Consider the following 57,671-nt stretch of genomic DNA (forward strand, 5'->3'; position numbering starts at 1 on the left):
CATTCCGGGCTGTCGCCCTACTTGCTCATGTATGTTTGATCCGCTAATAGACAGATTACTCTGCCTGCAAGCAGTCTCGTAATCTGTCTATTGCGGATCTTAGTATTACACGTTGAAGCGGAACAGGATCACATCGCCGTCCTGCACTACATAATCCTTGCCTTCCATGCCGACCAGACCCTTTTCACGGGCAGCGGCCAGAGAGCCCTGCTCCAGCAGATCCTTGTAGTTTACTACTTCTGCCTTGATGAAGCCTCTCTCGAAATCGGAGTGGATCTTGCCGGCTGCCTGAGGTGCCTTGGTGCCAATCTTGATGGTCCATGCTCTGGTCTCATCCTCTCCTGCAGTCAGGAAGCTCATCAGACCTAAGATATGATAACTTGCCTTAATCAGTTTCTCCAGACCGGATTCCTTTAATCCCAGGTCGTCTAAGAACATTGCCTTCTCATCATCATCCAGCTCGGAGATCTCTTCCTCGATCTGTGCACAGATCACGAATACCTCACTGTGTTCACCGGCTGCGAACTCTCTTACTTTTGCCACCATCTCATTGGATGCACCGTCATCTGCCAGATCATCCTCGGCTACATTGGCTGCATAGATCACAGGCTTATAAGTCAACAGATTGTATTCCTTTAACAGAGCCAGTTCATCCTCATCGGTAACATCCAGGCTCTTTGCCATCTTACCGCTCTCCAGATGCTCCTTGATACGCTCAAGCAGTGCCAGCTCCTTGGCATAGGTCTTGTCCATTCTGGCTGCCTTGACTACCTTGGACAGTCTTCTCTCCAGTACTTCCAGATCTGCGAAGATCAGCTCCAGATTGATGGTCTCGATATCACGCAGAGGGTTCACGCTGCCGTCCACATGGATGACATTAGGATCCTCGAAACATCTTACCACATGTACGATAGCATCCACTTCACGGATATTGCTTAAGAACTGGTTGCCCAGTCCCTCACCCTTGGAGGCACCCTTTACCAGACCTGCGATATCCACGAATTCGATCACTGCGGGAGTTACCTTCTTGGAATGATACATCTCGCCCAGTGCTTTCAGTCTGTCATCCGGAACTGTTACCACACCCACGTTAGGGTCGATGGTACAGAAGGGATAGTTGGCGGATTCTGCTCCCGCCTTGGTCAGGGAATTGAAAAGTGTGCTCTTTCCCACGTTGGGAAGACCTACGATACCCAGCTTCATTTTATCTTTACCCGTTCAAAAATCCCTCTATAAACGGAATTTTTGCCTTTCTGTTTATTAGTTGAACAATATAATCTAAAATTATAGCATAATATGTGTTTTTTTCAAACACCTAAATACTTTTCTTTCGAAATAAAAATATGCTATAATATGCATTATCATAAACCAAAGAGGAAAAATCAATGAAAAGAATACGTTATTTTGATTTACTTAGATGTACCTGCTTTTGTTTCATTATTTTTTATCATCTGCTCTTTCAGCTCTATCTCTCCGGAATCTGTCCCGTAGAGAGACTCAATCCTCTGTTTTCCAACAGCAATATGCATCTGGCAACCCTGGGTGTTGCTGTATTTTTCATGTTATCCGGTGCCAGTCTCTCCTATACCGCGAAGGAGAACTTCAGCCTCGCAAAATATTATAAGAAAAGATTTCTGCGCATCCTGATTCCCTTTTATATACTTTACATTGTTTATTTCCTGTTTCTCCTTTTCCAGAGCCATTCCGTCCACAATATTTTTCCTGAAGGAATTCCTGCGTGGAGAATTGTTTTTACTTTTCTTGGAATGGATTCCTGGGTCAGCATGCACGGGATCAGCACCTTTTCCCTTACCATCGGAGAATGGTTTCTGGGATGTCTTATTCTGTTGTATCTGATCTTTCCATTGCTTCGATTTTTTATGATAAAAAGTGAAAAGTTCTTTTTTATCATCGCTACCGGGATTTATTTGATTGTTTTATTTCATTACGATTTCTCCGTCCCCATCCATATGAACTTCTTCCTGAAGGGCTACGAGTTCGTAATCGGTATGATGATTGGTTATTATCATGAAAAATTCAATCCTAAATGGATTTTCTTATCCCTGCCGGTGGTGATTTTCTTTGTTCTGTGCCCTTTTGCACTTCCCATCAGCACCGGTTTGAAAATAACGATACTGGCCGTTGCCTTCTGGATTTCCGCTGCATGCCTGGAACCGGTTCTCGAAAAAGGACACGGCCGATTTCTCCGTACGATAAGTAACTACTCTTATGAAGTATTTCTGGTCCACCATATCATTATCTATTTTATCACTCCGAGGGCTATTCCCTATATGCGCGGTATGGTGGGTGTTTTAGGTTTGTTTCTCGTTGAATTGCTGCTGATGGCAGTGCTGGGATTTCTTTTGAAGTTCATCTCCGATCAATGCATTGCCGCTCTGTCCAATCTTACTGCTGTTGAAAATAAACGTTAATCCCCTGCAGCAATCCTTCCGCCAGTTGATCCAGTATAGCATCGCTGTGATCGGAATATGCATTTCCCAGTTCCATATCCACGGAAGGGATCGTACTATAAGAAGTCTGGGTCAGGTCAATGCTCATGTTTCCTTTTCCATAGATCGTTGCTCCCTGTCCCCGCAGCCCTTCCACCAGATCCGCTCCCAGAGCATCGTGCTGCTGCCAGTGGGATGCCACCGGCTCCATACTCTTCAGTACTTCCGGCACAGAGATGTAAAAGCATCCCTTGTCGTAATTCTTGCCGTCACCGCTGTCCCAGTGCAGTGCGATATGGCAGTCTGCCACGTTATTGCAGATCACGGTCCTGGCCACATTGTCCAACTGCACATCCTCTCCGTCCCTGAGCATCAGTACATCATAGCCGGAGGCCAACAGTTTGTCCCGCAGAATCTGTGCCATCTGCAAAGTAACCGTTCGCTCCGGTGTCCCGTCCTGAAATGTCATGCCTCCGGACACTGCCGCAGCTTCCGTAGCTCCCGCTGCCGTACTGCCTCCCGTAGTCTTGGCCGAACCGTCCGGATGGCACAGCGTCTTTACTTTGGCCCCACCGGCGGTGCCATGTCCCGCATTCACTCCGATAATGATTCCCTTGCTTCCGGACTCCTCTGGTGCCCGGTATAGTACTGCGGCTCCGGTATTTATCTTCGAATGATCCGCATATTCCCAGTCCGGATTCAGAGTGATCTGCTGTAAATCAGTGTATTCTGCAGGCTGGCTTGACACCGTTTCTGTCTGATCAGCCCCGTGGGCTTCTAAAGCTTCACTTTGTGGTACCGTTTCTTCAGCCTCCGGTATACTATTCTCCTGTAACGTTTGCGTTTCCCGTGCCAGGGCATCTTCCGGCTCCTGTGATGGCAATGTCTCTGCCTGCGTTTCCCTACCAGCCACTGCAGAAGCCATCTCATTCTCTATGCTTGTCCCGTACACTCCGGTACTATGTGTATCCACACTCTCCGGATATTCAGCATTATTCTGTGCGCCACAGGCCGTCATGCCTGCTGTCAACGCCATGCCGGCTATGATTGCCACCATCCTGTAATGTTTTCTATAAAGCATCTCTCTTTCCTTCCTCCGACAGGAAAAGAACCACAGCTGTAATCTTACAGCTATGGTTCTTCTGTTCTTTCTTCTTCACGATTACCGAAAACAGTCTCTGACTAACCACGCAGTTTGAAATGCTCTAACAATTCATTCAAAGTGGTTGCAGAAGCGGAAAGTTCTTCACTGGTCGCAGAGGTTTCCTCTGCTGCTGCGGAGTTGGACTGGATAACATCGTTGATGTCCTCCACACCCTTCTTGATGTTGTTGACAGATACTGCCTGTCTGTCGGATGCAGTACGGATATTAGCAACCTCCTGGATGATCTGATCCAGTTCGGTCATAACCTTCTGCATTGCTTCGTTGGTCTCCCTGGTAACCCTGTTACCCACTCCTACTTCGTTCATGGATTCTTCGATCAGCTTCTTAGACTCTACTGCGGAATTTGCACTCTCTTCTGCCAGCTGTCTGATCTGGTCAGCCACGACTGCGAAACCTCTTCCGGCTTCCCCTGCTCTTGCTGCCTCAATGGAAGCATTCAAAGACAGCAGATTGGTCTGGGATGCAATATTCTCGATATCTGCGATGATCTTCTCGATATTCTGGGTCGTGGTATCGATTTTCTTCATGGCATCTACCAGCTCATCCATCTTCTGCTGGCTGTTGGCTGCCTCGATACCTACCTGTTTTGCCTTATCGTGAACGATATCGGTAGACTTGGTGTTCTCCAGTACCTGATTCGTTACTTCTTCTACGGTAGCCACCAGTTCTTCAACAGCTGCAGCCTGACTGGTAGCACCTTCTGCAATATCCTGTGCACTGACAGCCAGCTGATTGCTTCCGGCAGACACCTGTTCGGAAGATCCCTGAATACCGTGCATAGTCTCACTGACCTTGTTCACCATATCATCCAGTTCATCCAGTACATTGCGGAGCTGTCCTACATACGCATCGGGGCAGTTGCTATGTACATCAAAATTACCCCCAGCAAAATGCTCTACAATATCCTGCAGATCTGATACAACCTTTTTCAAAATAGCTGCTGCGGTCTCAAAGCTGTCAGAAAGCCTGCCCAGCTCATCCCCGGATTCATAGGGTACTCCGATCTCAAAATCACCGGCTACAATCTTTTCAGCTGCCATTACCAGGCTTTCAATAGGTTCTACTAACATTTTAGTAAGCATTTTTGACATAGCTGCATTAAATGCAATAGCTAATACAACTATGATCACAGCAATTACGCTTCCCACATAGCTTTTTGACTGTATCAATCCCACAACTGCCACCAGGGCCAACACCACATATAAAACGTCCATAATGCGGAATACAAAAGAAAGCTTATTTTTTATAGGCTTCTCCCTTAACATTTCTTCCAGTTTTTTCATTTGTTTCCTGCTCCTTCCATTAATTAACCTACATACATTTTATTTTAATTTCCTCTGGAGGTTTCGTCAAGATTTCTCTGCTTAAAATTATGTAAAATTATGTGTGGGATGCCCGGCTCATCTCCAGAAGCTTATCCCGCATTTCATTTTCGATCCGCTGTAAGTCTTCCTCTGCGCTCTGTCTTCTGGCACGGCCTTCCTCCTGGATCTTCATGACTTCATCCAGTGTGGTCATCAGTGTCTGGTTCGTGGTCTTGAGGGTCTCGATATCCACAATACCTCTCTCTGATTCCTTCGCTGTCTCCACGGTTGCCACTTTCAGTGCTTCTGCATTTTTCTTCAACAGTTCATTGGTCATATCCGATACTGCACGCTGTGCCTTGGCTGCATCGGTGGCATGATCCAGACCGATGGCAATGACCATCTGGCTCTTCCACAGAGGGATCGTATTCACCAGTGTGGACTGGATCTTCTCGGACATAGCGATATCATTGGACTGGATCAGTCGGATCTGGGGTGCCATCTGCAGAGAAATGGCTCTGGTAAGTTCCAGATCATAGATCTTCTTCTCGAATCTCTCACACATTGCTGCAAAATCCTTCGCAGCCTGCGTATCCTCCGGCAGTCCGCTCTTCTGTGCTTTTTCCAGAAGTTCCGGCAGTTCCACATTTTTCGCCTGTGTCAGTTTCTTTTTACCCGCCAGAATGTACATGGACAGTTCTTTAAAATAATTCAGATTCAGCTGATACAGCTTGTCCAGTACCGCCACATCTTTTAACAGCACCACCTGATGATTTTCCATGGCATCACAGATCTTGCTGATGTTCACTTCCGCTTTATCATACTTTGCTTTCAGATTATTCAGCTTATCCCCGCTCTTTTTAAACAAGCCGAAGAATCCCTTGTCTTCCTCTGTATCAAAATCCTTGAGCTGTGCCACTACATCCGTCAACAGCTGTCCAACCTCGCCCATATCCTTGGTCCGGACATTGCTAAGTGCTGTCTCAGAGAAATCTGCGATCTTTTTCTGACTCCCCGCACCGTACTGCAATACCGCCTGGGTATTGGTCAGATCGATCTGTCCCGCAAAATCATCTACCATTTTCTGTTCTTCCGGTGTAAGTTCCATCTCCGGAACAGCCTGCTCCTCTACCAGTTCCTCCGGCTTCTTCTCCACGATCTCTGCCTTTGCCTCCGCAAAGGGATCCAGTGTAAGGGTAGGTGCCTCTTTTGTTGCTGCATCCAGATCCATATTCATACTTATAACCCCGCCTTTCCATACTCTCTCATGATTTTTTATTTACCATCAGCATTGCTTTCCTGCTGTCATACACTTTTTTCTCTTACAAAATCCGATTCCGTCAGCCCTTCCCTGGCCAACATCGTCTGCAATACCTGTGCATCCGCTGACGCATCAAAGGCTGCATCCCGGAACAGATTGTTCAGCAATGTAACGAATGCCTGATTGATCATATCCAGTGTCTTTTCGATCTCTTTTTTGGCATCGAGAATATCTTCTCCCGGGCTGCTGATCTCGTCAAATTCCGCATACTGCTCCACCAGTTTCAACATAGTAGGCAGGTAATAATCCATCAGTTTATGCATCCGGTGCATCTGCTCCGGATGCTCCTGCACTCGGTCAAAGATCTCCTTCAACAGATTTTCCAGCCGGTACAGCTTCTCAGAGATAGCTTCTCCTTCGATCCTGTCATTCAGATCCCGCAGATGACGGATGTATTCCATTCCTTCTGCCACCATACTGTGCAGTTCCTGCTCTCTGCGGTTCTGATCCGTATCCTGTGTATCGGTGCCCGCTGTATTCTGTTCCTTCTCCTGCTCACTGATCTTCTTCTGCTCCAGATAGGCTTTCTCCGTCTCCAGATACTGACGGTAGATCACATTATTGAGCATAAAGCAGGTCTCTTTATCATCCAGATGTCCGTCCGGAAACATTCCGGCTTTTAACATCTTACGAAGATCCCTTCTGACATAGCGGACACTTTTTCCGGTATAGCGGGCCATTTCGTTGATCTCACCATACATTTTGGTGCCGCACAGTTCCAGATATTTCTCCGCACGTTTTAATCTTCTACGCTGTCCGTTGCCATAAGAGATCATCTCTAAAAATACCAGAGACAATACTCCCGGAAGGATTGCCGCACTCAGAGATGCTGCCTGAAAAGCTGCCAGTAACAGCTGTACCAGAAGTCCCAGTCCGCTGAACCCCAGTCCGATCCCGCCGAACACAGTGCACAATGTTCCGGACACGTTTCCCTTCTTTTCCATTTTGACCAGAGAAGTCATTTCTGCCGCAGTAGCTTTTCTGGGTGTCACCGGCTGTGCCTGATTCCGTGCACGGTTCTGCTCTGCCTGAGCCTTCCGTTGTTCTTCCCACTGCTTTTCCCGCTCTCTGCGCTGCCGGTGCCATTCTTCGTTCTGCCTGCGGCGCTCCTCCTGCTGTTTTTCCCGTTGCTGCCGTTCTGCCTGGATCTCTGCCTCGGTCTTGACTTCCTCCCGCCTTTTATCCTGCCAGCTGCGCTGGGAATTCCACACCTTTTTTTCCGTGGCTTCCCTGGACAGATTTGCCTGGAAATCCGCCTCCCGCAAGGCATCGTTGACCGTATCCGTCACCAGCGTGTTCAACGCATGAAAATCTCCGGTCTTCATCGCTTCCGTAATGGTCTCTTTGAATTTTTCCCCTAGATTATTCTGCACTTCACTCATAATTAATATTTTCTCTGATTTTTCAGTTCATCATAGAGCAGACAGTAGTTCTCATAACGTATCTGCGGGATCTCTCCCTCTGCCACAGCAGCCTTGATACCGCATACCGGCTCAGAGATATGGGAGCAGCCTCCGAATCTGCAATATTTTTCAAAAGGGGCAAACTCCGGATAAAATTCCGCCAGCTGCTCCTTCTCCAACCGAAACAACCCCAGAGAGCTAAATCCCGGGGTATCCAGAATATACGTATCCTGTGCAATGGAGATCAGTTCGGAGTGCCTGGTAGTATGCTTTCCCCGCTCGATCTTCTCACTGATGGAGCCGGTCTCCATCACTGTGCCGGACTGCAGGCAGTTTACCAGAGAGGATTTACCGACACCGCTGGGACCCGCCACCGTAGTGGTCTTGCCGCGAAGCAGCTCCTGAATGGTATCTATCCCTTCTTGTCTGGCTGCGCTGACCGTGATCGTACGGAATCCCGCCTGTTCGTAAATGGCACGATAATCTTCCTTTTTGCCTTCCTCGTCAATATCCTGCTTGTTAAAACAGATAATGCAGGGAATGTCCTGCTGCTGCATCATGACCAGGAAACGATCCAGCAGATTAAAATTCGGCTGTGGCTTCGTGATGGCAAAGATCACCAGCGCCTGATCCACATTAGCTACCGCCGGACGGATCAGTTCACTGTGTCTGGGAAGCAATTCCCTGATATTTCCTTTTTTCTGTGCCTCATCCAGGACATCCATCTCCACGTCATCCCCGACCAGGGGTTTTCTGTGATCCTTGCGAAAGACTCCTTTTGCCTTGCATTCGTACACCGTGCCCATTGTATGGCCATCGTCCGCTACATGGACGTAATAGAACCCGGCGATTCCTTTTATAATCTTGCCCTTCATAGCTTCCCGCCTTTGATCTTATTCCTTTACGAACTCAACTCTTCTGGTAAAGGAACGGTCTTCTGTCGTTCCGGGAACCGTCACCTGCTCCCCGGTATCCGGGTTCGTTGTGGTGGTCGGTTCGCTTGTCACCTGATACGTCATGGTGAGCGTACCACCGGAGGCAGTCATACCGTTGAAATTGGTAGCTACCGGGAAAGTGCTGGTCTTGGTATCCAGCAGTACGTTATCGTCATCCGTCACCAGTTTGATGCTGACTTCCATTCCCGATACATAGCCGGGTGCTTCCGAAGTCGTCGGTGCCGCAATGCTGACATTACACTTGTAAGTCACCTTCTGAGCTCCCTGACTGACCTTGATATCAATGGAGGTTCCCTGCTCCACATAGGAGCCATGGGAATAGCTCTGGTAACAGATCATGCCTTCTCCCACTTCGTCACTGTAGATATAGGTCACACTGCCTACGGTCAGTCCTGCCTCGATGGCTTCTACCGTACCGTCCTGCTCGGACAGACCGATCAGATTCGGCACACGGATCTTGGTATCTTCCTTACCCAGACTTACTGTCACAGTGATCACACTGCCCTTCGGTGCTTTGTTGCCCTCGGAAGGGGTCTGGGAAATCACCCGGCCGGACTCTACCGTATCGGAATAGCTCTCTGTCTTGTTGACCAGGAAGCCCTTGCCTACCAACTGAGTATTGGCTTCATCAAAAGTAAGATCCACCACATTGGGTACTTCCACACCCTGAGTTCCTGCACTGGCTTTCAGGGTTACCTTGCTGCCCTTATCGATCTGTGCTCCCACGCTGACATCTGTATTGATAACAACACCTTCCGCTACCGTGTCGGACTCCTCATAAGTCACCTCTGTGAGGATTCCCAGACTGGTCAGGGTGCTCTTTGCATCTTCTACCTTCATGCCCCTTACATCCGGCATGGAGACCTTTTCCACTTCTGTGGCATCCGTCTCTTCGGTCGTAATGATCGGTCCTGAGTTAGAGTCGCTGCTTCCTTCATTTTTGCCGCCGAAGATCTTCACTGCCAGAACGATCAGGATAATACAGATCACCACACCGGCTACAATTGCCAGGATTGTGGTCACGCGCTCCATCTTGGGGTCGTAGTCGTAATTATCCTCGTCTTCGCCATCCTCATCGTTTTCATACATGGCTTCGGTATCGGAACGCAGACGCATGGTCTCATCATGATCCGGTTCTTCGTATTCCCGTCCTCCCTGATAAGGGACTTTTCGTTTGATCTGCGCCATATCCTCATCGGAGATCATCCGGGTACCACCTTCCATATCCGGATCGGTGTTCACCACGAAATCTTCCTCCGGGTTGATCAGGGACTGCTTCAGATCCGCGATCAGTTCTGCCATATTCTGGTATCTGCGGTCCGGAGACTTCTGACAACATTTCAGTACAATACTGGCTACGCTGGAAGGGATCTCCGGTACAAACTCCTTCGGAGACGGCATTTCTTCCTGAATATGCTTGATGGCGATGGCAACCGTAGTCTCCCCGTTGAAAGGAACTCTTCCCGTCAGCATCTCGAACATGGTGATACCCAGCGAATAGATATCACTCTTTTCATCGCTGTACCCCCCTCTGGCCTGCTCGGGAGAAGTATAGTGTACACTTCCCATGACATTAGAAGTGATGGTATTACTGGTAGCTGCCTTGGCAATACCGAAGTCCGTCACCTTGACTTTGCCGTCCTTGGAGATAATAATATTCTGCGGCTTGATATCCCGATGGATAATATGATTATTATGTGCAGCCTCAATACCCATGCTTACCTGGATGGCGATACTTACCGCTTCCTTGTAAGACAGTCTGGCCTTCTTCTCAATGTACTTTTTGAGGGTAATACCCTCTACCAGTTCCATGACGATATAATAGATTCCGTTCTCTTCCCCGACATCATAGACATTGACAATATTGGGGTGCATCAGTCCTGCTGCCGCCTGTGCCTCGATCCGGAATTTGGATACAAAATTAGCATTTTCGCTGAATTCCTGCTTCAATACCTTGATCGCCACATAGCGGTTCAGCTTGTGACATTTTGCTTTATAGACATCTGACATACCGCCGGTTCCGATTTTTTCCAGGATCTCATAGCGATCGCCGATCATCATTCCGATTTTGATCATACTTGCTCTCCATTTCCAAAAAAGCTGGGTAATTTACGCGCACGGCTCGATCAGTATCACACTGATATTGTCTCTGCCGCCGTTGGCATTGGCCGCCTCCACCAGGCTCTCTGCCTTCTCCACAAGGTCTCTGGCTCCGCTGATAATCATGCGGATTTCCTCGTCTTCCAGCATATTTGTCAGACCATCCGAGCACATAAGGACGATCTCACCCTCCTGTAATTCCACGGTAAAGAAATCCGGCTCCACTTTGTCTTCCGCCCCTACCGCTCTGGTAATAATATTTTTATCCGGATGGTTCCTTGCATCGGCACGATCCAGTTCTCCGATCCGTACCATTTCTTCTACATACGAATGATCTCTTGTGATCTGGCGGATCTTGCTGCCCACCACATAGAGTCTGCTGTCTCCTACATTGGCCACCTGTAAGAATCTGCCCATGCAGGATGCCACCACAACCGTAGTCCCCATTCCTTCCAGCTTTTCATCCTCGCTGGCTCTCTTGCGGATCACATCATTGGCTTCCTCAATGGCTTTGCGGAAGATCAGGGTGGGATTCTTCTCAAAAGAATTCTCCATCTCGGCAAGCATGGTCTCTACCGTTACCTTGGACGCATAGTCTCCCGCATTGTGACCACCCATACCATCTGCCACGATAAATACATTCGGCAGATTTCCCACCGGTTTTTCAGAGGTATAGATATAGTCCTGATTTACTTTTCTTTTCCTTCCGATATCGGTTATGGAAAACGTCTTAAGCACGTCAAACTTCCTCCTGTGAGAGTTCCCCCGGGTTCTTCGCCTCCTGCGTATGACGGCGTCTTAACTGTCCGCAGGCTCCGTCAATATCCCGGCCCATCTCCCTTCTAATTGTAACATGTATCATCTTACTTTCAAGTTTATTTTTAAATGCCTGAATGTGCTTCGTATCCGACTGCACATAATCCCGCTCTTTAATGGGGTTGACCGGGATGAGGTTGATATGGCAGCACAACGGCTTCGCCAGGGCGATCAGTTCCCTGGCATCCTCTTCCGTATCATTCACACCGCCCACCAGACTGTATTCGAAAGTGATCCTTCGTCCGGTCTGTTCGAAATAATACTGACAGACTTCCATCAACTCTTTGATAGAATACCGGTTGGCAATGGGCATCAGTTTTCTTCGTTTTTCATCGGTGGTGGCATGCAAGGACAGTGCCAGTGTGATCTGCAGCTTTTCATCCGCCAGCTGCCGCATTCTGGGCACGATTCCACAGGTGGACACCGTGACATTTCTCTGGCTGATATTCAGACCGTTCTCATCGGTCAGAAGATGCAGAAATTTCAAAATATTGTCATAATTATCCATCGGTTCCCCAGTGCCCATGACTACCACATTGGAGACCCGCTCCCCCGTCAGTCTTGTAATGGCGTAAATCTGATCCAGCATCTCGGAAGGAGTCAGATTCCGTTCCAGTCCGTCCAGCGTGGACGCACAGAATTTACAGCCCATACGGCATCCCACCTGTGAAGAAATGCACACACTGTTGCCGTGCTTATACTGCATCCAGACACTTTCCACCACATTGCCATCAGATAATTCAAACAGGAATTTTTTCGTTCCGTCGATCTTGGACTCCTGTATTCTGACAGGGTTTACACAGGTGTATTCATATTTTTCCTTACATTGCTCCCTGAATTTTGCGGAGAGGTTGGTCATTTCATCAAAGCTCCTGACCAGCTTCACATGCATCCATTCATACATCTGCTTTGCCCGGAAGGCCTTCTCTCCCATGCTCTCCAGCTCTGTTTTCAATTCTTCCAGATTCAGGGATTTGATATCTTTTTTCGTATCCATTTTTCGTTCTCTTACTTCTTATCTCTCACGCTTTTCTGCGCAGTCTTGCATAATAGAATCCGTCGGTCTCATCCGTTCCCGGCAGAAGCTGTCTCTCTTCTTCCAGTACAAACGGGAAATTCTCTGTGATCCAGACTGCCATCTCCTGATTTTCCCCGCGGTGGATCGTGCAGGTACTGTAGAGCAGTACACCGTGCGGCTTCACATACTGCCATCCGGCTGCCACGATCTGCCTTTGCAGTTCTGTGATGGATTGCAGGCTTTCCGGTGTGGCATGATATTTGATATCTCTCTTTTTTCCCATAACACCAAGACCAGAGCAGGGGACATCCATCAGCACCACGTCCGCATATTTTTCCTTCTCCGGATCATGCACCGTGGCATCATACACCTGAACCTCCACATTCCTACGGTTCATGCGCTCCAGATTCTCCCGGATCAGGTCCGTCTTGTATTCAGATATATCACGGGACACGACGTGGCCTGCTTCCCCTGCAAATTCCGCCGCCAGGATCGTCTTGCCACCCGGAGCCGCACACAGATCCATGACCGTATTACCTGGGCATATACCTGCCGCTTCCACTGCAAGTGCGGAGCTGGCATCCTGCACGGTAAATTTGCCTTCCGCAAAGCCCGGAAGTTCACTTACATTTTCCAGATTCTGTGCCAGATACACATAAGGAAGTTCCCTGCTTTGCTGCAGACGTACACCGGTTTTCTCAATTTTCTCCGCCAGTGACTCTCTCTCCGCTTCGGTCAGTTCCGTGGAGAACCGCAGGGATACCGGATGAATGGAAAGGAGTCCTTTTAAAAGTGTTTCCGTTCCTTCTCTGCCATATGCAGGCAGCCACAGATTCACGATCCATTCCGGCATGGAATATTTTATGCTCAGATATTTCACCGTATCCTTGGGATCCGGCAACGGCATCTGTTTCTTGCTGCGGGAAATATTACGCAGCACCGCATTGACGAAGCCTTTCAGGGTACGGAAGCCTCTTTTGGCCGCCAGCTTGCAGGCCTCATTGCACACCGCACTGTCGGGAACTGCGTCCATATACAGGATCTGATAAGTACTCATGCGAAGAAGACAGCGGATCAGAGGCTTCATCTTCCGGACCGGAACAGAAGAAAACCGATCCAGATAATAGTCCAGCTCCAGCTGTCTCTCTATCGTACCTTCCGTGACTCTTTTAATAAACGCTTTCTCTCTGGGATCCAGATAATCGTATTTATCCAGAACCGCTTTCATCAATTTATGGGAAAAATCCTGCCCCTTTTCCAGACTGAGCAGGATCTCCACTATAATCTCTCTTGTATCGGTCGTTGCATGATCACTCAAGATTAGTCTCTCCTTCTGCGATTGCCGCCGTACAGCAGGATCAGTCTGAGCAGCTGTAATGCGGAGGAGGCCGCTCCTGCCACATAGGTCAGAGCCGCTGCCGTCAGCACCTTTTTGCCGCCGCTTACTTCTTCACTGCCTAATAACCCGTATTCTTCCACCTTCACGATAGCTCTGCGGGAAGCATTGAATTCCACAGGCAGTGTCACCAGTTGGAAAATAACGGTCAGCGCAAATGCCCAGATACCAAGCTGGATCAATGTCTGGTTCCAGCTGAGCAGTACTCCTAAAAAGATCAGGGGAATGCTTAAATTGCTTCCGATATTCACCACCGGCACCAGTGCAGCACGAATGTTCATGGGGGCATAGCCATGGGCATGCTGAATGGCATGTCCGCACTCATGGGCCGCAACACTGACCGCGGTCACCGAGGTTCCGTTAAAGTTGTTGTAAGACAGTCGCACCGTATCCGTCCGGGGATCGTAATGATCACCGTCATCGGAGTTCAGGCACTCGATCTGTACATTGTATAAGCCTTCTCTGTTGAGAATGTTGCGGGCCGCTTCCGCTCCCGTCAATCCTCTCATATTCCGGACTTTGCTGTATTTGCGCATGGTGGAATTCACCAGTGCGCTGGCACCCAGACACAATACCAGTCCGACCAGTACCAGAAAATAAGTAGGATCCCAATAATAACCATATCCGTAATAGCCACCGTACATACGAAAGTCTCCTTTCTGTCAACACCGCTTACCCGATCGTTGCTTTTCGTTTCGTCGTATCCTAACGCTCGCCCAGAAGCTCTCCCGGCTGTACCTTTACCCCCAGCAGGAAATCGTGAGTTGTCATACGCTTTTTACCTTCCAGCTGCAGTTCCATCACCTTTAAGGAGCCTCCCGATGCAGCCACTTCAAAGGAATCCTTATTCACCGTAAGAATCGTGCCCGGTGCTTCCTTATGCGCAGTTGCCATAGGAATGGCTTTCCAGATTTTCAGCTGTTTTCCATGATAATGCGTATATGCACTGGGCCAGGGAGTCAGTCCACGGATCAAACGATCCAGTTCTGCCGCTGTTTTCGTAAAGTCCAGCTTTCCCATCTCTTTGGTGATCAGGGCCGCATAGCAGGTCTTGGTATCATCCTGCTTTTCCGGTACCAGTTTGCCTGCCTCCAGCAGAGGCAGTGCCTCGGTGATCGCTTCCCCGCCCAGCACCATCAGCTTGTCATGCAAAGTTTCAAAGGTGTCCTCCGAAGTAATGGGGATTTTCTTCCGGTACAACATATCGCCGGTGTCCAGTCCCGCATTCATCTGCATGATGGTCACACCAGTCTCGGCCTCTCCGTCGATGATCACTCTCTGGATAGGAGATGCCCCGCGGTATTTCGGAAGGAGGGATGCATGGATGTTCAGACATCCGTATTTCGGCAGATCCAGAATCTCCTGAGACAGGATCTGTCCGAACGCCGCCACGATATAAATATCTGCGGGATATTTTTTCAGTTCCTCAATGGCTTCCGGTGTCTTGATCCGACGGGGCTGGAATACAGGAATGCCATGTTTTACCGCACATTCCTTCACGGGAGGAAACTGTAATTCTTTGCTTCTGCCCTTTGGCTTGTCCGGCTGGGTCACCACTGCGGTGATCTCATGGCCCTGTGTGATCAGTGCCTCCAGCGCTCCCACGGCAAAATCGGGAGTTCCCATAAATACGATCTGCATAGTCTGTCTCCTTTCCGGAAAGCTTACTCTTCTTCCTCATCCTCGTAGGTCATATCCTGCAGCGGTCCTTCCGCCTTTTCCACATAGAGATGACCGTCCAGATGATCCAGTTCGTGGCAGATGGCTCTGGCCAGCAATTCTGTTCCTTCTACTTCGATGGGCTTCATATTCACATCCAGTGCTACCGCTTTCACATAATTGGGTCTGGTTACGATGCCGAACTTACCGGGTACGCTAAGACACCCTTCCTGTCCGGTCTGCTCTCCACTGCTCTCTACGATGCGGGGGTTGATCAGAATATACGGATCCTCTCCGGTGGTATCGATCACCACGATTCTCTTCAGGACACCTACCTGTGGTGCCGCCAGCCCTACGCCATTGGCATCGTACATAGTCTCCAACATATCCTCGATCAGTTCTTTGGTCCGGGGTGTCATCTCCTTGACCTCTTTGCAGGTCTTGGTCAGTACTTCATCCCCATATTCACGAATGTTTCTGATTGCCACAGTTCTTTACCTCCTATAACACGCTTACCGGGTCAAAATCAAATTGTATACTCATCTGTCTGGGCTGCCACTGTCTGAGAGTTTCCTCCAGTCTGTCCTTTACTTCCACCAGGACATCATACTCCGCATGCTTCACATAGAACACATACCGGTAGATATCATTGATCTTGCTGATGTTGGCAGGGGCAGGTCCCAGTACCTGTATCTTCTTATTGGACTGTTCTTTTTGCTTTCCTGACAAAAAGTCCATATTAGACTTTACCACATCTGTCAGTCTCAGGGCAAGCTGTTTTACATTTTCTTCCTCTTTCCCGTAGATCTGTACTGCCAGCATATGAGCCACCGGCGGGTAGCCGGACAGCTCTCTATACAGAATCTCCTCCTGATAAAAGCTCTCATAATCCTGAGCCGCAGCACAGGTAATGGCGTAATGATCCGGCTGATAGGTCTGGATCACCGCTTCCCCGGGGAGCACCCCTCTGCCGGCCCGGCCCACCGCCTGGGTCAGAAGCTGGAAAGTCCGCTCTCCCGCCCGGTAATCCGACGCATTTAACGACAGATCCGCCGCCAGGATCCCCACCAGTGTCACCTTGGGGAAATCATGTCCCTTGACGATCATCTGGGTGCCGATCAGCACGTCCGCTTCCCCGTTTGCGAAGGAGGATAATATTTTCTCATAGCTGTCCTTCGTCCGGGTGGTATCCGCATCCATGCGTAACGTCCGCACACCGGGGTACAGCTCCTTTAGCTTTTCCTCGATCTGCTGGGTACCTGCCTTAAATCCCAGAATATATTTCGATCCACACTTGGGACAAAGCTTCGGCATCGGCTGTGTATAACCACAGTAATGACAGATCAGCCTTCCTCCCTTATGTTCCGAGAGAGAGACATCACAGTGCGGACACTTCATGACCTCACCGCAGGAACGGCAGGACACAAATCCCGCGTAGCCTCTTCGGTTTAAAAACAGGATGGTCTGCTGACCCTTGTTCAGCCGGTCTGTCATCAGTTCCTGCAATTTTCTGCTGAAAATAGAACGGTTACCCTCCTGCAGTTCCTGTCTGAGATCCACCGTGTACACCGTAGGAAGTTCCCCGCCGGTGAGCCGCTTTGTCAGTTGAAACAGCCGGTATTCTCCCCTACCGGCACGATAATAGGCCTCCAGGGAAGGTGTGGCTGAACCCAGCACTACACTGGCCCCGTACAGTTTTGCCACTTCCAGCGCAGTCTCTCTGGCATGATATTTCGGAGTACTTTCACTTTTATAGCTGTTCTCCTGCTCCTCATCCATAACGATCAGTCCCAGATTCGGAAACGGCGTAAAAAGTGCGGATCTTGGGCCGATGATCACATCGATTTCTCCAGCTTTGGCCCGTTCGCACTGATCGTATTTTTCCCCGGGGGATAACGTGGAATTCATCACGCTGACCCGATCACCGAATCTCTGGTAAAATCGCAGCAGTGTCTGATAAGTCAGGGCGATCTCGGGAATCAGCACAATAGCCTGCCGTCCCCTCGCGATCATTTCTCCGATCAGCCGCATGTATACTTCCGTCTTGCCGCTGCCGGTGATGCCGTGGATCAGATAGGTCTGTCTCCTTCCGGCATCAAAATCCGCAAGCACTTCCGTAACGATGGTCTGCTGTTCCTCACTCAGCGTATTACGCACTGCCTCTACGGACTGCATTTTGACCGGATTGCGGTAGCTTTCAGAGCTGACCAGTTTTGCTGCGCCGCTTTTTACAATACTGTTTACCGTGGCTGCACTGACCCCCAGTTTTCCGGTGATCCACTCATAGGGAATCGTCTCCTGTTCTGACAGGGCTTTTAACAGTCTTGCTTTGGCCACCTGTTTTTTCCGTTCACATTCTCCTAATAATGACAAAATCTCTTCTCTGTTCATCAGACGTACCAGCTGTCTGTGTTCCAGCTTTTTTACCGACTGTTTTGCCGGCAGTACCGTCTTCAGCGCCTGGATCATGGTACAGCCGTAATTCCGACGGATCCAGGCAGCCAGAGCAATCATTTTGTCCTCCACTCCGGTCTCTTTTTCCGGCATTCCTGCGATATCCTTGATCTTCTCCGGAGCGAACTGACACGTTTCCCCCAAAGCCACCACGTAACCCTTGATGAGACGATTGCCGTTGCCAAACGGGATCATGACACAGGCTCCCGGCTCCAGTCTGCCCCGCAGACTCTCCGGCACCCGGTATTGAAATGTTCTATCCAGTTTTTCGTGGGAGATATCTACAATGATATCCGCATATAACGTATTCAATCTGTTTTCCTCATTATTTTGCTGCAGATCCCGGAATATGTCCTTCCGCCAGAATATCCCGAATCAGATCTCTCTCATCCATGGGATGCTTCACCCCGCGGATCTCCTGGTAATCTTCATGTCCCTTGCCTGCCAGCACGATAATATCTCCGGGTTCTCCGTGTTCGATAGCATAAGTGATGGCTTCCTTACGATCGCAGATCTCTACATAATTTCCATCCGTTTTTGCCATACCTGTCTTGATATCGTCGATAATATCCTGTGGTTCCTCAAAACGGGGATTGTCGGAGGTAATGATGGTCAGATCCGCCAGCTTGCCGCTGACCTCTCCCATCTCAAAACGACGCTGTCTCGAACGGTTGCCTCCGCAGCCGAACAGGCTGATCAGTCTGTGAGGTTCATATTCCCGCAACGTGGTCAGCAGACTCTCCAGTGCCATGGCATTGTGGGCATAATCGATCAGCAGGGTGAACTGATCGGATACCTTGATCATCTCGATACGGCCTTTTACCTTTGCCTGCAACAGCGCCTTTTTAATGTTTTCCTCATCTACCTTGAAATGACGGCAGATGGCAATAGCCGCCAGCGCATTGTACACGCTGAATTTGCCGGGCATGGGCACTTCCACATCAAAATCCATCAGTCCGGCTACGTGGAAAGTCACGCCCAGTTCTCCGGGCTTATGCACCAGTTTCCGTTCTTCCGCCCGGAGCATACAGTGCTCTCCCATTCCGAAGTTCTCCAGTGTGCAGGTATGTCCTTCCGTCACTGCCTGCCAGTGCTCATCGTCACCATTCACAATACCTACCTTGCACTGTTTGAACAATAATCCCTTGCAGTGCAGATATTCCTCGAAGCTGGCATGCTCGTTGGGACCGATATGATCCGGTTCCAGATTCGTGAAAATACCGTAATCAAACACAAAGCCCTGCGTACGGTGCAGCATCAGCGCCTGAGAGGATACTTCCATCACAACCGTATCCAGTCCTGCCTCCACCATACGGGCAAAATACTCCTGCAGCAGATAGGATTCCGGGGTGGTATTGTTGGCATGGATATGTTCGTCTCCAATGATCACTTCGATGGTTCCCACCAGTCCCACTTTATAGCCGGCATTTTCCAGAATGGACTTTACCAGATAGGTGGTCGTTGTCTTACCTTTGGTACCCGTGATACCGATGACTTTCAGCTTTTCTGCCGGATGGCCGAACCAGGCCGCAGAAATAAATGCCATGGCATATCTGGTATCCGCTACTTTGACCACCGTCACATCCACATTCTCTGGCAGTTCCACGTCTTTTTGCACCACTAGTACTCCGGCTCCCTGCTCTGCCACCTGTGCAGCAAAATCATGACCGTCAAAATTTGCTCCGCCGATGCAGAGAAATAAGCATCCCGGAACGACCTTGCGGGAATCATAGACCACCGCAGGGATCTCTCTGTCCAGTGTTCCCTGTACCAGCTCATATTCCAAGTGCTCCAGAAGCTCTGTTAATTTCTTGTTTTCCATCTTATTCTTATCCTTTTCCATAGAGGTATCCGCCTTTCTCTCAGGAATCTTTTTCACATACTGTATTTTATTTTACTCTTTTTTCTCAGAATGTACCACCCTTAAATTTAGTTGCATCTTTTGCTTTTTCCGAAGCAATGGTATAATATTACTGATTTTTATTTAAGGGGGAATTCTCATGAACGGTTTCTATGGATCTGCATTCGGAAATATCCTTGGCACACTTTATTTTCTTCTATTTCAATGTGTGGGGGTTCTGTACATAAAACGTATTTTTCCTGAAAAGGGACTTCTGTTCCATCTGCTGACCGGCAGTGTATCCGGCTCTGTTCTGTTGCAGTGGATTCCTGCTCTGTTTGCCTTCTTCTTCGGTTTTTCCATGACAGCTCATATTATGGCTCTGCTTTTCGTAGTCATTTGTCTGGTCCTGCTATATGTCTTTTACCATCCTGCCACGGCAGTATCTTCGACTGCTCCCGACAAAGACTACCGGCAGCTGTTGCGCAGAAATTATGCCTTTCTTCTGCTGGCAGGCGGTACCTTTGTTCTGTTTTGTATTTTGTTATCCACCCACACCATCCTGCCGAAAGACGACGGGCTTCATGTGGGGCAGTGTACTTATGGGGATCTGCAGATGCACCTGGGAATCATTACAAGTATTGCCAATCAACAGACCTTCCCTCCTTACTACTCCATCTCTCCCTGGGATAGGCTCTGCTATCCTTTCCTGTGCGACAGTATTTCTTCCAGTATTTACCTGTTTGGTGCATCCCTGCGCTATGCTTATATGCTCCCTATGTATTTTGCCTTTTTCCAGGTCATAACGGGATTTTACGCCATTGCCGATGTTCTGTTCCATGATCGCGCCAAATCTCTGGCTGCCTGGGTCTTATTTTTCTATAACGGCGGTCTTGGCTTCGTATATTTCATTGACTGGAGCAGAGAAGGCGGTTATAAATTCAGTGATATTTTTACCGGCTATTACACTACCCCCACCAATCTGGTCGACCGGAATATCCGCTGGGTCAATATCATCGCAGATATGCTCCTGCCACAGCGTGCAACACTCTTTGGCTATGCGGTCCTGTTCTGTGCCATCTGGCTGCTGCTTCGGGCCATCCGGAACGGGGAAAAAGAATGTTTTCTCCCTGCCGGCATCCTGGCAGGGGCATTACCTATGATCCATACCCATTCCTTCGTTGCCATCCTGATCTTAAGTGCCTGTTGGATGTTGCTGTGCCTTTACCGGTCCGTGCCGCATAATACTTCCCCGGTAGAGCATCCGGGAGCCGTTCTGCTCGGATGTTTCGTGACCTGTATGATTCTTCTGGAAATTCTGAACGAAAGTTCTGCTGCCGTTGCACCTGTACTGCTCTTTCGTTTTGGCATCCTTGTTGCGGCATCCCTCGTGCTATACGGTCTGTCCTTACTGTACCGGTGCTTTTCCGGTAAAAGTACAAACAATGATACACTGCAGAAGTTTTTGACCACCTGGGGAGTTTTCTTTGGTGTGCTTCTGCTTCTTGCACTTCCGCAGTTATTGGAATGGACTTTTGGCCAGACAACGCAATCCGGCTTTTTGCTGGGGCATTTTAACTGGGGAAATCAGGGCGATACTTATTTGTGGTTTTATCTGAAAAACTGGGGTGCGATCCTGCTATGGTTCGTCCCTGCCATGATTCATTGTAAAAAAGAAGATTTTGATGTGATGTCCGGGGCATTTCTCCTGTGGTTTGTTGTGGAAATCATTTCCTTCACCCCTAACACATATGACAATAATAAACTATTATATATAACTTATATATTTGTCTGCTGCCTCAGTGCCGATTACGGAATTGATTTCCTGCGTTCTCTGAAAAAAGCCTCTTCACGATACCTCTGCATGATCGGCATGGTATTTCTTTGCACCTTTTCTGCCGTTCTGACCCTGTGCAGAGAGGTAATATCCGATTATACCGCTTATTCTTCCGCACAGGTGGAAGCTGCAGCATTCGTCGAGCAAAATACCTCTCCCACATCCCGTTTTCTTACCAACAACAGGCATGTAAATGAAATTGCCGCCCTTGCAGGGCGCAATGTGTTAAACGGGGCGGGAACCTTTTTGGCAATGCACGGTCTCTATCACACAGAATATCACGAAGATTTCCGGACAATTTATGAGACTCCCGCTGTTTCTGCTGATCTGATCCGTACTTACGACATCGATTATATTGAAGTCTCTTCCTGGGAACGGGCAAGTTACGCTGTCGATGAAAACTACTTCCGCTCCGCCTGGCCCTGTATCTTTGACAACGGAGAAATTCAGATTTACCAGATCAATCCATAATTTCACACTTGGAAGTCGCAAGACCCTCCGCATCACTGTGGGATGCACTTCCGAAGTTCTGGATCAGGCCGATCAGCTGTCCGGACATAAGCACGGTAAACAACGAATATCCGATACGTCTCACCGGAATGTAGCTTAAGGACATTACCAGTACGATCAGATCCGACATCAGATACACCCACTGGATCTTCCAGCCGGTAGCATGGGAAATACTCATGGCCAGGGCATCATCTCCGCTGGGGGCTCCGCCGATGCGCACGCACAGTCCGGCACCGACACCGACGAACAATGCTCCCACCAGTGCTGCCAGAAGGGGCATATTTGCCAGTTCCGGCCACAGATGAGGAAATTGCTCGCAGATTTTATAGGTTCCTGAGAATCCTGCGGTAGCCAGAGCCGAATAGGCGATAAATTCCTTGCCTAACAGCTTCCATCCCAGGATATAACATAAAATATTCATAATCCCTCCGGTAAACGCCGGAGAGATTCCTGTCCAATGCTCCAACAGCAACGTGGCTCCCAGCACACCACCCTCCGTTACTCCGGAGATGGAGTGCACGTTATATAATCCAAATGCCAGAATAAAACTTCCCAACAAAGTTATGGCACAATTTTTTAAGGTAATATTTTTCAGTGCCTGTCTCCATTCGTAAATCTGTGTTTTCATTTTTGTGCTGCTATTCCTTCTATATTTTTATAATTTTTATCCATATTTTTATATTATAATCCATAACTTTCGGGTGGTGTCAAGCATTATCAGAAACTATTTTGCTTTTCCAGACATCGTAAAGCCCCAGGCTGTTGCGCCTGAGGCCTTACGATTTTCTTATGAGGGGGGGAGATAGTGAGTTCATCAACTATCTGAAATACATATTACAGGGTAAATGTGTACAGAGTGTGTACGAATTCTAACTTAATTCTAAAATGTGTCTTGAGGTTTTATAAACTGCGGTAAGTTTCTCTCCGGACACCAAAAAGCCTCAGGCATCGTACCTAAGGCTTTTCGGTTTCTTATGAGGGGGGGAGATAGTGAGTTCATCAACTATCTGAAATACATATTACAGAGAAAATGTGTCCATTTTGTGTTCAAAAAATAAAAAATTTAACAATAGTTCTGCATGACGAACTGTACTTCTGTTTTCCCCTTATAGGTATTCTGGCTGACCTGATATACCACGGACAATGGGAAATTCCCTTTCCCGGCATAAAGTGCCTCTTCACTTCCAACACCGTATTTTTCATCCAGGAAAGCTCCCAGTTTCTCCAGATCTCCAAAAAATACCACCGTCTGTGTCGTACCCTCCGGTGTCTTCACCCGGAATCTGGCACAGGTCTTGTTGGCACCCATTTTAAAGCCCGCCTGAAAGACCAGCCCCTTCTGGGCAAACAAAGGACGTGGATTCCCGGTGCCGAAAGGCTCCAACAGGGCAAACTCTCCCGCCAGCGCATCATCCGCATACCCCATGGGCATTGCTACATCGATATGTACTTTCGGAATAAAATCATCCTCCGTCAAAGTGCATTTTTTATTCAAAGCAGCTCTCAGCGGTTCAATATCCTCTTCTCGCATGGAAAGGCCTGCTGCCAGCTTATGACCGCCGTACTTGGTAAAATACTCTTTTACCTGCGTCATGGCATCATACATGTGATAGGCTTCTATGGATCGTCCGGAACCCTTAACTCCATCTTCTCCCTTGGTCAGAATGAAGACCGGATGATGGTATTTTTCTCTGACTTTTCCGGCAATAATACCGGCAATGCTCTCATGTACCTCCGGCAGATAGATCACCATAACTTTATCTTCTGCCATATGATGTTCCTGAATATACTCATCCGCTCTCTGAATTCCCTGTACTGTCAGGTTCTTGCGGCTCTCATTCAGGTCTTTCAGCTCTCTCGCCGCGGTCATGGCATCCGCCCTGGTAAAGCTCTGCAGCAGTTCCAATGCCCGTTTGGCAGTATCCAGTCTTCCCGTGGCATTCAGGCAGGGTCCCAGCACAAATCCCAGATGATAGGCGCTCAGCCGGTCTGGCGCAATATCATTCACTTCCATCAGCGCCTTCAAGCCTTCGTTATATCCCTTCTGGATACGCTTCAACCCTTCCTTCACCAGAATGCGATTCTCATCTTTTAACTCCATAACATCGCATACGGTAGACAGTGCTGCAAATTCCAGTAACTCCTCCTGAATATTTACAAGTCCCGGATTTCCTGTCTTTTCCGTGATCGCCTGGATCAGTTTCAGTGCTACCACGCCACCACAAATGCCGGAAAAAGGATACGTATCGTCTGCTCTCTTGGGATCCACCACTGCCAGCGCCGGAGGCAGCTGTTCCTTCCGCTCTCCGTTTTCTTCTATATATGGAACTTCATGATGATCTGTAACGATCACCCGCATGCCGAGAGAATTTGCCATTGCGATCTGGGGTGCCGCTGCAATTCCGTTATCGCAGGTCACGATCATACCGACACCTTCTCTTTTGGCCTCTTCTATCAGATGCTCGTTCAATCCATAGCCGTCATGGATTCTGTGGGGAATCGCCGTGTCCACCTGAGCCCCCAGCATCTGAAAACCTTTGGTCAGAATATAGGAAGAACAGATTCCATCCACATCATAATCCCCGATGACCCGGATATGCAGCCCTTCCCTTACCGCTTTTAGAATTTCCTCCGCTGCCTTATCCATATCCTTTAACAGCCAGGGAGAATAACAATCTTCCAGTTTCCCGTAGAGGAATTTCTGTATCTCACTCTCTTCCGTCAGATCCCGGTTTCTTAGGATTCTCGCCGTCACCGGACTGATATGAAATTCCTTCGCCCATTTATCAAAATCTGCCTTTTTTGCGGCTACATACCATTTTTCCATACTTTTCCCACTTTCATAATTTTGCTCACGTATTCGTGCTTTCGCACTCTACATTCTGCTTCACAGCCGATTGTTTTTCCCTGAGACTCATTACATTGTACCATAAAAATTCTTGTGCATCTTCTCTTTTTATGCTATAGTCAATTCAATTTCTATTTTAAATTTCTTACATCCGGCGTTTCGCCATTTTTCAAGCAACTTTTAATTGCACTAAGGAGGATTCTGCCTATGAAACACAAACAAGTATTTTCCATGAACCTTACCGGTCCTATTGACTACGGTTTCCGCAATGACTATATGTTCCGCGCTGCCCTGCAGCTAAGTCAAAAGGCTCTGATCGGTCTCATCAGTTCTCTGCTCCATCTGCCACCATCCGGAATTAAGTCCGTCACCATTACCAATCCAATCACTTTAGGTGCAACTATTGAAGACAAAGATTTTGTTCTCGATACCAATGTCTTGTTGAACAATAATACTCTCATAAATTTGGAAATGCAGGTGAATAACCTATACAACTGGCCGGAACGTTCCCTGAGTTATCTGTGCCGTAACTTTGATCAACTAAATAAAGGACAAAATTATTCTGAATTAAAACCTGTAATTCACATTGGTTTTTTAGACTACACCCTGTTCCCGGAACACCCTGAGTTCTATGCTACATATCGATTACTGAATCTTAAGGATCATTTTGAATATAGTGACAAACTCACACTTTCTGTGGTAGACTTAAAGCATATAGAATTGGCTACCGAAGCTGACAAAGCATATGGCATTGATAAATGGGCTGCTTTGTTCCGGTCTATTTCATGGGAGGAAATTCTTATGACTGCAAAAAACGATGAATACCTTATGGAAGCGACAAAGACTTTATATAATCTGAATGCGGACGATATGGTCAGACAACGTTGTCAGGCACGAATGGATGCTGAACTCCAGGAACAGTATCTGCTGAAGAAGATTGATACTCTGACTGCCGAGAATGCCGCGAAAGACGCAGAGATTGAATCTCTGAAAAAGGAACTTGCCAGTTTGCAGCAGAATGTATAACCATAACTTAACTTTAAAAGGAGCCGGAACATTTCATTCCGACTCCTTTTTTGATTCCATTCTACTATGTGAAATCTTATTTTGCCTTCGGCGCGAATTTCTTTCTCAGTACATACCACAGAGCACCTGCCACGCATACGGAGGAATAAGCACCGCAGATGATACCTACCATCAAAGGCAATGCAAAATCACGGATACTGGTCACACCCCAGATGTACAGAGCACCTACCATTACCAAGGTGGTAAGGGAGGTAAATAAGCTTCTGGATAATGTCTGCGTAATACTGCGGTTTACAACCTCCTGCAGGTCATCCTTCTTCGTCATGACTGCCATATTCTCACGTACACGGTCGAATACTACGATGGTGGCGTTGATGGAGTAACCTACGATGGTCAGCAGACACGCGATAAAAGTATTGCTGACGGATACTCTCGCCAGTGCGTAGAAGGTGATCACTACCAGCACGTCATGGAGCAGGCAGGCAATACTGCTGACACCGAAACGGATATCGCTGAAACGGAAGCGGATATAGATCAGCATGCAGATGATTGCTACTGCTACCGCCAGGATCGTATCGGACTTCATTTCATTACTGATGGTGGAGCTGATGGTCTCGGAAGTAATCAGAGACTCATCTACGCCGAAGTTATCCACAAATACCTGATTCAGAGCCTGTCTCTGATCCACATCCAGAGAGTTGGTCTTGAAGATAACTTCATTGGAACCCTGCACGGTCTGGATCTGTACTGCACTGCCGGTGGTGCTCTCGATCAGAGGAACCATCTGGCTATTGATCTCATCCAGGGTATAGCTTTCGTTGAATGTAACAGTAGTTGCGGTACCGCCCTTGAACTCCAGACTGTAGTTCAGTGCATCACCACTGTTTACTTTATATACTCCCATGGTAATGAATCCAACCAGGATCACTGCCAGAGACAGTCCAAAGAAAATACCCTTCTTGCCGAGGAAGTTGATCGGCTTGTGCTCCTTGCCGATACCATACCACTTAGTATCTTTCAGTCCCAGTGCGTAGAAAGCTTTCATAATGTACTTGGTCACTACCAGTGCAGTGAACATGGATAATACGATACCAAGTGCCAGCGTCTGTGCGAAGCCTTTGACAGTACCGGGGCCTAACAGCCACAGCACTGCCGCTGCGATCAGGGTAGTCACGTTACCGTCGATAATAGCGGACAGTGCCTTGTCATAACCGATCTGCATAGCACTCTTAACAGTCTTGCCTGTTGCCAGTTCCTCACGGATACGGGCAAATACGATAACGTTGGCATCCACTGCCATGCCGATAGACAGGATGATACCTGCGATACCGGACAGGGTCAGGGTTATGTCAAAGCCGTTCAGCAGCAATACTACCAATGCCACATAAATACCCAGTGCAATGACAGAAGCAAATCCGGGCAGGAAATATACTGCAATCATGAAAACAGCCACTACGATAAATCCGATCACAGCTGCTTTTAAACTGGTGGAGATTGCTTCCACACCCAACTGTGCACCAACTACCTTGGAATGCAGCTCTTCCAGCTCCAGCTTCAGTCCACCGATACGGATGGTGGAAGCCAGGCTCTCTGCCTCTTCATAGGAGTTCATAGGAGAGATCTGTGCATTACCATCGGAGAACACACCTTTTACGGAAGGAACACTTACAAAGGATCCATCATAATAGATACCCAGGGTCTCGCCCTTCTCGTAAGCATTTCTGGTAGCCTCTTCAAACTTCTTAGTGCCTTCCTCCGTCATCACCAGATCTACCGCATAAGTGGAATTGCCCATCGTCTGGTCCTTGATAGAGCCTGCGGTAGCAGTCTTGACATCTGTACCCTCCAGCATGATGGATCCATCTGCCTTCAGTTCATCGATGGTCTTATTCAGAGCGTACGCATAGCTTACATTGCCCTGTGCATCGGTTACTGCCTGCATAGAGTAGTTCGTATTGCCGTCCTTGTCTGTCTCTGCAATGAAATACAGGGAACCGGGACGTCCCAACTCTTCCAGGATCTTGTTGGCATCTGTTACACCGGGAATCTCGATATTGATACGATCGGTACCCTCCTGGTATACAATAGCCTCTTTACTGTAGTTCTCAACACGCTTCTGCAGCTTGGCAATAGTATCTGCCATGTCCGTTGCATCCGGCTCTTCATCGCCTACCACCTGATAAGTGATACTGACACCACCGGCCAGATCCAGTCCCAGACTTATGTCTGAAGCACTGGCAGTTCCTTCCGCATCTACGCCATACAGATCCACATAGCCGACACCCAGCAGGACCAGAAGGGCGCAGAGCAGAATGATGATTGCTTTACTTTTTTTCATCTTTCCTTTGTCCTTTCTATTCTTCTGAAGCTTCTGCTGCTTCCGCAGCCTTCAGCATGATAGCACATTCGATACGCTTTCTCTGCAGCTCACAGCCGATGTCATACGCATCATTGATATTGCCATGGAAATTATAGGAGTTCGCAGCACATCCGCCGCTACAATAGAACTTGGCAAAACACTTCTTACACTTGTCCTTTGCATAGACATTACAGCATTTGAACTCGTCACGGATATCATCTCTTACCACACCGGTATCCACATTGCCCATGAGGAACTTCTCGTTACCCACGAACTGATGGCAGGGATACAAGTCTCCCCAGGGAGTAACCGCCAGATATTCGGTACCGGATCCGCAGCCGGAGAGTCTCTTGGCTACGCAGGGACCGCCCTGCAGATCGATCATAAAGTGGAAGAAATTGAAAGCCTTGCCCTCTTTCTTACGCTTGATCATTTCTACTGCCAGTTTATCGTATTCTTCCTTTAAGATCGGAAGATCCTCTTCTCTGATGGCATAATCATCCGTAGGCTGTGCCACAACGGGCTCCACGGAGATCTGTTTGAATCCCAGATCTGCCAGATGCAGAACGTCCTTGGAGAAATCGAGATTATTGTGGGTGAACGTACCACGCACATAATAGTTCATCTGGTCTCTGCTCTCCGCTACCTTCTGGAACTTGGGAACAATGATGTCATAGCTGCCCTGTCCGCCACGGAAAGGACGCATCTTGTCGTTGATCTCCTTACGTCCATCGATACTCAGCACGATATTACCCATTTCCTTATTCACGAACTCCAGGATCTCATCATTTAATAAGATACCATTGGTAGTCAGGGTAAAACGGAACTTTTTATTGTTGGACTTCTCTAAGCTTCTGCCGTATTCTACCAGCTGCTTTACCACATCCCAGTTCATCAGTGGTTCGCCGCCGAAGAAATCCACTTCCAGGTTCACACGGTTGCCGGAATTGGCTACCAGGAAATCCAGTGCCTTTTTGCCGACCTCAAAGCTCATCAGTGCTCTTCTGCCGTGGTACTCACCCTCTTCCGCAAAGCAATATCTGCAGGCAAGGTTACAGTCATGGGCAATGTGCAGGCACAGTGCCTTGACTACGGTCTGACGCTTCTTAAAATCAAAAATGTAATTCTCATAAATATCGGGAGCAAACAGCTGTCCTGCCTTCTCCAGTTCCAGGACCTCGTCCACCGCTTCGGTGATCTCTTCCTGGGGATAGGGGATATTTGCAAGATTCAGTACAGCAGCCTTGATGGTGTCCGCATCCTTGATACCTTCTGTCACCAGAGGCTCTACCAGCGGAATCATATCATACACAATATCATCTACCACATGGACAGAACCACTGTTCACATCCATAACGATATTATAGCCGTTGCTCTTATACTGGTGTATCACAGTTCTATTCCTCTTCTTTCTACTTCTTATTGCTTAAAATACATTAACATTAACTATCGGAACCCCATTCGCAAAATCATCCTCCGGACTTTCCTGAATAACATGCCTGCATGTTATTTGCTCATGTGGTTACTTCGCCGTATTTTGCCGGACGTATCTTCTTACGTATGCAAGCATCCGACAAAGAATACGCTGTCATCTCCAGCTCCGAATAGTTAACAGAGAATAAGCAGCGACCTGAATCGCTGCTTACGTTAGTCTCTTCTCATTTTCTTAGATTATTTAATCTTTTCACAACTCTGGTTTCCTACAGTGCAGGAAGTCTTACATGCAGACTGGCAGGAAGTCTGGCACTCGCCGCAGCCGCCCTTTTTCATAGATTCCTTTAAATCTCTGGTTGTTAAAGTCTTAATATGCTTCATTAAAAATAGCCTCCTTATGATTTCAAAGCGCCTATAGACGCCAGCGTGTATATAAACATACAGACACGCAACTCATTTTTGCTCATTATATCATGTATTTGGCATTTGTAAAAGCTTTTTTTCTCAAAAACCGTTAAATTCCTGTCCATTTCTGTATTTTACCCTAACATTCCGCCCAGTGTCCCCCCGGCCACACACAATACCATTGTGGTCCAGAAGGAATTGCCCAATGCAGTTTCCGGCGTTTTGATCAATACGGATACCACCGCCAGTATCACGAAATATGCTGCCCCTAGCAGTGCTCCCCAAAGAAACTTCTGCGTCTTCATCTTTTTTCCTGCCAAAAATCCCGCCATAAAGGTAGTTATGACATAAATAGCAGAGATTGCAATGGTCACCATTCCTTCCGTCAGATGCAATTTATACAATAAAAGTGCCAACAGACATAAAAGCAACAGTGTCAGCACATAGGATGCCAGCAGACATTTTGCCAGTGCAAGCACCGGAACCCCTTCTTTTCTCTCGCCTCTTTTTTCCATGTTGCTCCTCCTTTTTACCTATGTAAAATGTATATTCAAATCATTCGGAAAACTTGACAACTATTCCTGTCCTATTGTATATTGTTGCTTAATAACTTATAAATGGGGCTTATGCCTACTACTATTATTTAAGAAGGAGTGAACTTTTTTGGATACCTCTGGTGTCATACAACTTGTTTCTATCGTAATTCTGATTTTTCTATCCGGCTTTTTCTCTTCTGCCGAGACTGCGCTGTCCACGGTCAACCGTGTACGGATGCGTACCCTGGAAGAGGAAGGCAGCAAGCGTGCTGCACGCGTCAACAAAGTCCTGGACAATTACAGTAAAATGATCAGTACCATTCTGATCGGCAACAATATTGTCAATCTGACTGCATCTTCCCTGGCAACAACATTAGCTATGCGAATCAATCTGGCTGTAGGTATCGCAACCGGTGTTCTGACCATTGTCGTGCTGCTCTGCGGCGAAATCGTACCCAAGACCTGGGCAATACTGTATTCTGAGAAGCTGGCCCTGACATATTGCAATGTAATCTATTTTCTGATGCAGGTGCTCACGCCGGTCATCTTCATTGTGGATCTGCTGTCCCACGGTATCATGAAGCTGTTACATATCGATCCCAACAAAAAAGCCAGCACCATGACTGAAAGCGAGCTGAAAACCTACGTGGACGTCAGTCATGAGGACGGTGTCATCGAATCCGAGGAACGCAAGCTGATCTACAATGTGTTCGATTTTTCCGATGCCCACGCCAAGGATATCATGATTCCACGCATCAATATGGTAACGGTCAGTCTGGATGCTACTTATGACGATGTTCTGGCAGTTTTCCGGGATTCCATGTATACCAGGCTTCCGGTCTATGAGGATGACAAGGACAATATTATCGGTCTGATCAATATCAAGGACTTTATCCTGACGGAGGATCAGAGTGCTTTCCATGTGGGAAACATTTTGCGTGATGCTTACTATACTTACGAGTACAAGAAAATCGCAGACCTCATGTATGAGATGCGGGAAAAGACCACCAATGTCTCTTTCGTATTGAATGAATACGGTGCTACCGTTGGTATGATCACTCTGGAGGATCTGTTAGAAGAGATCGTCGGTGAGATCCGTGACGAATACGATGAGGACGAGGAAGAACTGATCCAGAAGATGTCAGAAGATACTTATCTGGTGGAAGGCAGCATGAAGCTGGATGACATCAACGACGTTCTTGGAACAAATCTGACCAGTGAAGATTATGACTCCATCGGCGGTCTGATCATCGACTGTCTGGATCGTCTGCCGGAGGATGGTGAGGAAGTTACCCTGGAGAACGGTATTCACTTGAAGGTACAGGGTATCGACCAGAACCGTATCATCAAGGTACTGATGACGATTCCAGAACCCAACGAAGAACATGTGGAACACAGTTCCGAGACCTCTGAGAATCACGAATAACTCTGACGGTTCCGCAGTCCCTGAGGCACACGGACAGTCCTGGCACTCCCGTAGCTTTTGCGATCCACGAACCGCACCGGCACTTCCGCTCTTTTGAGGTCCACGAACTGCACCGGCACTCCCGCAGCTTTTGCGATCCACGAACCGCACCGGCACTCCCGCAGCTTTTGCGATCCACGAACCGCACCGGCACTTCCGCTCTTTTGTGAATTATGAATGGGAATAACGAAAGGAATACAAATGTCACAGGATAAAAATACACAAAACAAGAAAACAAAAATGACTTCCAAACAGATCTTCGCGATCATTGGAATTATTCTGCTGGTGCTTTTATATGTCGTGACGCTTTTTGCGGCGATCTTCGACAGCTCCGCCAGCCACGCGCTATTCGCCACCTGCCTGCTAGCCACCGTGGCCATCCCTCTTCTCATCTGGATCTACACCTGGATGTTTGGAAAACTGACAAACCGCTCCACCTTCGCAGACTTCCATCCGGAAGAAAAGGAGAACGAAAATAAATAGCAAGTTAGTTTGGTGCAAAAAGCCCCAAAACAACGAATTCCGTACAAAAAAGTTCCGAAATCAGGATTTTTTGTACGGAATTTCTTTATTTTGCTTGTGTAGCGAAAATAGAGACTTTTTACATAGAAAAATCTTATGTTTTTGTATTTTTTTCGTAGAAATTGGTGTTTTGAATACAAACAGAACTCCCGAAGTGGCAGAAAGCCCTCAGGCAGATGTCTGTCAGAGGGCTTTCTGCCACTTCGGGAGTTCGTCCGGTCTAAGGCTCGCTCCACTACGAACCATTTAGCAGTCCACGCCGAGCTTACGCAGTTCCTCTTCCGCCTGCTCTTTGGTCAGGAAGTGGATGCCGTGGATACCCTGTTCTTCGGCCGCCTTCACATTCACCAGCGTATCATCCAGGAAAACGCTCTCATCTGCCTTTAATCCATAGCGTTTCAGAAGCAGCTGGTAGATCTCCGGTTCGGGCTTGATCAGCTGATCCTTGTAGGACAGGATGCCACCTTCCATCTCCGGCAGGAAATTCAACGCTTCCGCACATTCTGTCTCTGCCTTGTGTGAGAAGTTGGACAGATAATACACATGGTATCCCTTTGCTTTCAGTTCCTGTAACCAGGGAATAGCGTAAGCTCTGGGGGTTACCATGCCAGCGATATTCTCGAACGCCTGATGCAGTTCTTTCTCCAGTTCCGGTGCATCCTTTACAAATGCAGCCAGAACCTGCTCGTCCGTCCAGGTACCGCGGTCATACTCTGCCCACAGCGGATGCATAATAGATGCCTTTGCGATTTTTTTGATCATTTCCGCATCAAATCCCTTGTCCGCCAGAAATCCCTCCCAGCGATAGTCTGTCAACACATTGCCAATGTCAAAAATTATATTGCGTATCATAACTCTTCTCTCCTATTCGTTTTACTAGTCAAAGCAGTTCCGTTTCCGCCGGTATATCCTCTTTTTGCCGTCACTTTTATATCTTCGCTTCTTCCTGTCTGTCCAGCTCCATGATCTCCAACAGTTTCTCCGCAGCCGGAGCCATAGGCATCTTCGTGTTCCTAACGACACAGAATTGACGCTTCGGTATTATTTTATTGAATCTAAGTTCGAAAAGCAAGCCGGATTCCACATAATCTCTGGCAAAATCCCGCATCACACAGCCAACACCCAGATTTCGTCTCACAAACTGTACGATCATATCACTGGTGGCCAGTTCGAACTCCGGCTGCACATATACCCCGTTTCCCGCCAGAAATTCATCCATGTAGCTGCGGCTGCTGGTATTTTTTTCCAGGAAAATAAGAGGCAGACTTTCCAGTTTCTGAAAATCCAGCGTCCGGTTCTTGTAGCTGAAAAATCTTCTTCCCGCCACGAAGACATCCTCAATCTCCCGCACCGGTATCATCTGAATATCAGGTCTCTCCGGAAACGGCGTACTGACAATTCCGAAGTCAATGTGTCCCTCTCTTAAATAATTCAATGTCTCCGGTGTCGGCGCATTGGTGACGATCACCTTGATCCCGGGGTACTGTTCATGGAACTTTTCCAGATAGGGAAGCAGATAAAACTGCAATGTCATATCGCTGGCACCGATGCGGACTTCTCCCAGTTCCATATTCTGCATCTGGTGAACCTTCTTCACACCCATTTCGATCTGTTCGTACCCTTTTGCCACATAGGAATACAACAGTTCTCCCTCACTGGTCAGCCGTACTCCCTTGGCCGCCCGGTGGAACAGGGCGGCATCCAGGGTATTTTCCAGCTGCTTGATGGCCTGACTGACCGCCGGCTGTGAAATTGACAGTTCCCCGGCCGCTTTGGTCACACTCCCACATTTTGCCACATAATAAAATACTTTATACGCTTCCAGATTATTGATCATATCTCGCTGTCTCCATCTCAAAATTACTATCAGACACTGGTTTTTGTTCCTTCACAGTAAAAATCTGTAGCTATTCAGAGCCATGCAAAACTGCGTTCTGCGAATGCTTGCATTCAGCCAGATACTGTGTAATCAAAATTCCTGCCGGATTCATCGTATACCAAAAAGGACACGGGCTGATCTCATACCAGCACCATGCCCTTTCCATTCTCATTCACATTTTACACATGTTTTTTCCATCAAAGATTATCCTATCTCTCCGCATTTGACAGCATTTATTTCTTCAAAGGACTCTCACGATAGATGATATCTTCCCTTCCCGGGCCGTTGCTGACCAGGGTGATAGGGAATCCGATCTGCTCCTCAATGAATTCCACATACTTTCTGCAGTTCTCCGGCAGTTCATCGAAGTTGCGGATACCGCGGATATCGCACTTCCAGCCAGGGAGCTTTTTCAGTACGGGCTTTGCCTTTTCCAGCTTGTAGGTAACAGGGAAATCAGTGGTAACTTCACCGTCGATCTCATACCCTACACATACAGGGATCTCATCCAGATATCCCAGTGCATCCAGTACGGTAAATGCCACATCGGTAGCGCCCTGCAGACGACAGCCGTACTTGGTGGCAACACAGTCGAACCATCCCATACGTCTGGGACGTCCGGTAGTTGCACCGAACTCACCGCCGTCACCGCCGCGGCGACGTAATTCATCTGCTTCGTCACCGAAGATCTCAGATACGAAAGCACCTGCTCCTACGGAAGAGGAATATGCCTTACTTACGGTAACGATCTGCTTGATCTCATAAGGAGGGATACCTGCACCGATGGCGCCGTAAGCTGCCAACGTGGAGGAAGAAGTTACCATGGGGTAAATTCCGTGATCCGGATCCTTCATGGTTCCTAACTGGCCCTCTAACAGAATGGTCTTGCCCTCTTTCAGTGCCTTATCTAAGAATGCGGATACATCGCATACAAAAGGTGCGATCATATCTCGATACTCATGCAGGGTATTTAACAGCTCTGCGGGATCGATCAGGGGCTTGTGATACAGATGCTCTAAGATGACATTCTTCATCTCACTGACACGCTGTACTTTTTCCTGCAGCAGTTCTTCATCAAACAGCTCACTTACCTGGAAACCGATCTTCGCATACTTATCAGAATAGAAAGGTGCGATACCGGACTTGGTAGATCCGAAGGACTTACCGCCCAGTCTCTCCTCTTCATACTGATCAAATAAAATATGGTAAGGCATTACCATCTGTGCACGATCAGACACCAGAATCTTGGGCATGGGAACATTTCTGTCTGTGATAGACTTGATCTCTTTCATCAGGATCGGAATGTTTAATGCCACACCGTTACCAATCACGCTGGTGGTATGATTGTAAAATACACCGGAAGGAAGGGTGTGCAGAGCAAATTTACCATAATTGTTCACGATGGTATGTCCTGCATTCGCGCCGCCCTGAAAACGTACGATAATGTCCGCTTTCTCTGCCAGCATATCTGTGATCTTTCCTTTTCCTTCGTCGCCCCAGTTGGCTCCTACAACTGCCTTTACCATGTTTTCCTCCATTCTTTACCACAGTTTCTGTGATAAATCTACATCCAATATCTTATTCCGGGTGATCCAAAGAAACTCCTGCTTCTCTTTCTCACACCTTTACAGTATACAACACTTTATGGTATAAGTAAAATCAATATTTATTATATTTTATATAACCTACATCTATATTCAAAACGCGTAGCGTTTTGCCATGCGAAACTTAGAACTTCTTCACGAAAGAGCCTATGCTCTGAGTGATTAGAAGTTCTTTTCGCATTATTCTCTGCCGTCCCAACAGTAGGTGCACAGCTTCTCTCTGCCGATGCCCACGGACTCAATCATATCATCCAATCTCTGAAACTGCAATGTGGTGAACTTCAGCTGTTTGCAGATCCGTCCTACCATCTCCTCGTATTCCGGAGTATCGGGATTCACATAGTTCTTCAGATCGATTTCTCTGCCCTCCTGCTCAATCTCCTTGATCACACGGCGGGTGATCAGATCCATCTCGGAAGAAGATCTGGAAAAGTTCAGGTACTTGCAGCCATATAACAGAGGCGGACAGGCCGGACGGATATGTACTTCCTTTGCACCGCTTTGGTACAGGAATTCCGTGGTCTCTCTTAACTGTGTGCCGCGGACAATAGAATCGTCGATCAACAACAGACTCTGATCCTGGATCAGATCATGTACCGGGATCAGTTTCATCTTTGCGATCAGATTTCTCTGGGTCTGGATCGTCGGCATAAAGGATCTGGGCCAGGTGGGGGTATACTTAATAAACGGACGGGAAAAAGGAATTCCCGAGCGGTTGGCATATCCCACTGCATGAGCGGTACCGGAATCCGGCACTCCTGCTACGATATCCGGTTTTACATTATCACGCTCCGCCAGCTTGGCACCGCATTGATAACGCATCTTCTCTACACTGATGCCTTCATAGGATGAGGACGGATATCCGTAATAGACCCACAAAAACGTACAGATCTTCATATCCTTGCCGGGCTTCACCAGGGTTCGTACACCTTCCGGTGTCACCACGGCGATCTCTCCCGGTCCCAGCTCTCTCACGGGCTGGTATCCCAGATTCAGATAAGCGAAGCTCTCAAAGGAGACGCAATAAGCCCCCTCCTTTTTGCCTACTGCCACCGGAGTACGGCCCATCTTATCTCTGGCCGCATAGATTCCCTTGGGTGTCATGATCAGTAAGGTCATGGAACCGTCGATGATCTCCTGGGCGTACTGAATGCCCTCCACCAGATTGTCCTTCTGGTTGACAATGGCCGCCACCAGCTCCGTGGCATTGATGTCACCGCCGCTCATCTCCAGGAAATGAGAATGTCCCTTCGCAAACAGATCCTTGATGATGGCATCCGTATTGTTGATCTTACCCACGGTGGTAATAGCATAAGTTCCGTGATGGGAACGCACCATCAGCGGCTGGGGCTCAAAATCGGAAATACAGCCGATGCCCAGATGTCCGTGCATCTCATTGACATCCTTGTCGAACTTCGTACGGAACGGTGCATTCTCTATGTTGTGAATGGCTCTGTTGTAACCTTCTTCTTTGCTGTAGACTGCCATGCCGGCACGTCTGGTTCCCAGATGGGAATGATAATCCGTTCCAAAGAACAGATCAAACACACAGTCTTCTTTTGCTGCGACTCCAAAAAATCCACCCATTTTCGTCTCCTGCTTTCTTATCATTCTGTAACGATTCAGAGCCATGTAAACATCAAAAGATCACCGATGAATGAGGTTCTGAATAGTTTCCGTTTCCACAAATTACTTCAGCAGAAAACGTTTATACGTTGATCTCGGCCTTTACACCCAGTAAGTCCTTGTTGGCCTCTAAGATCGGGCTGATCACATTTTTCAGGAAAGCTTCCACCTGCTCTTTGGAACGTCCGATATACTTGGACGGATCCATGGATGCTTTCAGTTCCTCCAGTCCCATGGGGAATGCGGGATCTGCGGCGATCAGCTCCAGGAGGTTATTCTCTTTTCCTTCTACCTTCACATTGCGTCCGGCCTCCATGGAAAGCTCACGGATACGCTCATGCAGTTCCTGACGGTTGCCGCCTAACTTTACGGCATCCATCATAATATTCTCGGTAGCCATGAAAGGAAGCTCGCTCATCATGTGCTTTTCAATTACCTTCGGATATACTACCAGTCCGTCTACCACATTCAGGCACAGATCCAGAATACCATCGATGGCAAGAAAGCCTTCGGGAATAGACAGTCTCTTGTTGGCAGAATCGTCCAGCGTTCTCTCGAACCACTGGGTTGCGGAAGTAATGGCGGGATTCAGCGCATCCACCATCACATAACGGGACAGGGAAGCAATACGCTCACTTCTCATGGGATTACGCTTGTAAGCCATGGCGGAGGAGCCGATCTGGTTCTTCTCGAAGGGCTCTTCCACTTCCTTCAGATGCTGTAACAGGCGGATGTCATTGCTCATCTTATGAGCAGATGCCGCAATACCGGCCAGCACGTTTGCTACTCTGGTATCCACCTTGCGGGAATAAGTCTGGCCGGATACAGGATAGCACTCCTTGAATCCCATCTTGGCTGCAATCATAGGATCGATCTTGTCGATGGTCTCCTGATCTCCGTTGAACAGTTCCAGGAAAGAAGCCTGGGTTCCGGTGGTTCCCTTAGAGCCTAACAGCTTCATGGTACCCAGAACGTGATCCAGATCCTCCAGATCCAGTGAGAACTCCTGTAACCACAGCGTTGCTCTCTTGCCTACGGTTGTAGGCTGTGCAGGCTGAAAATGAGTAAATGCCAGGGTAGGCTGTGCCTTATACTTATCAGCGAAATCCGCCAGTTCCTTCATAACATTGATCAGCTTTTTTCTGACAAGCTTCAGTGCCTCGGTCATCACAATAATGTCGGTGTTGTCACCCACATAGCAGGAGGTTGCGCCCAGATGGATGATTCCGGCTGCCTTGGGGCACTGCTGTCCGTATGCATACACATGGCTCATAACGTCATGACGTACCAGTTTTTCACGCTCTTTTGCCACATCGTAATTAATGTCCTCAGCATGGGCCTTCAGTTCCTCGATCTGCTCATCTGTGATAACGGGCTTACCGTCCTGGGACAGTCCCAGCTCTTTCTCCGTCTCTGCCAGTGCAATCCACAGCTTTCTCCATGTACGGAATTTCATATCCGGGGAGAAAATATACTGCATCTCCTTGCTTGCATAGCGTTCGGATAACGGGCTCTGATATCTGTCTGTACCTGTACTCATTTGTCTGCTCCTCTTATTTTCTAATTTATTGCAACCATTCAAAACCCATCCCTCACATTCACAAAACCGTATGCTTCTCATACTTTCCCGCTGCTTCGCAGCTAATTTTGTTCATGTGTGGGATGGTGACTCTACTCGAGTCACCTTACAAATAAGAAAACTGCTACTTACATGCAGGCATGACGTATCAGTTTTTCTTATTCTGCGGTTTTCTGAATAGTTATTGTTTATTTGTCAAATTCTCCGCGGATATCTTCCGCAGGCGGTTCCATCGGGTATTTTCCGGTAAAGCAGCCCTTGCAGATGCCAAGATTACCGCCCACCAGTTCTTCCAGTCTCTCAATCTTCAGATAATCCAGGCTGTCCGTGCCGATCAGATCACTAATCTCCTTGATGGAACGGTTATATGCGATCAGCTGGTCTCTCGCCGGAACGTCTGTGCCGAAATAGCAGGGCCACAGAAACGGCGGTGAACTGACTCTCATATGTACCTCTTTGGCTCCGGCTTCCCGTAACATCTTTACGATACGGTCGGAGGTGGTGCCGCGGACAATGGAATCATCGATCATGATGACACGCTTTCCCTCCACGGCTTCCCGGATAGGGTTCAGTTTGACCTGAACGCTGCTTTCTCTGCTCTTCTGCTTCGGTTTGATGAAGGTTCTGCCCACATAGGCATTTTTCACGAAGCCCATGCCGTAAGGGATTCCCGACTGCATGGAATATCCCATGGCTGCGCAGTTGCCGGATTCCGGTACGCCGATGACCAGATCCGCATCCACCGGGGAATCCATAGCCAGGAACTTTCCGGCCAGAATACGGGAATCGTATACGCTGACGCCGTCGATAAAGCTGTCGGGTCTGGCGAAATAAATATACTCAAAAATACATCTGGCGGTCTCCGCAGGCTTTAATACATGGGTGGTATCGGACTCAATTCCTTTCTCCGGGGAAATGGTCACGATCTCGCCGGGAAGCACATCCCGGACGAACTCGGCACCTACCGTATCCAGAGCGCAGGTCTCGCTGGACAGAAAATACGCATTGTCTCTCTTGCCGATGCATAACGGCTTAAATCCATAAGGATCTCTGGCGCCGATCAGCTTTCTGGGAGACATCACCACCAGGGAATAGGCTCCCTTGATCTTCGTCATGGCTCTTCCCACAGCTTCCTCTACCGATTTGGAATTCAAACGCTCTCTGGCAATATGATAAGCAATCACCTCGGAATCAATGGTGGTCTGAAAAATAGCACCGGTATACTCCAGTTCTCTTCGAAGCTCCGGCGCATTGATCAGGTTACCGTTATGGGCCAGTCCCAGAGTACCCTTTACATAATTCAGTACCAGAGGCTGTGCATTCTCTCTGGTGGATCCTCCCGCTGTAGAATAGCGGACATGTCCCACACCGATGTCACCTTTTAACTTCTCCAGCTGTTCCGGTGTAAATGCCTCATTGACCAGTCCCATGTCCTTGCTGCTTAAGACTTTGCCCTTGGGCCCATTCGTGTCACTGACGGCAATACCGCAGCTTTCCTGGCCTCTGTGCTGCAATGCCAGAAGGCCGTAATAAATCGTGGATGCCACGTCGTGTCCGTCGAAATCATACACGCCGAAAACGCCACATTCTTCCTTTAATTTGTCATTATTTTCTGTCTGAATATAAATGTTGTCCGTCACTTGTAAGCCTTACCTTTCCTGCCTGCCCCGTGAAAAAAAACTAAAAAACCGTACCCTACAGATCCTTGCCTGTCAGCATCTTGTAAGCCTGAAGGTATTTGTCAATGGTCTTCTCCACGATGTCCTCCGGCAGCTTCCAGCCTTTTTCAGGGTTGGCTTTCAGCCAGTCACGGGCGAACTGTTTGTCAAAGGAAGGCTGGCCATGTCCTGGCTCGTAGCCGTCTACCGGCCAGAAACGGGAGCTGTCGGGAGTCAATACTTCATCCCCCAGTACCATGTTGCCGTTCTCATCCAGTCCGAACTCGAACTTGGTATCTGCGATAATGATTCCTTTGGTCAGTGCATAATCCGCACATTTTTTATAAATAGCGATGGTATAGTCACGAAGCTTGGCCGCATATTCTGCGCCCTTGCCGGGGAAACGCTTCTCCAGATATTCCACACTCTGCTCATAGGAGATATTCTCATCATGATCTCCGATCTCTGCCTTGGTGGAAGGGGTATAGATGGGCTCGGGAAGCTTATCTGCCTCCTTCAGACCTTCCGGAAGCTTGATACCGCATACGGTACCATTCTTCTTGTAGCTTTCCCAGCCGCTTCCGGTAATGTATCCACGAACGATGCACTCGATGGGAAGCATGTTCAGCTTCTTGCACATCATGCTGTTGCCGTCGAATTTCGGCTGTCTGAAAAATTCGGGCATATCCTTAACATCAGCGGATACCATATGATTGGGAATCACATCCTCAGTCATATCAAACCAGAATTTCGACATCTGGGTCAATACAGTTCCTTTCTTTGTTACTGTGTTGTCCAAGATCACATCAAAGCAGCTGATACGGTCAGTTGCCACCATGATCAGGGTATCTCCGTTGTCATAGATCTCACGAACTTTGCCTTCCTTGATCGGTTTCATTTCCTGTACGCTCATACCATCAGTCCTCGCATTCTTATGTTTTTCAGTCTTTTATTGAAACAGGTGTGGGCAAGATACACCCACACCTAATAGATAAACAGATTTGCGAAAAAAAATCAATATATTTTTACTGCAACTTTCCGATAAATTCCCGAACCCGGGCATTTTCCGTTGTAAAAAGTGCTTCGGGAGAACCTTCCTCCACGATCACACCCTGTTCCATGAAAATAATGCGGTCGGATACTTCTCTGGCAAACTGCATCTCATGGGTTACGATGATCATGGTCATATGTTCACTTGCCAGCTGTCTGATCACCTTTAATACTTCTGCCGTCAATTCCGGATCCAGTGCCGAGGTCGGCTCATCGAAGAACAGGATCCTGGGCTGCAGTGCCAGTGCCCTGGCTATGGATACTCTCTGCTGCTGTCCGCCGGACAGCTGGTAAGGGTAGGCATCTGCCTTATCCGACAGTCCCAACTGTGCTAAAAGCTTCTCCGCCCTCGCCACGGCTTCTGTGCGGCTTACCTTATCCACATGGATCGGCGCATCGATGATATTTTTCATCACTGTATAATGGGGAAAAAGGTTAAAATTCTGGAACACCAGTCCGAAACATTTACGGATCTTATGTAATTCTGCCTTGGACGCATATTCGCACTGTATTCTGCCGTTTTTATCCGTTTTCTCCGAAGCTGCCGTCTGCCCTGAATAGATCAGCTCACCACCGTCCATTTTCTCCAGAAGCGTTGCACAGCGAAGCAATGTGGATTTGCCGGAACCGGAGGGGCCGATGATGGAGACAACTTCTCCTTCGTTAACCTTCAGGGATATATCCTTCAGCACCCCGTTGCCGTCAAAACTTTTTTTCACATGATTCATTTCCAAAAGGACCATATTTCCGCACTGCTCCTATCTGTAATAAGATGTCTTCTTCTCCAGATACTCCATGAAAGAAGCCACCACGAGATTGAAGATATAATAGAACACACCTGCTGCCAACAGGGGAAGCACACTGGTCTGTGCCGCTCCGATCTGCTTTGCCACCGTGAACATTTCCGCAATAGAAATGGTAAATGCCATGGATGTATCTTTGACCAGCGTAATGGTCTCATTGGTCACTGGCGGGAGAACCCGCTTCACCACCTGCGGCAGAATGATCTTCACGAAAGTCTGTGCCTTGCTGTAGCCCAGCACCTCCGCAGCCTCATACTGCCCCACCGGTATGGACTCAATGCCCGCACGGTAGATCTCTGCAAAATATGCCGCATAATTGATCACGAATGCCAGTATCACCGCCGGGAAACGATACCCCGTTCCCACCTGCATGCGGAATACATAAAAGGGGGCAAAATACACCACGATGATCTGTAACATCAGAGGGGTTCCTCTCATGATGGATATGTATATTTTGGAGATAATGCGGATCACCTTACATCCTGACATTCTTCCGAAGGCTACGATCAGCCCCAGAGGAAGGGAAAACAAAAGGGTCAGTACAAATATTTCCACCGTTATCAGAAAGCCCTCTGCCAGTTGGGCACTCATGGTCAGCAAACTCATGAATTCTACTCCTTAACTATCCTTAGTTGATTATTTACCGAGACATACGCTGTCGGTCAGTCCCCATTTTTCAGCGATCTGTGCGAAGGTACCATCCGCTGCTATTTCGTCCAGTGTCTTCTGTACGGTATCTCTCAATTCATCATTACCCTTCAGGAAACCTACTGCATACTGCTCTACAGCCAGCTTGTTGTCCTCGCCCTGCAGCATAACGAATTTTCCTTCTTCTCTCTGCGCAATCTGATACTGTGCCACACCGATATCAATGGCTACGGCATCTACCGCACCCTGCTCCAGATCCATGAAAGCGGTATTGTAGTCCGCATATTCGATCAGCTGGGAGAAGGAATCACGCAGTGCAATGTTGTCTGCATTTTCTTCATCGTTCAGAGCAGCCAGCGCAGAGGAATCCTTCTGTACTGCTACCACCTTGCCTGCCAGTTCTTCCTTGTTCTGTACACCGGAAGCAGACGCTACGACGAATACCTGACTGTTGTCGATATAGGGCTCTGTCCAGGTATAGGCATCTTCTCTGCCGTTCATGGTGAAACCGTTCCAGATACAGTCAATGGCTCCGGAAGAAAGCTCCATATCCTTGGCATCCCAGTCGATAGGCTGCTTTACCAGCTCCCAGCCCTGTCTCTTGCATACTTCTGCTGCCAGATCCAGGTCAAAGCCTACATATTCTCCACTGTCATCACGATATCCGTAAGGGGGAAATTCCGCATCAAAACCTACGGTAAATGTTTTCTCAGATCCTTTAGAACCACAGCCGGTAAGAACACCTGCTGCCATGCTGATTGCCAGTAATGCCACTAATACTCTTTTCATAATGCATCCTCCCGTTCTGCCACTCACTGTTGGCCGCGTCGTATACTTTAGCAAGGTAAATTGCTAACACGGTGTCATAGTAACACAACGAGAGGTGTCTTGTCAATTCTTTATCGGTCGTACCGCTCCACCATGGCCAGGATCTCCTGGGCATATTTCGGATAGGTGGCTGCGATGTCTTTTACTTCGTTTCTTGCACTCTCCGCTACTTCCTGATTGTAGTCCATCTGTTTACGGAGCACCTGTCTTCTCTGGATCAGTTCGTGACGGATCTCCACCATTTCCCGCTTGTCCAAAAGCGCAGCTGTCTGGCTGATCCAGCGCTCCGGCATCTGCACACGGTAACCGGCCAGCTGCTGTACCAGCTGCTTCTGGTAGTACTCGATCTTAGCTTCCGCCTCTGCGAACTGCTTCCGCTCTTCCTTTTCGTCCTGATACATTTTCCACTGTTTTTCCAGCTTTGCTGCACTGTCCGTATTGTACTTCAGATACAGATATTCCATCAGCTGACAGTTGTTCACATAGCGGATCTTGACTTTATTCTGCAGCTGGATGATCTTGTTGATGGTCTTCTCCACCCGCTGCAGTTCCCGTCCTGCATCCATGTACCGGATGCAGACATAGGAGATGGCTACAGCTCCTGCACCTACTGCCAGAAAAAGTCCCACATAGACATCCATTTCAAAAGCATACTGCAGGATCACCAGCATGATCACACAGACGATCAATGCCGTAAGGAAAATGACAGCCATGCCCCGTTGGTTGTTCATCAGATTCTCCAGCTCATTTCTCCGGTATTCGTAGGCATGTCGTTCTCCGTCCAGTCTGTGCAGATCCTGCCTTATCAGATTGCCGTATTTCTCGCCGTCCCGAATCTTCTGAATGCCTTCTTCAATCTCGTTCTCTCTTTTGCGGATCGCATAGAAGTCCGCATCCCGCATACGGTTCTTCTTTTCCCGGTATCTGCTGCGTTCCTGTTCCAGCCCGGCCAGCTTGCCGGCCACCCGGTTGACCTCTTCTCTCTGCTCTGCTGGCAGTGCCTCAATCTCATCCGTATCCGTCAGATAAGAAGTCACCAGCGTATACTCTCCCGTCAGGAGGTCGATCTCCTTGGAAGCCTCTGAGATCTGCTCCAGGCAATTTACAATGTAGCGTTTTCTCTGGTCTTCCTCATCAAAATTCACACCGTTGCGGGTATAGACCAGCTGTTCCCAGTCCTCTTCCTGCTGTATCGGTTCTTTTTTCTTAAATAAACGGTTCCACCACGCCATAATTCTCTCCTGCTGTCTTCTCTATACGCTGACACTTGTCCGGTAACTGTTTTTCAGTGCCTGAGTCAGTCTCTCATTTTCCGCATCGTATTTCACCCTGTCGTGCACCCGCCAGTCACCACGCAGCCGTAGCTGTCGGTACTCCGGCTGCTGTTCCCATTCCCGTTCAAATTGCTCGATCCGCTTTTCCAGTTCCAGGGACTCCGTATAATTTTCCGGATTCTGCGCTGCAAATGCCACATAGGCATCCTCCGTCAGTTCCATTCTCTTTGCCGCCAGATAGGCATCCAGGTGTTCTCTGTCCGGATCGGTCTTCCAGGCTTCGTTAAAGTAATATGCCGCCTTGTCATAAAACATCAGCCCTGTCAGCGCCACACCCTTATTGTGCAGGATCGCCGCCCGGACTTTTCCCGCCGGAAGTTCCTTTCCTTCCTGTTCCAGATGGTTCCAAGTCTCCAGTAGCATATCATATCCACGGATGGCTGCCGCATATTTTCTTTTTTCCACCATATAGTCGATCTGGCTCTTGCGTTTCTCCAGATTGCTGAGTCCGGCTCCCTGCTTCAGTACCTGCTCCACCTGCAGGATTTCTTCCGGATCGTACATCCCCACATATTGCAGGATCGTCACCACGAACACACTTAAGGATCCCTGCTTATGTACCATGGGGTAGAGCTGTTTTGCCAGTTCCCACACTTTACATTCTTCTCCGATCCAGTCCACCAGCTTATCGTTCATGATGGACAGGTCTAACAGGAATGCATTCTCCTTTAGGCAATAGCACAACTCTTCCATACTATAGACCCGGATATCCAGGCCTTCCACATTATATGCATTCTCGCAATATTCTCCTACACACAGACTTGCCTTCATTTTTCATCCTCATTTTCTCTGCCCCGGGCAGATCTACAACTCTATTTCTTCCTTCCAGATATGATGCGTAGCTGTTCGGAAGCTGCCAAAACCAAGATCCTCCAGTTCCACCTGCAGATGTGTTTCATCCTTCATCTCCACCTGAATCCGCAGTCTGGTGATTCCTTCCTGCAATTCTTCCGGCACGATTCTGGCGATCCGGCTGCCCTTTCCCGTCAGGGACGTGATCAGGATCTCCACCGCTCTTCCTTCCAGCAGGTAAAACTCCATGGTATTCTGCGCCTCGTACCAGTTGATTCCGGCGTCTAACAGTGCCTGATAGGATTCCTCTCCCTGTCTGCGCACTTTCATACCGATATTGGATTTCAATTTATCCTGTCCCAGATAGACATGATTTTGTCCGTTTTCACTGGGATGCAGTCGCTCCATCATGCTGTAGCAGGCACCCTTGCTGAACAGGTTGTTCCCCTGAAAGACTCTCCGTCCACGGCACAGATAGCGTAGCGATTCTTTCATCCATTCTTGAGAAAACTCTTCCCCGATCAGATATACCGAGGACACCATCCGGTTCTCGCATAGCTGTGTGGCGATCTCCAGGAACTTTTCATCCGATTTTTCCACCGGAAAAGGGAATTCCCGCTCTTCGATGTACGTTACCACCGGCGTCGTATGGCAGTTGCATTCCATATAATAAGTCTGGATGGAACTGTCCCTATACTCGCACAGCACGCTCCCCTGCTTCCACAGATTTTCCGGCTGATACAGATTGTAATAATAAAAGCTCTCCCGATGGCTCTGAAAACAGACAGCATCCGTCTTCAGGTGTAATGCCTCCACTGCCTGCGTCAGCACCTCCAGCATTCCTGCATCCAGTTCCTCGCAGGTGATCATCAGGGCCCCGATCCGCTCTGTGGAAGTCATCTGGGACAGCATTCCCAGACTACGCTTGAGAAAAAGAGTCAGTAGTGCCACCGGATCCAGAGTCGTTCCATCGATCTGCACCGGTTCCCCATCTTTTGCCAGCTTCAGAAGATGCTCCACCAGGATTCCCTCTTCTTCCTCCGCATGCCGGAGGGCTTCACTTCCATAGAACCACTGGTTGACTCCCTGTCTCTTGCTCAGGACCAGGGGAATCGTATAGACCTGTGAGCCTGCAACGGAAGACAATGTGGTGATCTCTTCTTCCCTGCCTGTGACATAGCAGCTGATCTGCGCATAATCTTTCCCCAGGTCATAACCCACTATAACTTTATCACTTCCCGGCAGTCGCATGTTCTTCCGCCTCCTCTCCTGCTGTCTTTTTTTATCTTTACTGCAATGTGAACAATCTGTGATCCAGATATTCCCTGCGGTAATATTCCTCGATCAGATGATCCAGTGTCGTATCGTCCTGCAGTGTCATGCTGATCATCATATCATTGATAATCTCGTATTTGCTGTCCGGACTTTCATTCATAATATCGCTCTTCTGCAGGCTTCCGCTCTCCGTCAGCTGTTCTTCGTTCTCTGATTCTTCCATAATGTAATATTGAAGATTCTCCCCGAAAAACAGTACGAATTCCTTGAAAAATACACCGCTGTATACTTCCTGCATATATTCCGACAGGTAATCCTCCGCCTGCCCGTTCTCATGCATCATCACATAATGAATCCTTGCACGGACGCCGCCTCTTGTGTGATACTCCACGATAGTCTTGTCCTTCATCTCCTGCAGCTGTGGCAGGCAGTCCTGATATTCCCTGAAAAAGTTCAGATGAATGTGGTCCTTCATCATTTCCTCCAGGAAATTCCGGACCAGAGTTTCATCTTCCCGCTCCAGCTTGTCCTTATTCTCCGCATAGAATTTCAGATAAGCCAGCTTGCAGATCCGCTGGGTCTCTTCTCCCCGCAGATAGCAGTTACGGATCTCCCGGAATACATATTCCTCCGTGATCTTCTCCCGGCAGAAATAATCATAAGAGCTCTGTACAAGCACAGCTTCCTCGATCTCCTGTCTGGCTCCCTGGGATACATAATAACGGAAAATATCCATCCGCTCTCCCACAAATGCCCCGGAGAACAGCATCTGCAGCAATATCTTTTCACTTAAGCTGTAGCAGTCTATCTCAAAGGATCTTGCCGCTTTCCAGATGTCACGCAATTCCTTCGTGGTACCGGTGGCATAACGCACCAGATACTCTAAAATTCCACCGTTGTATTTTCCCTTGCGGAACACCGTCAATGCCGCCGCATACAGGACTGCCTCTCCCTCATGGACCGACTGCGTGATCACACCGTCCGTAAGCCGCAACAGAATCTTGGCCTCCACAAAATAAGGGGTATATGCTTCGATCCAGGCATATGCCTTCTCATAATTTCCCCGCAACACCAGAAAACGCAGGATCAGTTCCCGCTGTTCCTCCGTAAAGCCGTCCCCCTGCAGCTCCTGCAGGTATTCATCCAGTGCCTGCAAATTATCCGCGTCGAAATAGGCCTGTACCAGCTGTACCGCAATCTCACTGCGCAGCTTCGGCTCCACGGCATCGCTTTCCACCAGTCTTGCCATCCGCATCAGCTTTGTGGAAGATATGGTCTCTTCTGTTCTGCCGTTCTCCATGAAATACAGATCCAGTTCTGCCGTATCCGGCACATAATGTTCCAGAAGTCTGAGATATTTCCCCGGTACCAGCAGTTTTTCCAGGGTATATTCCACATTTTTAAGGAACCTGTTACCATATGCATCCTCAAAAGCAATGGTATAATCATTCCCGTAGACTGCCACCCAGGCCGTGCCGTTTTGCAGAGGCGTCTCGGACAGTATCAGATTCCCCGGCTGGCTGACGATCACCTTACGCATTCTGCTGTCATCCACTCTTACCATATGGGCAAACAACAGACGGGACAAAGGCTTCGCCATAGCTTCCGTTACAATGGCCGGAGACAGGAATTCCTGATACAGTATTGCCAGATGTCTGTTAATATGCTGCTTCTGGATCTGGTCAATGACGAACCGCTCCATTCTCGGCTCGTAATGTTCGTACAGTTCCTCATAATCTTTCCGGTGTTTTAACAGATACGCATACAGGAACGCACTATGTTCATAATCCAGATTGCTCTGGAAAGAAAAATACATCAGAATCACTTTCGGAAGCTCCAGCACAGCATCCAGATCTACCGACGCCATATAATATTCATAGAGATTCGTGATCCTCAGATGGCTTTCCACACCCATCTGATACCACGTGAAGGCATCCGGTCCCGTCTTACTTCCCTTGATCAGAAGGCTGCACACCTCCTGCAGGATCCGCACATCCTTCTTTTTCTCATACAGTCTTCGTAAAATTCTGCCCAGTAGTGGAGAATACTCTCTGACTCTTCCCGACAGATACAACAGCTGTTCGATCAGGCTGTCGTTTACCGCATCCTGACGGACACCGAAGTTCAACACCTGCAGTTCAAAACTGTTCAATTTACGTAGCAGCGCCGGATTGCCGTTCAAAAGGGCCAGTGCTTCCAGGTAGATCACCGGACTGGTGCAGCCGTACTGGTACTGTTTTTCTAAGAACATCCATTTCCCGGAGGTTGAACGATTGTATTCCTCCGACAGATACAACAGCAGCCATGCCACACGCCAGCGGGTCCTGTCATAGCGGTAGATCTGTTCCACCTGCTCCGCCATTTGCAGTGTATACTGGGGGTCCCTGTGGATCAGTGTGGTCAGATACAGATAGTAAGCCCACTGTTCTCCGCCGGTAGCTCCCTGGGCTTCCAACATGTCCGCTGCGTGATCCAGGATCCATCCGGCTTCATTGTAGCGTTCCTCTGTGATCAGAAGCTGTGCCTGGAACAGTCTCGCCGGCACATCCTTCTCATCCATGGTCACCATGCGCTCCACCAGTTTGCCGGTCTCCGCGAGCCAGGTTCCCGTACCGATCTTTTTCAGTCTCGATTCTTCATAATATTTCATGATCTGGGTGATGCACTGCATATGACTGTGATCCGCATGCCGGGCCACTACACCGTCTCCCAGCTGTACCATGACCGGGATCTCCAGTGAAGTATAAGCATTATATATGTAGACTTTACCAAAATTTTTGCCAGGTCTGCACAGGCTGCTGTCGATGTAGACCGGCAGGCGGCAACGGTTTCCCAGAAAATCATCGTCTGTAATGTTTTCCTTTTCCGTAAAGACAAATTCACCCTCACACTCGATCTGGAGATTCGTATATCCCCAGCCGTTCCTCACGATGGTCAGATTGTTCTCCGTGACGCCGTAATTATCTGCGCTGCGAGGCAGTTTTTTCACCAGTTCTTTCTCTTCCGTCAGGAATTCCAGCTGTTGCTTTTTATTGATACAGATCAGGAATTCCTCTACATTTTGTTCGTTGCCCTCATAAGTGGACAGGATCCGGTAACTGTTATAGAAATGGGCATCGTTCCCCTGGAACAGCCGCAGAAATTCCGGATCATAGAACAGCCGCACAGCTTCCTTCCAGTTGCTCTTCGCCAGGTTGGCAAAATGGAACAGATTCCGGATAGCCCCGATGGAAGAATTCAACATCCCATGCTCCACCGTCACCACAAAAGGAAGATTGTATTCTCCTCTGTTGCTGACTACGGAAAAAGAGCCCTTGATCACATCCCCTTCCTCCAGATCTTCTCCGTGGAAGCAGTAAAAAATTTCTGCATCGGAGCCGGTAAACTGATCCGTCATACATTCCATCCGAAGATGGTCCGAGATCACGGATCCCTTTACATAGCCTTCCGACGCAGAAAGAATGTGAAAAGAGCCCTCATATATTGTCCCCTGTGACAGGGAAATCTCTATTTTAGCGCAGGAGAATTCCAAAGAACCGTTCTCATAATCGAAGTTTCCTCCTAAAATTCTATCAATAATCTCCTGCATGTACCTTCACCCGTTCCCTGTTGTCATTTAGATTTATTATACCAAATTTACCAGTTGAGGGCAAGGTGTAGACCCGGTTAGGTTCGGGTAAATTTACTGTAGGAAATTAATAGACAGAGCATCCTTGAGATATGTTTCAGAATCAAAGTTTTCTCCATCATTATAACCTTTTTGTCCCTTTTTACAAACCCCAAATGTGATTTTTCAGCGCCGCTATCTTTTTGATCTGCGGATAGGGAATGTCATACACTGGCAGATCTGCCAGTACTCCCAGTTTTCGTTTGTTGGCTTTTTCCATTCTTATCATTTCTGTGGCGGAATAGATGATCTCCTCTGCACCCGATACCTGTTTCATTTCTTTTTTCTGATATCTTACCAGTTCCAGCATATTTCCCTGATTTTGACGGTAGATTCTTAACCGGGACATCTTATCTGCCCCGGTTCTACACCATCCCAATGGTCTTGAACTCATCCTGTCTGCGTACACATGGCTCACATGCCCTTCTGCGGAACATCTTACATTGCTGTCCCCGGATTTCATGGCAATCATGATTCCAGACCAGTTCCCCAGTATGTATGCCTTCGCCTGTTCCACTGCCTTTCGCTTTGTTTCTTTGTCTGTGATTCCTATGATCCGGTCAAAGGCTCCCTCTGCCATCCACTTTTTCTTTCTGTGAATGGCTCTGTATATTTCACCCCTGGCATCCTCCGCTGAGTCTTCCAGGTGGGATGTTGCCGCTATGATGTATTTATGCATATGATATTTATCAAGGGCATACTTGGACTTCGGAATGATCTTTTCTCCTGTGCGTATCCATGCTGCTCCGTCCCCGTTGATATAAATCCTCTCAACAGCATCCAGATCATAAGCTTCATCCAGATACTCCAATACTTCTGTCCATAGTCTACCGCCTGCTTCCTGCCCATCATAAACACCTCCGAAATACTTCGGATTTATCAAGTGGGGACGTCCTTCCTCATCACCTTCTACACCTTCATAAACGTATATGATCCAGGGCATTACGGTATTTATGCGGGGATTCCTGATATCCCCTTTCTTCTCCAGATACTGAAGGGCCACATGGTCTTCATCCGCATCTATGTAAAGTGTTCTCAGTTCTTTCTTTTCCACAGTCTTCAGGGCAGGGAACTCCAGCCTGTGCAACTTGTTCATTACAGCTTCTTTGCTTATGGATTCACCGTTTATGCTGGCACTGGCACCGCCTTTTCGATAGCTGCTCTCGGATGCTTCCAGTAGAATTCTCGCTTCTGCATCTTCGGTTATCCTGGCATGATGCCCCAGCCCCATCAGCTGATCCAGAAGGTAACAGGATTCACCGGTAGCAACATTTTTGAACAGAGTTTTGTGATATACCACTTCTCCAAGACTGGTCAGCAGGGAAGTTTCATCTCTTCTGACAATGTACCAGCCCTGGCGCAGATCCTTTCTTTCCCGCAGCAATTCATCATAGGATTCCCATTCTTCCGCTATCATGCTGCATCCAAGTCTGGTCACCTCATCCGTCACACCATAGACCATTTCTGCAATCTTTGTCAGGTCATCTGTATAAGTTTTGAAAACATTTGTTAATCTTTTTACCCCATTCTCGCAAAAGTGTTGTATACTGGTAATCATGAAAGCACCCTCCTTGGATTTTTGTCTCGTCAACTTCAATCCTAACACAGGATCCCGGTGCTTTCTTTCTTTTTTCTATTAACTTTTCCTACAAAAACTTTACCCTACGCCCGGTTAGTCCAGGTTTAATTTTCGGTTCATGATGTAATAAGATACGCCGTACATGATGGCCGCAATGAGCAGGCTGGTGATCACGTTAATGTCATAGGCCATATTGGTCGTTACCGAAAATCCGCCGGAGCTGCTCATGACATTTGTGCCAAACATGAAGGCACTCTGTACAGTACTTCCGATGATGGAAGACAGGATCGTCACTCCCGCATAGGTCAGAATTCCCATAAACCCTTTGTGTTTGGAAGACAGCTGACCGATGGTCAGCGCTCCGAACAGGGTGACCATAGTAATGAAAGGTCCTGCCACATAGGTTAAGAGTAGTGTAATCCCATAATGCAGCAGATTGATTCCCATCTCTTCTTCGTATGTTCTGCCAAGTTCATAAAAAGCATCTGCCAGGAATTCCCAGATATTGCCATTATATTGTGTCAGTACACTACTCAGTTCACCAATATTTAAAAGTCCTGTCATCAAAGAGACGACCAGTGCCACCACTGAAATACCAATGCCTATCGAAATGAACAAATACCAGACACCGGAGACCAGTATCTTGCTTAAGAACAACTGGTTGGCTGTCACCGGCAGAGTATGGGACAAATATCCCTCATCGGTATACATGCTGCGGTAGAAACGGATGCCCAGGAATATCAGCATACCCCAGGTGGATGCCAACAGCATGATCACATACAGGATCAGTGTTGCCACAAAGGATGAGAGTACAAACCAGCTCTGTGTCGCATTTATATCATTGTTGTCCAGAAGTCCTGTTACCACTCCTCCCGGCATGCGTAATACCACGCAGCCAATCACGGTGACCACAAGCATTCCCAGAAGCATCAGTGTACCGGCTTTCCAGATATTTTTCCATTCATATTTCATTAACTTTCCTAACATGCGAACACCTCCCTGAAGTAAGCATCTACAGACTTACCTTTCTCTTCTCTGATATTGTCAACGGATGTATATAACACCAGCTGACCATAGCGCATGAAGATCACTTCATCAAGCACCTGCTCCACATCTTCGATCAGATGAGTGGAGATCAGCACGGTGGCTTCCGGATTGTAGTTGTTGATGATGGTGCGCAGGATGTAATCTCTCGCTGCCGGATCCACACCGGCAATCGGCTCATCCAGAATATACAGGCTGGCATTCCGGCTCATGACAAGAATCAGCTGTACCTTCTCCTTCGTACCTTTGGATAAGGTCCGCATCTTCACCGAAGGATCGATCCCCAGACTCTTTAACATCTCTTCCGCACGTTCCCTGGAAAAGTCTGTATAAAAGTCCTGAAAGAAATCCAGGATCTCCCGGATCGTCTGATTCATGGTCAGATACGTGCGGTCCGGCAGATAAGCTACCTTGCTCTTGGTCGCCGGTCCTACATAATTTCCGTCGATCATAATAGTGCCTTCCGTCGGTGTCAGCAGACCGTTCAGCATTTTGATCAGTGTCGTCTTACCGCTGCCGTTGGGTCCCAACAGGCCAATGATCTTCCCCTTGGGGAGACTTACGGTCAGATTGTTCACAGCCACATTGGCACCATATTTCTTGGTCAGATTTACAATTTCTACCAGATTATTCATTTCTATTTCCGCCTCTCTTTATTTTCATCATAAATTTGCACCCCTGTCAGGCCTGTACCTTATCGAAGAGATTCCGGATCTCCTCTCTCTGATATCCCAGTTCCTGCATGTTGTTGATAAAATTCCGGACATGCCCGGCTGCCAGCTGTTCTCTGGTATTCCCGATCAGCTCAGTGTCCTCCGTCACGGTTCTGCCGCTGGTGCGCTGTGTCACGATCAGGCCGCTCCGCTCCAGTTCCGCAAAAGCTTTCTGCATCGTATTCGGGTTCACCGCCGCCACGGCCGCAAGATCTCTGACACTCGGCAGCTTCTCTCCCGGCTGATATTTGCCGGACACAATCTCTTTCTGGATCCGCTCCACCAGCTGCGCATATATGGGTCTGTCAGCATCCAATTCCCACGCCATTCCTATCATCCTTTCTTGTTTCTTATTTTCTGTTTCTTATTACCTGTCACGCATCGTTTCTATCGATGCCTCCCCGGGTCCCTCATTGTCTTGTTGTTTTACTGTATTATTTATTTAATACAATAATACGTTATTTATTTTTATCTGTCAAGCGGATTTTATGCTTGTCCGGGAAAATTGTTGGAATTACACTTGTTACAACATGGTAAATGGGAAGTTACGCGGCTCATTGCTCGCGTAACTTCCCATTTACTACGCATCCGGCTCCGAAATACGTGTCACCCCCACATAAATATCCGAGATTTCAAACCATGTAGGATAATCCACGATTCCGGTCTGAGGAAGATTAAATATCTTCTGGAACGTCCGGACAGCCTCCGCAGTACCGGAGCCATAGATTCCGTCGGGTGTCAACGTAGGAATCGCCGGATAATTTCTGGCGATCCGGTTCAACTGCTGTTGCAGCTGACGGACTTTTTCCCCGGAAGAACCGATAGTCAGATCATACCCCGGCCAGGAAGAAGGCACTCCCGAAATAATATCTGCGGAATTGATATACATATCATTGCCGTAATAATAATGAATGATATCAATAGCGGAATATCCCTGATCCGCCAATGACTTGGAGCCCCACTGGCTCAGCCCCCGGCAGGTAGTCCGATTACCGTCACAATACGATGTGAAAATGGGCTGTCGTACACCGGGCCTTGACAAATAGTTGGTAAAAATGGAATCTACCAGATAGTCGATCTCTTCGAACACATTTCTGCCATAGATCCATTTTTGATCATACGCCGTAGAAGAAGTTATCGTAAAATCGTATCCACGTCCCCTGTACCACTCCGTATATATACGGTTTAACGTAAATGATTGAATGACCAGAATATTAGCATAAATTGCACTCTCCGGCCAGGTGGAATAAATCTCGCTGGAGGCCACATTTTTAATGTAATCCTTATAGCGCACCCAGTAATTCCGGGCAGTGGGATCCTCCGGGACACCGTCATGTACGATCACATATTCCGGAATCACCACACGGCTCAGTACGATCTCCCCGGTCTCGTTCATAGGTTTGATTTCTTCTTCCGGAATCTTCGGAGGATACTCTCCGAAAAGCGTATGTGCAGGTATTACTACTACTTTTTCTTCCTCCTCTGTTACATTCAGCGGATTCATGCGGATCGGTTGTAGGGAAAATTCGCCTGCCAGAATTTCGGAACCAGATACCAGTACCGGTTCAAAGCCTTCTGCAGTCACCTGAATGTTGTACTCCGAATAGGGCTGTGCCGTAATATCCGGAGATAAAGAAAGCTCTCTCGGCGGCGCATCCAGTGTTATCGTAGGGGTTTGCCCGGATTCGTCAGTAGTCATCGTCTCCAGCGGGGAATCCGGATCCCCGGTATAGGAGACAGTGACGGTCGCGCCGGGTATCGGTGTCATCCCCAGAGCGGAGACAACGCTGATCTGAAGTGTTCCTGTATAAGTAGTGTCCATGGACAGAGGTCCTTTCTGCCTATGCCGTTTTGTCTGTCTTGATCCGGTCAGGCAACAAATGTTCCTTACAGAATATGCAAAGTCAGAAAAATATGTGCATGTTCCCATATACTAAGTAGACTAACTTCTATCCGTTTTGTCTTCATCATACATCTACTTGATTAACAGACGGGTGATATGCATTCACTAAATACTAATTCCGGTACCGGTCTGCATCTGTCCCCGAACCGCCGTGTAGCCCAAAAAGGAACCACAAACCGTTCCCAGATTGTGATTCCCTTTGTTTTTAATCCGTCATTTTTATTTGGTCAACAGCATCATAATGTCATTGCTTCTTGCCACGAACTTGGTCATGGCATCGGCGGACAGGGGTGCATGCTGGAGCTTTGCCAGATCGTACAGCTGCTCGCAGATCATTTCTGCGTTCTCGCCGTCCTGGTGCTCGGTGATGTACTGTACCAGAGGATGGTTGGCATTCAGGATCAGGGTCTCGCCCTCACCGCCGAAAGCACTCATATCCATGCCGGGCATGGAGTACATCTTCATCATATCCTGCATACGTCTGCTCTCTTCGGACAGCGTGATCATGGAAGAGATCTTCTTGTTCTTCAGCTTCTCTACCTTGACAGTGATCTTGTCGTTCTTCAGAGCTTTCTTCATCAGCTTGCTGATGCTCTCTGCCTGCTCTTCCATCTCTTTTTCAGCCTTCTTGGAAGTCTTGGACTTCAGGGCATCGGTCACATCCGCATCAATACGCTGGAACTTGATTCCCTCATTCTTCTGCTCTAACTGGGAGATGAAGGGCTGATCGATATTGTGGGTCAGGATCACAGCATCCATCTTGGCAGCCTTGAACATATTGATGTACTGGCTCTGCTGCTGTTCATCCGTTACATAGTAGATGGTCTTTTCCTTCTTCTCTTCCTCAGCATTCTCCTCAGAAGCC

At 48.1% G+C, this 57,671-nt stretch carries 46 protein-coding genes (1 of these 46 cut by a window edge); 5 read left to right on the forward strand and 41 right to left on the reverse strand.

The window, feature by feature from the left end:
• Positions 1 to 105: 105 nt before the first annotated feature.
• Positions 106 to 1,203 (reverse strand): redox-regulated ATPase YchF, encoded by a 1,098-nt coding sequence (gene ychF, locus OCV96_RS02185; RefSeq protein ID WP_022312568.1) that lies wholly within the window; start codon positions 1,201 to 1,203, stop codon positions 106 to 108.
• Between the two features lie 182 nt (positions 1,204 to 1,385).
• Between ychF and OCV96_RS02190 the strand changes: the two genes are divergently transcribed.
• Entirely contained in the window at positions 1,386 to 2,432 is a 1,047-nt protein-coding gene (locus tag OCV96_RS02190; protein ID WP_227063137.1) for an acyltransferase family protein, read from the forward strand.
• Here the strand turns inward: OCV96_RS02190 and OCV96_RS02195 are convergent.
• From OCV96_RS02195 to OCV96_RS02260, 14 genes are all read right to left on the reverse strand, one after another.
• Positions 2,407 to 3,531 (reverse strand): N-acetylmuramoyl-L-alanine amidase family protein, encoded by a 1,125-nt coding sequence (locus OCV96_RS02195; protein ID WP_262593374.1) that lies wholly within the window; start codon positions 3,529 to 3,531, stop codon positions 2,407 to 2,409. The genes OCV96_RS02190 and OCV96_RS02195 overlap by 26 nt on opposite strands.
• 101 nt (positions 3,532 to 3,632) lie before the next feature.
• Positions 3,633 to 4,898 (reverse strand): methyl-accepting chemotaxis protein, encoded by a 1,266-nt coding sequence (locus tag OCV96_RS02200; RefSeq protein WP_262593375.1) that lies wholly within the window; start codon positions 4,896 to 4,898, stop codon positions 3,633 to 3,635.
• 97 nt (positions 4,899 to 4,995) lie between these two features.
• Positions 4,996 to 6,156: a toxic anion resistance protein gene (locus tag OCV96_RS02205; RefSeq protein WP_262593376.1), complete on the reverse strand. Its 1,161-nt coding sequence runs from the start codon at positions 6,154 to 6,156 to the stop codon at positions 4,996 to 4,998.
• A gap of 68 nt (positions 6,157 to 6,224) precedes the next feature.
• Positions 6,225 to 7,622, reverse strand: coding sequence for a 5-bromo-4-chloroindolyl phosphate hydrolysis family protein (locus tag OCV96_RS02210; protein WP_262593377.1), 1,398 nt, complete (start codon positions 7,620 to 7,622; stop codon positions 6,225 to 6,227).
• A gap of 2 nt (positions 7,623 to 7,624) precedes the next feature.
• A complete protein-coding gene (gene rsgA / locus OCV96_RS02215) occupies positions 7,625 to 8,518 on the reverse strand; it encodes a ribosome small subunit-dependent GTPase A (protein WP_117464747.1) in 894 nt (297 codons plus the stop codon).
• 18 nt (positions 8,519 to 8,536) lie between these two features.
• On the reverse strand, positions 8,537 to 10,675 hold the full coding sequence (gene pknB / locus OCV96_RS02220; protein ID WP_262593378.1) for a Stk1 family PASTA domain-containing Ser/Thr kinase: 2,139 nt from the start codon (positions 10,673 to 10,675) through the stop codon (positions 8,537 to 8,539).
• Between the two features lie 33 nt (positions 10,676 to 10,708).
• Positions 10,709 to 11,437 (reverse strand): Stp1/IreP family PP2C-type Ser/Thr phosphatase, encoded by a 729-nt coding sequence (locus OCV96_RS02225; RefSeq protein WP_118502571.1) that lies wholly within the window; start codon positions 11,435 to 11,437, stop codon positions 10,709 to 10,711.
• A 1-nt stretch (position 11,438) separates the two neighbouring features.
• A complete protein-coding gene (gene rlmN, locus OCV96_RS02230; RefSeq protein WP_262593379.1) occupies positions 11,439 to 12,512 on the reverse strand; it encodes a dual-specificity RNA methyltransferase RlmN in 1,074 nt (357 codons plus the stop codon).
• Positions 12,513 to 12,537: 25 nt separating this feature from the next.
• Positions 12,538 to 13,851: a 16S rRNA (cytosine(967)-C(5))-methyltransferase RsmB gene (gene rsmB / locus OCV96_RS02235; RefSeq protein ID WP_262593380.1), complete on the reverse strand. Its 1,314-nt coding sequence runs from the start codon at positions 13,849 to 13,851 to the stop codon at positions 12,538 to 12,540.
• A 2-nt stretch (positions 13,852 to 13,853) separates the two neighbouring features.
• Complete coding sequence (locus OCV96_RS02240) at positions 13,854 to 14,573, reverse strand: zinc metallopeptidase (protein WP_227063156.1); 720 nt, start codon at positions 14,571 to 14,573, stop codon at positions 13,854 to 13,856.
• A 61-nt stretch (positions 14,574 to 14,634) separates the two neighbouring features.
• A complete protein-coding gene (gene fmt, locus OCV96_RS02245; RefSeq protein ID WP_262593381.1) occupies positions 14,635 to 15,570 on the reverse strand; it encodes a methionyl-tRNA formyltransferase in 936 nt (311 codons plus the stop codon).
• Positions 15,571 to 15,593: 23 nt separating this feature from the next.
• Positions 15,594 to 16,076, reverse strand: coding sequence for a peptide deformylase (def, locus tag OCV96_RS02250; protein ID WP_022312555.1), 483 nt, complete (start codon positions 16,074 to 16,076; stop codon positions 15,594 to 15,596).
• Between the two features lie 13 nt (positions 16,077 to 16,089).
• The gene (gene priA, locus OCV96_RS02255; RefSeq protein ID WP_262593382.1) at positions 16,090 to 18,354 is read right to left on the reverse strand and encodes a replication restart helicase PriA; all 2,265 of its coding nucleotides are present in this window, start codon (positions 18,352 to 18,354) and stop codon (positions 16,090 to 16,092) included.
• A gap of 13 nt (positions 18,355 to 18,367) precedes the next feature.
• A complete protein-coding gene (locus tag OCV96_RS02260; RefSeq protein ID WP_262593383.1) occupies positions 18,368 to 19,885 on the reverse strand; it encodes a UDP-N-acetylmuramoyl-L-alanyl-D-glutamate--2,6-diaminopimelate ligase in 1,518 nt (505 codons plus the stop codon).
• A gap of 157 nt (positions 19,886 to 20,042) precedes the next feature.
• On the opposite strand from OCV96_RS02260, the gene OCV96_RS02265 reads away from it, so the two are divergent.
• Positions 20,043 to 22,190, forward strand: coding sequence for a hypothetical protein (locus OCV96_RS02265; RefSeq protein WP_262593384.1), 2,148 nt, complete (start codon positions 20,043 to 20,045; stop codon positions 22,188 to 22,190).
• Here the strand turns inward: OCV96_RS02265 and OCV96_RS02270 are convergent.
• Entirely contained in the window at positions 22,180 to 22,857 is a 678-nt protein-coding gene (locus OCV96_RS02270; protein ID WP_118502581.1) for a YitT family protein, read from the reverse strand. The genes OCV96_RS02265 and OCV96_RS02270 overlap by 11 nt on opposite strands.
• 435 nt (positions 22,858 to 23,292) lie before the next feature.
• Entirely contained in the window at positions 23,293 to 25,056 is a 1,764-nt protein-coding gene (gene recJ / locus OCV96_RS02275) for a single-stranded-DNA-specific exonuclease RecJ (protein WP_118537319.1), read from the reverse strand.
• A gap of 228 nt (positions 25,057 to 25,284) precedes the next feature.
• Here recJ and OCV96_RS02280 point away from each other — a divergent pair, with 228 nt between their 5' ends.
• Positions 25,285 to 26,103 carry an Rpn family recombination-promoting nuclease/putative transposase gene (locus OCV96_RS02280; protein ID WP_262593385.1) on the forward strand — a complete coding sequence of 273 codons (819 nt, stop codon included), beginning with the start codon at positions 25,285 to 25,287 and terminating at the stop codon, positions 26,101 to 26,103.
• A 76-nt stretch (positions 26,104 to 26,179) separates the two neighbouring features.
• Here the strand turns inward: OCV96_RS02280 and secD are convergent, their stop codons facing one another.
• The 4 genes from secD to OCV96_RS02300 all read right to left on the reverse strand — a co-directional run bounded on the left by secD (position 26,180) and on the right by OCV96_RS02300 (position 30,816).
• Positions 26,180 to 28,441 (reverse strand): protein translocase subunit SecD, encoded by a 2,262-nt coding sequence (gene secD, locus OCV96_RS02285; protein WP_118537321.1) that lies wholly within the window; start codon positions 28,439 to 28,441, stop codon positions 26,180 to 26,182.
• Between the two features lie 16 nt (positions 28,442 to 28,457).
• A complete protein-coding gene (scfB, locus tag OCV96_RS02290; protein ID WP_117464732.1) occupies positions 28,458 to 29,855 on the reverse strand; it encodes a thioether cross-link-forming SCIFF peptide maturase in 1,398 nt (465 codons plus the stop codon).
• A 278-nt stretch (positions 29,856 to 30,133) separates the two neighbouring features.
• Complete coding sequence (gene scfA / locus OCV96_RS02295) at positions 30,134 to 30,277, reverse strand: six-cysteine ranthipeptide SCIFF (protein WP_022154192.1); 144 nt, start codon at positions 30,275 to 30,277, stop codon at positions 30,134 to 30,136.
• A 158-nt stretch (positions 30,278 to 30,435) separates the two neighbouring features.
• Positions 30,436 to 30,816, reverse strand: a complete 381-nt coding sequence (locus OCV96_RS02300) for a TIGR04086 family membrane protein (protein ID WP_022312295.1) — start codon at positions 30,814 to 30,816, stop codon at positions 30,436 to 30,438.
• A gap of 148 nt (positions 30,817 to 30,964) precedes the next feature.
• Here OCV96_RS02300 and OCV96_RS02305 point away from each other — a divergent pair, with 148 nt between their 5' ends.
• Both OCV96_RS02305 and OCV96_RS02310 read left to right on the forward strand, forming a co-directional pair.
• Entirely contained in the window at positions 30,965 to 32,263 is a 1,299-nt protein-coding gene (locus OCV96_RS02305; RefSeq protein WP_022312296.1) for an HlyC/CorC family transporter, read from the forward strand.
• A 240-nt stretch (positions 32,264 to 32,503) separates the two neighbouring features.
• A complete protein-coding gene (locus OCV96_RS02310; protein WP_022312297.1) occupies positions 32,504 to 32,785 on the forward strand; it encodes a hypothetical protein in 282 nt (93 codons plus the stop codon).
• Positions 32,786 to 33,070: 285 nt separating this feature from the next.
• Here OCV96_RS02310 and OCV96_RS02315 read toward each other — a convergent pair whose 3' ends face one another.
• The 20 genes from OCV96_RS02315 to htpG form a co-directional block, all read right to left on the reverse strand.
• Positions 33,071 to 33,676, reverse strand: coding sequence for an HAD family hydrolase (locus OCV96_RS02315; protein ID WP_022312298.1), 606 nt, complete (start codon positions 33,674 to 33,676; stop codon positions 33,071 to 33,073).
• A 76-nt stretch (positions 33,677 to 33,752) separates the two neighbouring features.
• Entirely contained in the window at positions 33,753 to 34,661 is a 909-nt protein-coding gene (locus tag OCV96_RS02320; RefSeq protein WP_022312299.1) for a LysR family transcriptional regulator, read from the reverse strand.
• Positions 34,662 to 34,936: 275 nt separating this feature from the next.
• Positions 34,937 to 36,229, reverse strand: coding sequence for an adenylosuccinate synthase (locus tag OCV96_RS02325; RefSeq protein ID WP_262593386.1), 1,293 nt, complete (start codon positions 36,227 to 36,229; stop codon positions 34,937 to 34,939).
• A 258-nt stretch (positions 36,230 to 36,487) separates the two neighbouring features.
• Positions 36,488 to 37,894, reverse strand: a complete 1,407-nt coding sequence (locus tag OCV96_RS02330; protein WP_022312301.1) for an amidophosphoribosyltransferase — start codon at positions 37,892 to 37,894, stop codon at positions 36,488 to 36,490.
• Positions 37,895 to 38,015: 121 nt separating this feature from the next.
• Entirely contained in the window at positions 38,016 to 39,473 is a 1,458-nt protein-coding gene (gene purB / locus OCV96_RS02335; protein WP_022312302.1) for an adenylosuccinate lyase, read from the reverse strand.
• 227 nt (positions 39,474 to 39,700) lie between these two features.
• Entirely contained in the window at positions 39,701 to 41,152 is a 1,452-nt protein-coding gene (gene purF, locus OCV96_RS02340; RefSeq protein ID WP_022312303.1) for an amidophosphoribosyltransferase, read from the reverse strand.
• 55 nt (positions 41,153 to 41,207) lie between these two features.
• A complete protein-coding gene (locus OCV96_RS02345; protein ID WP_117466209.1) occupies positions 41,208 to 42,083 on the reverse strand; it encodes a phosphoribosylaminoimidazolesuccinocarboxamide synthase in 876 nt (291 codons plus the stop codon).
• 112 nt (positions 42,084 to 42,195) lie between these two features.
• On the reverse strand, positions 42,196 to 42,963 hold the full coding sequence (locus OCV96_RS02350; RefSeq protein WP_227064004.1) for an amino acid ABC transporter ATP-binding protein: 768 nt from the start codon (positions 42,961 to 42,963) through the stop codon (positions 42,196 to 42,198).
• A 15-nt stretch (positions 42,964 to 42,978) separates the two neighbouring features.
• A complete protein-coding gene (locus tag OCV96_RS02355; protein WP_022313394.1) occupies positions 42,979 to 43,629 on the reverse strand; it encodes an amino acid ABC transporter permease in 651 nt (216 codons plus the stop codon).
• 30 nt (positions 43,630 to 43,659) lie between these two features.
• A complete protein-coding gene (locus OCV96_RS02360) occupies positions 43,660 to 44,460 on the reverse strand; it encodes an amino acid ABC transporter substrate-binding protein (protein WP_227064003.1) in 801 nt (266 codons plus the stop codon).
• A gap of 110 nt (positions 44,461 to 44,570) precedes the next feature.
• Positions 44,571 to 45,731 carry a hypothetical protein gene (locus tag OCV96_RS02365; RefSeq protein ID WP_119623564.1) on the reverse strand — a complete coding sequence of 387 codons (1,161 nt, stop codon included), beginning with the start codon at positions 45,729 to 45,731 and terminating at the stop codon, positions 44,571 to 44,573.
• Positions 45,732 to 45,752: 21 nt separating this feature from the next.
• A complete protein-coding gene (locus tag OCV96_RS02370; RefSeq protein ID WP_227064002.1) occupies positions 45,753 to 46,604 on the reverse strand; it encodes a hypothetical protein in 852 nt (283 codons plus the stop codon).
• A gap of 33 nt (positions 46,605 to 46,637) precedes the next feature.
• Positions 46,638 to 47,876, reverse strand: coding sequence for a DUF5716 family protein (locus OCV96_RS02375; protein ID WP_227064001.1), 1,239 nt, complete (start codon positions 47,874 to 47,876; stop codon positions 46,638 to 46,640).
• A 37-nt stretch (positions 47,877 to 47,913) separates the two neighbouring features.
• Positions 47,914 to 51,489, reverse strand: a complete 3,576-nt coding sequence (locus tag OCV96_RS02380) for a DUF5717 family protein (protein WP_262593387.1) — start codon at positions 51,487 to 51,489, stop codon at positions 47,914 to 47,916.
• A gap of 181 nt (positions 51,490 to 51,670) precedes the next feature.
• Complete coding sequence (locus OCV96_RS02385; RefSeq protein ID WP_118540114.1) at positions 51,671 to 53,125, reverse strand: ISLre2 family transposase; 1,455 nt, start codon at positions 53,123 to 53,125, stop codon at positions 51,671 to 51,673.
• A gap of 114 nt (positions 53,126 to 53,239) precedes the next feature.
• The gene (locus tag OCV96_RS02390; RefSeq protein ID WP_262593388.1) at positions 53,240 to 54,133 is read right to left on the reverse strand and encodes a hypothetical protein; all 894 of its coding nucleotides are present in this window, start codon (positions 54,131 to 54,133) and stop codon (positions 53,240 to 53,242) included.
• Positions 54,127 to 54,825, reverse strand: coding sequence for an ABC transporter ATP-binding protein (locus OCV96_RS02395; RefSeq protein ID WP_262593389.1), 699 nt, complete (start codon positions 54,823 to 54,825; stop codon positions 54,127 to 54,129). The genes OCV96_RS02390 and OCV96_RS02395 overlap by 7 nt, the downstream gene beginning before the upstream one ends.
• A gap of 46 nt (positions 54,826 to 54,871) precedes the next feature.
• Positions 54,872 to 55,231: a GntR family transcriptional regulator gene (locus tag OCV96_RS02400; RefSeq protein ID WP_118537331.1), complete on the reverse strand. Its 360-nt coding sequence runs from the start codon at positions 55,229 to 55,231 to the stop codon at positions 54,872 to 54,874.
• 252 nt (positions 55,232 to 55,483) lie between these two features.
• Positions 55,484 to 56,725 carry a peptidoglycan-binding protein gene (locus OCV96_RS02405; RefSeq protein WP_227733494.1) on the reverse strand — a complete coding sequence of 414 codons (1,242 nt, stop codon included), beginning with the start codon at positions 56,723 to 56,725 and terminating at the stop codon, positions 55,484 to 55,486.
• A 300-nt stretch (positions 56,726 to 57,025) separates the two neighbouring features.
• Positions 57,026 to 57,671: the 3' end of a molecular chaperone HtpG gene (gene htpG / locus OCV96_RS02410; RefSeq protein WP_262593390.1), read on the reverse strand. The gene runs 1,460 nt beyond the window's last position; 646 of the gene's 2,106 nt are visible here — the last part of the coding sequence; the start codon falls outside the window, past its right edge; it ends in the stop codon at positions 57,026 to 57,028.

The sequence above is a fragment of the Waltera acetigignens genome, assembly GCF_025567015.1.
Classification (GTDB): Bacteria; Bacillota; Clostridia; order Lachnospirales; family Lachnospiraceae; genus Acetatifactor; species Acetatifactor acetigignens.

Excerpts from the sequence above, each read along its gene's own strand:
- ychF (WP_022312568.1), bottom strand. The coding sequence starts at position 1,203 with ATGAAGCTGGGTATCGTAGGTCTTCCCAACGTGGGAAAGAGCACACTT.
- OCV96_RS02190 (WP_227063137.1), top strand. The coding sequence starts at position 1,386 with ATGAAAAGAATACGTTATTTTGATTTACTTAGATGTACCTGCTTTTGT.
- OCV96_RS02195 (WP_262593374.1), bottom strand. The coding sequence starts at position 3,531 with ATGCTTTATAGAAAACATTACAGGATGGTGGCAATCATAGCCGGCATG.
- OCV96_RS02200 (WP_262593375.1), bottom strand. The coding sequence starts at position 4,898 with ATGAAAAAACTGGAAGAAATGTTAAGGGAGAAGCCTATAAAAAATAAG.
- OCV96_RS02205 (WP_262593376.1), bottom strand. The coding sequence starts at position 6,156 with ATGAATATGGATCTGGATGCAGCAACAAAAGAGGCACCTACCCTTACA.
- OCV96_RS02210 (WP_262593377.1), bottom strand. The coding sequence starts at position 7,622 with ATGAGTGAAGTGCAGAATAATCTAGGGGAAAAATTCAAAGAGACCATT.
- rsgA (WP_117464747.1), bottom strand. The coding sequence starts at position 8,518 with ATGAAGGGCAAGATTATAAAAGGAATCGCCGGGTTCTATTACGTCCAT.
- pknB (WP_262593378.1), bottom strand. The coding sequence starts at position 10,675 with ATGATCAAAATCGGAATGATGATCGGCGATCGCTATGAGATCCTGGAA.
- rlmN (WP_262593379.1), bottom strand. The coding sequence starts at position 12,512 with ATGGATACGAAAAAAGATATCAAATCCCTGAATCTGGAAGAATTGAAA.
- OCV96_RS02240 (WP_227063156.1), bottom strand. The coding sequence starts at position 14,573 with ATGTACGGTGGCTATTACGGATATGGTTATTATTGGGATCCTACTTAT.
- fmt (WP_262593381.1), bottom strand. The coding sequence starts at position 15,570 with ATGCAGATCGTATTTATGGGAACTCCCGATTTTGCCGTGGGAGCGCTG.
- OCV96_RS02260 (WP_262593383.1), bottom strand. The coding sequence starts at position 19,885 with ATGGAAAAGGATAAGAATAAGATGGAAAACAAGAAATTAACAGAGCTT.
- OCV96_RS02265 (WP_262593384.1), top strand. The coding sequence starts at position 20,043 with ATGAACGGTTTCTATGGATCTGCATTCGGAAATATCCTTGGCACACTT.
- OCV96_RS02270 (WP_118502581.1), bottom strand. The coding sequence starts at position 22,857 with ATGAAAACACAGATTTACGAATGGAGACAGGCACTGAAAAATATTACC.
- recJ (WP_118537319.1), bottom strand. The coding sequence starts at position 25,056 with ATGGAAAAATGGTATGTAGCCGCAAAAAAGGCAGATTTTGATAAATGG.
- OCV96_RS02280 (WP_262593385.1), top strand. The coding sequence starts at position 25,285 with ATGAAACACAAACAAGTATTTTCCATGAACCTTACCGGTCCTATTGAC.
- secD (WP_118537321.1), bottom strand. The coding sequence starts at position 28,441 with ATGAAAAAAAGTAAAGCAATCATCATTCTGCTCTGCGCCCTTCTGGTC.
- scfA (WP_022154192.1), bottom strand. The coding sequence starts at position 30,277 with ATGAAGCATATTAAGACTTTAACAACCAGAGATTTAAAGGAATCTATG.
- OCV96_RS02300 (WP_022312295.1), bottom strand. The coding sequence starts at position 30,816 with ATGGAAAAAAGAGGCGAGAGAAAAGAAGGGGTTCCGGTGCTTGCACTG.
- OCV96_RS02310 (WP_022312297.1), top strand. The coding sequence starts at position 32,504 with ATGTCACAGGATAAAAATACACAAAACAAGAAAACAAAAATGACTTCC.
- OCV96_RS02315 (WP_022312298.1), bottom strand. The coding sequence starts at position 33,676 with ATGATACGCAATATAATTTTTGACATTGGCAATGTGTTGACAGACTAT.
- OCV96_RS02320 (WP_022312299.1), bottom strand. The coding sequence starts at position 34,661 with ATGATCAATAATCTGGAAGCGTATAAAGTATTTTATTATGTGGCAAAA.
- OCV96_RS02325 (WP_262593386.1), bottom strand. The coding sequence starts at position 36,229 with ATGGTAAAGGCAGTTGTAGGAGCCAACTGGGGCGACGAAGGAAAAGGA.
- OCV96_RS02330 (WP_022312301.1), bottom strand. The coding sequence starts at position 37,894 with ATGGGTGGATTTTTTGGAGTCGCAGCAAAAGAAGACTGTGTGTTTGAT.
- purB (WP_022312302.1), bottom strand. The coding sequence starts at position 39,473 with ATGAGTACAGGTACAGACAGATATCAGAGCCCGTTATCCGAACGCTAT.
- OCV96_RS02345 (WP_117466209.1), bottom strand. The coding sequence starts at position 42,083 with ATGAGCGTACAGGAAATGAAACCGATCAAGGAAGGCAAAGTTCGTGAG.
- OCV96_RS02350 (WP_227064004.1), bottom strand. The coding sequence starts at position 42,963 with ATGGTCCTTTTGGAAATGAATCATGTGAAAAAAAGTTTTGACGGCAAC.
- OCV96_RS02355 (WP_022313394.1), bottom strand. The coding sequence starts at position 43,629 with ATGAGTTTGCTGACCATGAGTGCCCAACTGGCAGAGGGCTTTCTGATA.
- OCV96_RS02360 (WP_227064003.1), bottom strand. The coding sequence starts at position 44,460 with ATGAAAAGAGTATTAGTGGCATTACTGGCAATCAGCATGGCAGCAGGT.
- OCV96_RS02365 (WP_119623564.1), bottom strand. The coding sequence starts at position 45,731 with ATGGCGTGGTGGAACCGTTTATTTAAGAAAAAAGAACCGATACAGCAG.
- OCV96_RS02370 (WP_227064002.1), bottom strand. The coding sequence starts at position 46,604 with ATGAAGGCAAGTCTGTGTGTAGGAGAATATTGCGAGAATGCATATAAT.
- OCV96_RS02375 (WP_227064001.1), bottom strand. The coding sequence starts at position 47,876 with ATGCGACTGCCGGGAAGTGATAAAGTTATAGTGGGTTATGACCTGGGG.
- OCV96_RS02380 (WP_262593387.1), bottom strand. The coding sequence starts at position 51,489 with ATGCAGGAGATTATTGATAGAATTTTAGGAGGAAACTTCGATTATGAG.
- OCV96_RS02385 (WP_118540114.1), bottom strand. The coding sequence starts at position 53,125 with ATGATTACCAGTATACAACACTTTTGCGAGAATGGGGTAAAAAGATTA.
- OCV96_RS02390 (WP_262593388.1), bottom strand. The coding sequence starts at position 54,133 with ATGTTAGGAAAGTTAATGAAATATGAATGGAAAAATATCTGGAAAGCC.
- OCV96_RS02395 (WP_262593389.1), bottom strand. The coding sequence starts at position 54,825 with ATGAATAATCTGGTAGAAATTGTAAATCTGACCAAGAAATATGGTGCC.
- OCV96_RS02400 (WP_118537331.1), bottom strand. The coding sequence starts at position 55,231 with ATGGCGTGGGAATTGGATGCTGACAGACCCATATATGCGCAGCTGGTG.
- OCV96_RS02405 (WP_227733494.1), bottom strand. The coding sequence starts at position 56,725 with ATGGACACTACTTATACAGGAACACTTCAGATCAGCGTTGTCTCCGCT.